The organism is Agarivorans sp. QJM3NY_33, from assembly GCF_050870865.2.
GTDB lineage: Bacteria > Pseudomonadota > Gammaproteobacteria > Enterobacterales > Celerinatantimonadaceae > Agarivorans.
In genome coordinates, this window is the sequence record NZ_CP194039.2 from 2,451,614 (window position 1) to 2,509,284 (window position 57,671).

General features: G+C 43.2%; 51 protein-coding genes, 5 tRNA genes and 1 pseudogene (2 of these 57 running past the window's edge). 36 read left to right on the forward strand and 21 right to left on the reverse strand.

Going from position 1 to position 57,671, the window contains the following annotated elements; translation table 11 throughout:
- The 8 genes from ACRRSY_RS11025 to ccoN form a co-directional block, all read right to left on the reverse strand.
- Positions 1-613 carry the 5' portion of a sulfite exporter TauE/SafE family protein gene (locus tag ACRRSY_RS11025; RefSeq protein ID WP_432463172.1) on the reverse strand. The gene continues 56 nt to the left of window position 1, outside the view, so only the first 613 of its 669 coding nucleotides appear in the window; the start codon lies at positions 611-613; its stop codon lies off the left edge, out of view.
- Positions 594-776, reverse strand: coding sequence for a cbb3-type cytochrome oxidase assembly protein CcoS (gene ccoS / locus ACRRSY_RS11030; RefSeq protein WP_432463173.1), 183 nt, complete (start codon positions 774-776; stop codon positions 594-596). Before ccoS ends, ACRRSY_RS11025 begins: the two co-directional genes overlap by 20 nt.
- The gene (locus ACRRSY_RS11035) at positions 776-3,160 is read right to left on the reverse strand and encodes a heavy metal translocating P-type ATPase (protein ID WP_432463174.1); all 2,385 of its coding nucleotides are present in this window, start codon (positions 3,158-3,160) and stop codon (positions 776-778) included. Before ACRRSY_RS11035 ends, ccoS begins: the two co-directional genes overlap by 1 nt.
- Positions 3,150-3,632: a FixH family protein gene (locus ACRRSY_RS11040; protein WP_432453092.1), complete on the reverse strand. Its 483-nt coding sequence runs from the start codon at positions 3,630-3,632 to the stop codon at positions 3,150-3,152. Before ACRRSY_RS11040 ends, ACRRSY_RS11035 begins: the two co-directional genes overlap by 11 nt.
- A gap of 82 nt (positions 3,633-3,714) precedes the next feature.
- Positions 3,715-4,683, reverse strand: a complete 969-nt coding sequence (gene ccoP / locus ACRRSY_RS11045; RefSeq protein ID WP_432453094.1) for a cytochrome-c oxidase, cbb3-type subunit III — start codon at positions 4,681-4,683, stop codon at positions 3,715-3,717.
- Positions 4,680-4,862 carry a cbb3-type cytochrome oxidase subunit 3 gene (locus tag ACRRSY_RS11050; RefSeq protein WP_432453095.1) on the reverse strand — a complete coding sequence of 61 codons (183 nt, stop codon included), beginning with the start codon at positions 4,860-4,862 and terminating at the stop codon, positions 4,680-4,682. Before ACRRSY_RS11050 ends, ccoP begins: the two co-directional genes overlap by 4 nt.
- 10 nt (positions 4,863-4,872) lie before the next feature.
- On the reverse strand, positions 4,873-5,475 hold the full coding sequence (ccoO, locus tag ACRRSY_RS11055) for a cytochrome-c oxidase, cbb3-type subunit II (protein ID WP_432453096.1): 603 nt from the start codon (positions 5,473-5,475) through the stop codon (positions 4,873-4,875).
- A 10-nt stretch (positions 5,476-5,485) separates the two neighbouring features.
- Positions 5,486-6,910, reverse strand: coding sequence for a cytochrome-c oxidase, cbb3-type subunit I (gene ccoN / locus ACRRSY_RS11060; protein WP_432453097.1), 1,425 nt, complete (start codon positions 6,908-6,910; stop codon positions 5,486-5,488).
- Between the two features lie 491 nt (positions 6,911-7,401).
- On the opposite strand from ccoN, the gene ACRRSY_RS11065 reads away from it, so the two are divergent.
- The gene (locus ACRRSY_RS11065) at positions 7,402-8,472 is read left to right on the forward strand and encodes an HD-GYP domain-containing protein (protein WP_432464716.1); all 1,071 of its coding nucleotides are present in this window, start codon (positions 7,402-7,404) and stop codon (positions 8,470-8,472) included.
- An 89-nt stretch (positions 8,473-8,561) separates the two neighbouring features.
- On the opposite strand, the gene ACRRSY_RS11070 is transcribed toward ACRRSY_RS11065, so the two are convergent.
- Complete coding sequence (locus ACRRSY_RS11070; RefSeq protein ID WP_432453099.1) at positions 8,562-8,918, reverse strand: YibL family ribosome-associated protein; 357 nt, start codon at positions 8,916-8,918, stop codon at positions 8,562-8,564.
- A gap of 206 nt (positions 8,919-9,124) precedes the next feature.
- On the opposite strand from ACRRSY_RS11070, the gene ACRRSY_RS11075 reads away from it, so the two are divergent.
- Positions 9,125-10,420, forward strand: coding sequence for a tyrosine-type recombinase/integrase (locus ACRRSY_RS11075; RefSeq protein ID WP_432463175.1), 1,296 nt, complete (start codon positions 9,125-9,127; stop codon positions 10,418-10,420).
- A 216-nt stretch (positions 10,421-10,636) separates the two neighbouring features.
- Here ACRRSY_RS11075 and ACRRSY_RS11080 read toward each other — a convergent pair whose 3' ends face one another.
- A complete protein-coding gene (locus ACRRSY_RS11080) occupies positions 10,637-12,481 on the reverse strand; it encodes a hypothetical protein (protein WP_432453101.1) in 1,845 nt (614 codons plus the stop codon).
- Positions 12,482-12,680: 199 nt separating this feature from the next.
- Here ACRRSY_RS11080 and ACRRSY_RS11085 point away from each other — a divergent pair.
- Positions 12,681-12,827, forward strand: a pseudogene (locus ACRRSY_RS11085) (transposase); the annotation flags it as partial.
- Positions 12,769-12,903 (forward strand): hypothetical protein, encoded by a 135-nt coding sequence (locus ACRRSY_RS11090; protein ID WP_432456201.1) that lies wholly within the window; start codon positions 12,769-12,771, stop codon positions 12,901-12,903. The pseudogene ACRRSY_RS11085 and the gene ACRRSY_RS11090, both read left to right, overlap by 59 nt.
- A gap of 274 nt (positions 12,904-13,177) precedes the next feature.
- Here the strand turns inward: ACRRSY_RS11090 and ACRRSY_RS11095 are convergent, their stop codons facing one another.
- Positions 13,178-13,336, reverse strand: a complete 159-nt coding sequence (locus tag ACRRSY_RS11095) for a hypothetical protein (RefSeq protein WP_432453102.1) — start codon at positions 13,334-13,336, stop codon at positions 13,178-13,180.
- Between the two features lie 414 nt (positions 13,337-13,750).
- Between ACRRSY_RS11095 and ACRRSY_RS11100 the strand changes: the two genes are divergently transcribed.
- Together ACRRSY_RS11100 and ACRRSY_RS11105 are read left to right on the forward strand one after the other, a co-directional pair.
- Positions 13,751-16,567, forward strand: coding sequence for a LamG-like jellyroll fold domain-containing protein (locus ACRRSY_RS11100; protein WP_432463176.1), 2,817 nt, complete (start codon positions 13,751-13,753; stop codon positions 16,565-16,567).
- An 11-nt stretch (positions 16,568-16,578) separates the two neighbouring features.
- Entirely contained in the window at positions 16,579-17,106 is a 528-nt protein-coding gene (locus ACRRSY_RS11105; protein ID WP_432459392.1) for a PEP-CTERM sorting domain-containing protein, read from the forward strand.
- A gap of 130 nt (positions 17,107-17,236) precedes the next feature.
- Here ACRRSY_RS11105 and ACRRSY_RS11110 read toward each other — a convergent pair whose 3' ends face one another.
- Positions 17,237-17,992, reverse strand: a complete 756-nt coding sequence (locus ACRRSY_RS11110; protein WP_432463177.1) for a helix-turn-helix domain-containing protein — start codon at positions 17,990-17,992, stop codon at positions 17,237-17,239.
- A 98-nt stretch (positions 17,993-18,090) separates the two neighbouring features.
- Between ACRRSY_RS11110 and ACRRSY_RS11115 the strand changes: the two genes are divergently transcribed.
- The 3 genes from ACRRSY_RS11115 to ACRRSY_RS11125 all read left to right on the forward strand — a co-directional run bounded on the left by ACRRSY_RS11115 (position 18,091) and on the right by ACRRSY_RS11125 (position 22,363).
- Positions 18,091-18,489, forward strand: coding sequence for a nuclear transport factor 2 family protein (locus tag ACRRSY_RS11115; protein WP_432463178.1), 399 nt, complete (start codon positions 18,091-18,093; stop codon positions 18,487-18,489).
- Between the two features lie 686 nt (positions 18,490-19,175).
- On the forward strand, positions 19,176-21,824 hold the full coding sequence (locus tag ACRRSY_RS11120) for an ExeM/NucH family extracellular endonuclease (RefSeq protein WP_432463179.1): 2,649 nt from the start codon (positions 19,176-19,178) through the stop codon (positions 21,822-21,824).
- Between the two features lie 11 nt (positions 21,825-21,835).
- Positions 21,836-22,363, forward strand: a complete 528-nt coding sequence (locus tag ACRRSY_RS11125; protein WP_432463180.1) for a PEP-CTERM sorting domain-containing protein — start codon at positions 21,836-21,838, stop codon at positions 22,361-22,363.
- 275 nt (positions 22,364-22,638) lie between these two features.
- Here ACRRSY_RS11125 and ACRRSY_RS11130 read toward each other — a convergent pair whose 3' ends face one another.
- Both ACRRSY_RS11130 and ACRRSY_RS11135 read right to left on the reverse strand, forming a co-directional pair.
- Positions 22,639-24,237, reverse strand: a complete 1,599-nt coding sequence (locus ACRRSY_RS11130; RefSeq protein ID WP_432463181.1) for an EAL domain-containing protein — start codon at positions 24,235-24,237, stop codon at positions 22,639-22,641.
- Positions 24,238-24,430: 193 nt separating this feature from the next.
- A complete protein-coding gene (locus tag ACRRSY_RS11135) occupies positions 24,431-24,727 on the reverse strand; it encodes a DUF134 domain-containing protein (RefSeq protein ID WP_432453113.1) in 297 nt (98 codons plus the stop codon).
- A 595-nt stretch (positions 24,728-25,322) separates the two neighbouring features.
- Here ACRRSY_RS11135 and ACRRSY_RS11140 point away from each other — a divergent pair.
- On the forward strand, positions 25,323-25,655 hold the full coding sequence (locus ACRRSY_RS11140) for a PBPRA1643 family SWIM/SEC-C metal-binding motif protein (protein ID WP_432463182.1): 333 nt from the start codon (positions 25,323-25,325) through the stop codon (positions 25,653-25,655).
- A 57-nt stretch (positions 25,656-25,712) separates the two neighbouring features.
- On the opposite strand, the gene ACRRSY_RS11145 is transcribed toward ACRRSY_RS11140, so the two are convergent.
- Together ACRRSY_RS11145 and ACRRSY_RS11150 are read right to left on the reverse strand one after the other, a co-directional pair.
- Positions 25,713-26,258, reverse strand: coding sequence for a YaeQ family protein (locus tag ACRRSY_RS11145; protein WP_432463183.1), 546 nt, complete (start codon positions 26,256-26,258; stop codon positions 25,713-25,715).
- A 138-nt stretch (positions 26,259-26,396) separates the two neighbouring features.
- Complete coding sequence (locus tag ACRRSY_RS11150) at positions 26,397-27,935, reverse strand: DUF3369 domain-containing protein (RefSeq protein WP_432453118.1); 1,539 nt, start codon at positions 27,933-27,935, stop codon at positions 26,397-26,399.
- Between the two features lie 175 nt (positions 27,936-28,110).
- Between ACRRSY_RS11150 and ACRRSY_RS11155 the strand changes: the two genes are divergently transcribed.
- On the forward strand, positions 28,111-29,331 hold the full coding sequence (locus ACRRSY_RS11155) for a GGDEF domain-containing protein (protein WP_439033354.1): 1,221 nt from the start codon (positions 28,111-28,113) through the stop codon (positions 29,329-29,331).
- A gap of 32 nt (positions 29,332-29,363) precedes the next feature.
- Here the strand turns inward: ACRRSY_RS11155 and ACRRSY_RS11160 are convergent, their stop codons facing one another.
- Complete coding sequence (locus tag ACRRSY_RS11160) at positions 29,364-30,554, reverse strand: amino acid aminotransferase (protein ID WP_432463185.1); 1,191 nt, start codon at positions 30,552-30,554, stop codon at positions 29,364-29,366.
- 204 nt (positions 30,555-30,758) lie between these two features.
- Here ACRRSY_RS11160 and ACRRSY_RS11165 point away from each other — a divergent pair, with 204 nt between their 5' ends.
- Both ACRRSY_RS11165 and tpiA read left to right on the forward strand, forming a co-directional pair.
- Entirely contained in the window at positions 30,759-31,535 is a 777-nt protein-coding gene (locus tag ACRRSY_RS11165) for an ElyC/SanA/YdcF family protein (RefSeq protein WP_432453123.1), read from the forward strand.
- Between the two features lie 114 nt (positions 31,536-31,649).
- On the forward strand, positions 31,650-32,402 hold the full coding sequence (gene tpiA, locus ACRRSY_RS11170; protein WP_432453124.1) for a triose-phosphate isomerase: 753 nt from the start codon (positions 31,650-31,652) through the stop codon (positions 32,400-32,402).
- Positions 32,403-32,451: 49 nt separating this feature from the next.
- On the opposite strand, the gene uvrB is transcribed toward tpiA, so the two are convergent.
- Positions 32,452-34,443: an excinuclease ABC subunit UvrB gene (uvrB, locus tag ACRRSY_RS11175; RefSeq protein WP_432453125.1), complete on the reverse strand. Its 1,992-nt coding sequence runs from the start codon at positions 34,441-34,443 to the stop codon at positions 32,452-32,454.
- A 1,179-nt stretch (positions 34,444-35,622) separates the two neighbouring features.
- On the opposite strand from uvrB, the gene ACRRSY_RS11180 reads away from it, so the two are divergent.
- The 6 genes from ACRRSY_RS11180 (at position 35,623) to ACRRSY_RS11205 (ending at position 38,103) form a co-directional block, all read left to right on the forward strand.
- Positions 35,623-35,699, forward strand: a tRNA-Asn gene (locus ACRRSY_RS11180).
- A gap of 29 nt (positions 35,700-35,728) precedes the next feature.
- Positions 35,729-35,804, forward strand: a tRNA-Asn gene (locus ACRRSY_RS11185).
- A gap of 33 nt (positions 35,805-35,837) precedes the next feature.
- Positions 35,838-35,913, forward strand: a tRNA-Asn gene (locus tag ACRRSY_RS11190).
- Between the two features lie 27 nt (positions 35,914-35,940).
- A tRNA-Asn gene (locus tag ACRRSY_RS11195) sits at positions 35,941-36,016 on the forward strand.
- 32 nt (positions 36,017-36,048) lie between these two features.
- Positions 36,049-36,124 (forward strand) — tRNA-Asn (locus tag ACRRSY_RS11200).
- 134 nt (positions 36,125-36,258) lie between these two features.
- Positions 36,259-38,103 (forward strand): EAL domain-containing protein, encoded by a 1,845-nt coding sequence (locus ACRRSY_RS11205; RefSeq protein ID WP_432463186.1) that lies wholly within the window; start codon positions 36,259-36,261, stop codon positions 38,101-38,103.
- Here the strand turns inward: ACRRSY_RS11205 and nrdG are convergent.
- Together nrdG and nrdD are read right to left on the reverse strand one after the other, a co-directional pair.
- On the reverse strand, positions 38,074-38,574 hold the full coding sequence (gene nrdG, locus ACRRSY_RS11210; protein ID WP_432453128.1) for an anaerobic ribonucleoside-triphosphate reductase-activating protein: 501 nt from the start codon (positions 38,572-38,574) through the stop codon (positions 38,074-38,076). The two genes, ACRRSY_RS11205 and nrdG, sit on opposite strands and share 30 nt — an antisense overlap.
- The gene (nrdD, locus tag ACRRSY_RS11215) at positions 38,575-40,695 is read right to left on the reverse strand and encodes an anaerobic ribonucleoside-triphosphate reductase (RefSeq protein ID WP_432463187.1); all 2,121 of its coding nucleotides are present in this window, start codon (positions 40,693-40,695) and stop codon (positions 38,575-38,577) included.
- 345 nt (positions 40,696-41,040) lie between these two features.
- Between nrdD and rsxA the strand changes: the two genes are divergently transcribed.
- The 14 genes from rsxA to ACRRSY_RS11285 all read left to right on the forward strand — a co-directional run bounded on the left by rsxA (position 41,041) and on the right by ACRRSY_RS11285 (position 54,397).
- The gene (gene rsxA / locus ACRRSY_RS11220) at positions 41,041-41,619 is read left to right on the forward strand and encodes an electron transport complex subunit RsxA (protein ID WP_432453130.1); all 579 of its coding nucleotides are present in this window, start codon (positions 41,041-41,043) and stop codon (positions 41,617-41,619) included.
- A 7-nt stretch (positions 41,620-41,626) separates the two neighbouring features.
- The gene (gene rsxB / locus ACRRSY_RS11225; protein ID WP_432463188.1) at positions 41,627-42,187 is read left to right on the forward strand and encodes an electron transport complex subunit RsxB; all 561 of its coding nucleotides are present in this window, start codon (positions 41,627-41,629) and stop codon (positions 42,185-42,187) included.
- Entirely contained in the window at positions 42,188-44,728 is a 2,541-nt protein-coding gene (gene rsxC / locus ACRRSY_RS11230; RefSeq protein ID WP_432463189.1) for an electron transport complex subunit RsxC, read from the forward strand. It begins immediately after the preceding gene.
- A complete protein-coding gene (rsxD, locus tag ACRRSY_RS11235; protein WP_432463190.1) occupies positions 44,718-45,788 on the forward strand; it encodes an electron transport complex subunit RsxD in 1,071 nt (356 codons plus the stop codon). Before rsxC ends, rsxD begins: the two co-directional genes overlap by 11 nt.
- The gene (rsxG, locus tag ACRRSY_RS11240; protein WP_432463191.1) at positions 45,778-46,410 is read left to right on the forward strand and encodes an electron transport complex subunit RsxG; all 633 of its coding nucleotides are present in this window, start codon (positions 45,778-45,780) and stop codon (positions 46,408-46,410) included. Before rsxD ends, rsxG begins: the two co-directional genes overlap by 11 nt.
- Before the next feature lie 15 nt (positions 46,411-46,425).
- Positions 46,426-47,112: an electron transport complex subunit E gene (locus ACRRSY_RS11245; protein WP_432463192.1), complete on the forward strand. Its 687-nt coding sequence runs from the start codon at positions 46,426-46,428 to the stop codon at positions 47,110-47,112.
- Positions 47,105-47,740 carry an endonuclease III gene (gene nth / locus ACRRSY_RS11250; protein ID WP_432453136.1) on the forward strand — a complete coding sequence of 212 codons (636 nt, stop codon included), beginning with the start codon at positions 47,105-47,107 and terminating at the stop codon, positions 47,738-47,740. Before ACRRSY_RS11245 ends, nth begins: the two co-directional genes overlap by 8 nt.
- Before the next feature lie 339 nt (positions 47,741-48,079).
- A complete protein-coding gene (locus ACRRSY_RS11255) occupies positions 48,080-48,694 on the forward strand; it encodes a thermostable hemolysin (protein WP_432463193.1) in 615 nt (204 codons plus the stop codon).
- Positions 48,695-50,164: an AMP-binding protein gene (locus ACRRSY_RS11260; RefSeq protein WP_432463194.1), complete on the forward strand. Its 1,470-nt coding sequence runs from the start codon at positions 48,695-48,697 to the stop codon at positions 50,162-50,164.
- A 21-nt stretch (positions 50,165-50,185) separates the two neighbouring features.
- Positions 50,186-50,869 (forward strand): TenA family transcriptional regulator, encoded by a 684-nt coding sequence (locus ACRRSY_RS11265; RefSeq protein WP_432453139.1) that lies wholly within the window; start codon positions 50,186-50,188, stop codon positions 50,867-50,869.
- A 9-nt stretch (positions 50,870-50,878) separates the two neighbouring features.
- Positions 50,879-51,685, forward strand: coding sequence for an SDR family oxidoreductase (locus ACRRSY_RS11270; RefSeq protein WP_432453140.1), 807 nt, complete (start codon positions 50,879-50,881; stop codon positions 51,683-51,685).
- Between the two features lie 14 nt (positions 51,686-51,699).
- Positions 51,700-52,335 (forward strand): tetratricopeptide repeat protein, encoded by a 636-nt coding sequence (locus tag ACRRSY_RS11275; RefSeq protein ID WP_432453141.1) that lies wholly within the window; start codon positions 51,700-51,702, stop codon positions 52,333-52,335.
- A 3-nt stretch (positions 52,336-52,338) separates the two neighbouring features.
- A complete protein-coding gene (locus tag ACRRSY_RS11280) occupies positions 52,339-52,995 on the forward strand; it encodes a response regulator (protein ID WP_432453142.1) in 657 nt (218 codons plus the stop codon).
- Positions 52,985-54,397 carry an ATP-binding protein gene (locus ACRRSY_RS11285; RefSeq protein ID WP_432453143.1) on the forward strand — a complete coding sequence of 471 codons (1,413 nt, stop codon included), beginning with the start codon at positions 52,985-52,987 and terminating at the stop codon, positions 54,395-54,397. The genes ACRRSY_RS11280 and ACRRSY_RS11285 overlap by 11 nt, the downstream gene beginning before the upstream one ends.
- Positions 54,398-54,538: 141 nt before the next feature.
- On the opposite strand, the gene ACRRSY_RS11290 is transcribed toward ACRRSY_RS11285, so the two are convergent.
- Complete coding sequence (locus tag ACRRSY_RS11290; protein ID WP_432453144.1) at positions 54,539-55,408, reverse strand: flagellar protein MotY; 870 nt, start codon at positions 55,406-55,408, stop codon at positions 54,539-54,541.
- Between the two features lie 120 nt (positions 55,409-55,528).
- Here ACRRSY_RS11290 and rnt point away from each other — a divergent pair, with 120 nt between their 5' ends.
- From rnt to ACRRSY_RS11305, 3 genes are all read left to right on the forward strand, one after another.
- Positions 55,529-56,191: a ribonuclease T gene (rnt, locus tag ACRRSY_RS11295; RefSeq protein WP_432453145.1), complete on the forward strand. Its 663-nt coding sequence runs from the start codon at positions 55,529-55,531 to the stop codon at positions 56,189-56,191.
- A 10-nt stretch (positions 56,192-56,201) separates the two neighbouring features.
- Complete coding sequence (locus tag ACRRSY_RS11300; protein WP_432453146.1) at positions 56,202-57,524, forward strand: Na+/H+ antiporter family protein; 1,323 nt, start codon at positions 56,202-56,204, stop codon at positions 57,522-57,524.
- 75 nt (positions 57,525-57,599) lie between these two features.
- On the forward strand, positions 57,600-57,671 hold the 5' end (the start) of the coding sequence (locus ACRRSY_RS11305) for an AAA family ATPase (RefSeq protein WP_432463195.1). It continues 1,872 nt past the right edge of the window; the window shows 72 of its 1,944 coding nt (coding positions 1-72); its start codon is at positions 57,600-57,602; its stop codon lies off the right edge, out of view.

Here is a 57,671-nt window from a genome sequence, read left to right on the forward strand (position 1 = left end):
AAATCTGTAGATAGCGGTTGGCTAATATTCGAGTGAGTTTTTGGCCCAACATCACGGCGAGCAACATCACACTGAAGGTTCCTAAACCAAAACAGAACATCACTATCGCCCCATTAAACCAATTTGCCTGGCTAGCACTTAAAGTCAAATTGGAATAAACCAAACCACAAGGTAGCCATCCCCATAACATGCCCAAAGGTAAGCTGGCCAAAGGATGTTTAATCGCCATTACCTTACTCGCTGTTGGTTGAATTTTACCCCACAATCCCCGGCCTAAGGCTTCAATCGGCGAAAGTACAGAAAACCAACGGGTGAGATGGATCCCCAGTAGGATCAACATAATGGCAGCGAGCCATTGCAATAAGAAAAGTAACTGGAATGAAGAATGAACCAGACTTATAGCCTGAAAAGAACCAGCAACAAAGGCGCCTGCTATTGAATAACTTATAATTCGCCCAAAGTTAAAACCTAGGCTAAGCAAAAATTTTGAGCTATTGTCGCTCACTCGGCTACCGAGTATACAAGCGATACCACCACACATCGCAACACAGTGGCTTGCTCCAAGTAAGCCGGTAATAAAAGCAGCCAAGTAATCAGAGTGCATCGTTGTCATGCTGTTTTTTGCTCTTGTCAGAGTTTTTTTCATCAAACAATATATTTACGCCCTGACGATCCAAATCTTCAAACTGCTCACTTTTAACCGCCCAAAAAAAAGCGCCGATCCCTGCAGCTATAAAAATTAAGGCGATAGGAATTAATACAAAAATGATAGACATTATTTATTTAGCCTTAAGGAGTTAGTTAAAACTGCCAGCGAAGATAAAGACATCCCAATAGCGGCCATGTATGGCGTCACCCAACCAGCGGCGGCTAAAGGCAAGATAAGAGCATTATATCCCAGCGCCCAAGCGAGGTTTTGAGTAATAATTGTTTTTGTTCGCTTGGCAAGGTCAATTGCCGTTAATAAAGTGCACAGCTTACTGCCCAGTAGAACTGCATCGGCACTAGATTTTGCAACATCCGTCCCCAAACCCATGGCAATCGATAGCGGTGACGCAGCTAACACGGGGCCATCATTCACGCCATCGCCCAACATCAGTAAGTGGGGATAATGCATACATTTTTGCTGCACCAATTTCAACTTATCTTGAGGCAGGGCACCGCTCATCACATCATCGATGGCAAGTTGCTCTGCTACAAACGCAACTTGTCCTGAGTCATCACCAGTTAACATGGTTAAGCTAATGCCTCGTTTACGAAGACCTTCTGAAAATAGTTTAGCATCTGCCTTTATTACGTCGGACAAATAAATGCGTGCCGCAAGCTGATTGTCACAGCATAAAACTAACTCTAACATTCCGGGTTGATGAATGGACCTTTGCTTGCAGAAAGACGCTTTGCCAAGCGTGAAATGGCGACCCTCAATGCTTCCTTCTAATCCCAAGCCTGTATGGTGTATAAGTTGAGTAGCATTCAAATCGTTGAAATGTGCAAAAGCTTGGGCAATTGGGTGAGAGCTTTGTCTTTCTAAAGCACCAGCGAAGTTCAACACCTGCTGTTTTGTAAAACTAGGCTCACAAATAACTTGAGAGATGGTTAAATTGCCTTCGGTCAGAGTCCCAGTTTTATCTGAGACGACGGTGGTCAGTTTGGCTAAAGTTTCTAATACGTGTCCTCGCTTGACCAATAGACCATTCTTTGACAACTGATGCGTCGCAGCAGTCAATGCGGCAGGGGTGGCTAACGATAAGGCGCAGGGGCAGGTTGCGACTAATACTGCAAGCGTGATCCAAAAGGCGTTTTGTGGCGAATAATAGTGCCAAAAAGTATAAGTTGCGGCCGCTATTAGTAATAAACCAAAAATAAAGTAACGTGCAACCTGATCTGCAATGGTCGCTATTTTAGGCTTTTCGCTTTGCGCCTGTTCTTGTAAGCGTAATATATTTGCGACAAAGGTATTCTGAGCCACTGCCCGAACCCTCAAGTGGACCGTTTGCTCGTGATTAATCGTGCCCGCATATACCCTATCATTTAAACGTCTGTTTACCGGTAAAGATTCTCCAGTAAGCGAAGACTCGTCGAAATCACTTTCGCCAAAGCAAATATCACCATCAGCAGCGACCGCTTCGCCCGGCATGATCACAATACGCTCACCAACTTTTAATTGGCTTGCTGCGACTCTTTCTTGACTGCCATCATCGCGTAAACGCTGTGCTAACTTAGGGATCAACTTCAATAGGTTGGAACTGGTTTCACTGGATTTTCGTCTCGCTCTAAGTTCCAGCAAACGACCTAATAATAAGAAGAATGTAAACATTGACACCGATTCAAAATAAACCTCGCCGGTTCCTTTCAAGGTGGCATAAAAAGAGGCGCTATACGCGCTTAGTAACGCAATAGAGACTGGAACATCCATATTCAGCGTCTTGGCTTTTAAACTGCGATAAGCACCAAAGTAAAATGGTTGAGCAGAAAAAAGCAATACCGGCGTTGCCATAATTAGGCTCACCCAACGAAAGTAATCCCGATACAGCAAATCCATTTCATCTAAAAAATCGCCATACAAGGCAATTGCAAACATCATCACCTGCATACTCGCAAGGCCCGCCACTCCGAGTTTAAGTAGATGACTGCGGTAAAGCTTACGGTCTATCTTTTCTTGTTCATCCGTTTGAAAGGGAGTGGCTTGATAACCAATATGCTGAACAGCATTTAACAACTGACTCAGTTTTACTTGTTGGTCGTCCCACAGCAACGTGGCGCGTTGCGTGGTAGAGTTCACATGAATTTTGTGAACCCCACCCATTTGTGATAACTGTTTCTCAATTAACCATGCACAAGCGGCACAACTAATACCTTCGATAGACAGCAATACTTCTTTATATTGTTCAGTATTTGCAACAAACTCTAATTGAACGTTCTCATCATCATATTCGAGCATCTTCATCAAGGCGCTTGGCACCAGATCTTGCGCGCTGGGCGCTGCTGCTGTGCGATGTTTATAATAATCTTCTAAGCCACTATCGATAATGGTTTTAGCAACCGCGGCGCAACCCTGACAACACATTGGTTGTGGCTTGCCCAAAATCATTACATCTAGCTTAAAACCTTTAGGAATTAATTCATTACAATGAAAACAGTGACTCCCTTTATTGGCCATCAATCTCTTCTACCTTATACAGCGGTAGTTGTAGTTCTTCTTGTAAACGCCAGCTATCGTCCATTGGACTAACACTAATAAACCAGCGACTATCATCGGTTAAGTCATCCCCAAAACGATATAAGCCATTTGCATCGGCGGTCACAATATAGTTGCGATCGTACTTAGCTAAAGTCTTATGGGCTAAAGCGATTTTTAAAGGTTGGTTTTTAATCGTATCGGGTAGATCTATGTTCAGAATAAGACCTGAAGCAACTTGGCTTAATTTCGCTGTAATATTTAGTTCTTGTGCTCGGTGAAGCAAAGAAAGGTCAGCGTTAATGGCTTTACCTTTTTTATAATAAGACTCAACCACCAGGTCGTTGTTGCTTGTCAGTGCTAGATACAGAGTATAAAAACTCGCGACAACTGCACACATGGGAAGAGTAATCAAGAACCAAGGCCAAAACTGTTTGTACCATGCTTGTTGCATAAGGATAGGATTCCAGAAATAAGAGGGTTTAAATATAACAAAAAAAGCGACGCGAAAGCGTCGCCTTTAATAAGTTTTTAGTTTATTCAGTTTTAGAAAGCTGATAAACATAAGCAGAAATAAGCTGGATCTTATCTTCGCCTAGAATATCCTTCCACGCAGGCATCACACCGTTACGGCCATAACGTAGGGTTTGTTCAACCGCCCGTTTAGAACCGCCATATAACCAAATGCTATCCGTTAAATTCGGTGCACCGACCGCCTGACCACCAGTTCCATCAGCACCGTGACAAGCGGCACAAATAACGAACCGACTTTTACCATTCGCCGCATCAACGTCATTCACCTTACGTCCCGATAAGCTTAATACGTATGCAGTGACATCTCTGATACCATCGTCACCCAAAACGGCTTCCCAGGTTGGCATTTGCCCTTGGCGACCATTCATGATGGTTGTTTTAATGGTTTCACCACTACCACCATATAGCCAGTCATTATCGGTCAAATTGGGGAAACCCTTCCCGCCACGAGCCGAAGCACCATGACATTGAGAACAGTTTTGTAAGAATAAACGTTGTCCAATCTTAATCGCATCAGGATCGGTTGATAACTCTTCCACGCTGCGATACTCACCAGAATCGTTATATGCAACTTTGCGAAAAACTTCGCCAAAACGTTGGTCTGCTTTACCCATTTCATTGTGGTATTGGTTGGCAACCGTTCCATCATAAGCCGCTTCACGTTGTTGACCTTCAGCGATAGTTTTGATGTCTTTTTCGGCACTTTTCCAACCAAATAGGCCTTCCCAATTTCCTAAACCAGGGTAAAGCGCTAAGTAACCCAATGAATAAATAATGGTTGCAAGAAATAGATAGGTCCACCATTTCGGAAGAGGGTTGTTTAATTCCTCAATTCCGTCAAAGCTGTGGCCCATTGATTCGCCTTCTTTAACCCCAGTATCATTTTTTGTGAAAGTCCTTAATAACCAATAGCATCCAGCGATACTACCTAGGGTTATTACCGTAATCCACACGCTCCAAAATGTTGTCATTTTTTCTGTGCTCCTTCAAAATCCTTTTCGAGCTTAGTTGCCGGTTCATCGGCAAACACTAAGTTAGCGGCCTCAGAAAAATCTTTATTCCGTTTTTTACTATAAGCCCAAGCAATAATGCCAAAGAAAATAGCCATCAAGAACGCAGTGTAAAGGCCACTGAATGTGCCAAAGTCCATAACTAACTCCTTATTTCAGTGCAGTACCTAACACTTGTAGATAAGCAATAAGTGCTTCGATTTCTGTTTTACCTTGAACCGCTGCTGCTGCGCCGTCGATATCGGCATCGGTATAGGGAACACCAAATTGGTTTCTAAATAGGCTTAATTTTTTACTGGTCAATGAGCTATCAACCATATTTTCAGCCAACCAAGGGAATCCCGGCATATTCGATTCTGGAACCACATCCCGCGGATTCATTAAGTGTACATGATGCCACTGGTCTGAATAACGTTGACCAACTCGTGCTAAATCAGGACCTGTCCGTTTAGAACCCCATAAAAAGGGATGTTCCCAAACACTTTCGCCAGCCACTGAGTAATGGCCATAACGTTCGGTCTCTGACCTAAATGGACGAATCATCTGACTATGACAGTTATTACAGCCTTCGCGAATATAGATATCGCGACCTTCCATTTGCAAAGCAGTGTAGGGCACTAAACCTTCAACTGGCTCGGTCGTTTCAGGTTGAAAGATTAACGGCGTAATTTGCACCAAACCACCAAAGCTGATGGCAATAACGATGAAAATAGCAAGTAGGCCTATATTTTTTTCGATTAACTCGTGCTTCATGTTATGCCTCCTATGCCTGCTCGATGGCTTCTAATGAGCCTTTCTCGGCGAAAATAGTCTTGTAGGCGTTATATGCCATAACCAACATGCCAGAAAGGAAGAATAGGCCACCAATAAAGCGGACAATATAGAATGGGTAAGACGCTTGCAGCGATTCAACGAAAGAATAAGTTAAGGTACCGTCTTCGTTGACTGCGCGCCACATTAGACCTTGCATAACACCAGAAATCCACATCGCAACGATGTACAAAACCACGCCAATGGTTGCTAACCAGAAATGCACGTTGATTAATTTAACGCTATGCATGCGACTTTGGCCAAACAACACAGGAATAAGGTGGTAAATACTGCCTATCGATACCATGGCCACCCAACCTAAAGCGCCGGAGTGAACATGACCAATGGTCCAGTCAGTGTAGTGAGATAAGGCGTTCACCGTTTTAATCGCCATCATCGGACCTTCAAAGGTGGACATACCATAGAAAGACAATGAAACAATAAGAAACCGTAAAATAGGGTCATAACGCAACTTATGCCAAGCACCCGACAAGGTCATAATACCGTTAATCATACCGCCCCAAGAGGGGGCAAATAGAATCAAAGACATAACCATACCAAGCGATTGCGCCCAATCAGGTAGCGCAGTGTAATGAAGATGGTGAGGGCCAGCCCAAATATAAATAGAGATTAACGCCCAAAAATGCACAATCGATAAACGATAACTATAAACCGGACGCCCAGCTTGTTTCGGTACGAAATAGTACATCATACCTAAGAAACCAGCGGTAAGTAAGAAGCCTACGGCATTGTGGCCATACCACCACTGCACCATGGCATCAACTGCACCCGCATAAACCGAATAGGACTTGGTCATCGTTAACGGTATGGCAGCATTATTAACGATGTGCAGCACCGCAACCGTGATAATAAAGGCACCAAAAAACCAGTTTGCCACATAAATGTGAGACGTTTTTCTCTTCACGATCGTGCCAAAAAACACGATGCCATATACCACCCATACCACAGCGATTGCGATATCGATAGGCCACTCAAGTTCGGCATACTCTTTAGAGGACGTTAAGCCCATCGGCAAGGTGATTGCGGCTGACAAAATAATAGCTTGCCACCCCCAAAATACGAAGGCGGCGAGGGAACCGCCAAATAACCGGGTTTGACAGGTACGCTGTACCACATAAAAAGAACAGGCCATTAATGCACTGGTACCAAATGCAAAAATTACCGCATTGGTATGAAGTGGGCGGAGTCGGCTATAGGTTAGCCATGGGGTATCGAAATTTAGTGCGGGCCAAACTAATTGCGCTGCAATTAATACCCCAACACTCATTCCAACTATACCCCAAACAATGGTCATTACAGTGAATTGGCGTACAACCGTATAGTTGTAGTCCAATTCTGTGCTAGCTGCTTGGTTCATAAATAGATGCTTCCGTTGCTATTATTATTTGTTAAAGCGAGTTAAATGCGGGTGCATTAACAAAATGGAACGACATGCTAGTTTAACGAATGATTGCGCAGAGTCCTCAAACACCAACGCTAAACTAACCGCAAGATCATACTTGATCGATACAGCAAATAACAGATTGAAAAACTAGTTATTTGCATACCTAAGCCAAATTATTAACAATTTCTTTCCAATCCATGTACTCCATTGATCTAGATCAATATTTATTTTTGGCTTTAAACTCACATCTTAATGACATTAACTGCCAACGAGCATAGTCAGCTCTTAAGCTTATCGCCTCTGCCTTTGTGAATGAATTTTACCCGAATTCATGAAATGCAAAAATTATATACGCTGATAGATTTAACATGAAAGTACCTCATCTTGTTACTGTATTGTTGATTTGATGACTATAGTTAAATTCAACACTTAAGTAGATCCGAATTTTCAGGAAGGGACATATGATGGAAAACCGAGCGACGATTCTGATTGTCGACGATACCCCTGAGAACATTGATGTATTAGCCGGTATTTTACGTGACGAATATAAACTACAAGTCGCTAGGAATGGCGACATGGCCCTCAAAATTGCGGCAAAAGCGAACAAACCAGATTTAATCTTATTAGACATTATGATGCCGGGGATTGATGGCTATGAAGTCTGCCATCGCCTCAAACAAGATCTTACCACGCGCCACATTCCCGTTATTTTTGTGACGGCCAAAATTACTCCTGCCGATGAGCTAAGAGGCCTTGAATTAGGTGCTGTAGACTACATCACCAAACCAGTTAGCCCACCAGTGGTTAAACTAAGAGTAAAAACTCAATTAGCACTGTTTAACCAAAACCGAGAGTTAGACAGAAAGGTAAAATTGCAGACGAGGGTTATTCATGATACCCGTTTACAAATAATTCAACGTTTAGGGCGAGCCGCAGAATATAAAGATAATGAAACCGGTATGCATGTAATACGGATGAGTTATTACGCTAAGATCCTAGCCCTAGCCGCTGGGATGAGCGAAGCGGACGCAGATATGCTCATGAACGCAGCGCCAATGCATGATATAGGTAAAATTGGGATACCAGATAAAATATTACAAAAACCGGGGAAATTAGACTCAGAAGAGTGGGCTATTATGAAAAGCCATGTCTATATTGGCGCCGAGATTCTTGGCAACAACGATAACCCAGAACTAATCGAACTTGCCAGAACCATTGTTCTAAGTCACCATGAAAAATGGGATGGTAGTGGCTATCCTCATGGGCTCACAACAGACTCCATCCCAATTGTTGGCAGGATCGTCGCAATTGCTGACGTATTTGACGCTTTAACATCTGCTCGCCCGTATAAGGAAGCCTGGCCTGTAGCCAAAGCCTTTGATTTACTTGAACAAGAATCCGGTAAGCACTTCGACCCTAAACTTGTCCCCTTATTTATTGCAGCAACCGATGAAATTCTAGAAGTGAAAGAAAAATTTAAGGAATCACCAGTGCATCAGCCTGAAAGCAAACAACAAGCTGACGTGCTTGCGTAAGGGTCGAAGGGAGGCAAGTTAAACTATGTGAGGCAATAACCAAAAGAGTAGGGGACAAAGCAGGATCACTCGGTCCCGAAGAATAAGGCTTAAAACTCTTTAGGCGCAAACCCCGTGACTTCTTTTACTCCCATTTCACGGCCAAGCGTTGTCATAGGGTGAACAACCACTAAACCCTTCACCGACTTCTTAAGCTTGCCCATATCTGCTTGTTCAGTCTTGGTGAGTACGCGACTGTAGGGTAGGCCTTTTATTTCCCCCCCTTTTTTACTCAACTGCTGAGTGTGCTGGCCTTTCACACTTTTCAAGCGTTTATTTAAAACTTCAATGGTGTGATTAAATTGCTGAATCATCACCTTATCTCCGCGCTCATGAGCGGCATTAAGTTTTCGCTTAGCTGAATCCAATTTATTGCTAATTTCTTGGATTTCTTTCTTTAAATTCATTACTGATCTCAATACAAATAAAATAGAACGTAAGACACATAGAGTTATTAGTGGTGCATTATAACAGTTCTAGTCGTTACCATTGTAAAAACATTTGTTTTTAAATCTACCGATGTTTAGACCCTGCATTGCCGATAATGCTATTTATCGGCAATTGCCATTTCATTGATTTTTAAGTAAAATCATTAATTTCTTCGAGACCGCTTATGCTAGAACTACCACCCGCCTTACCTTTATTTGATTCAGTTCATCATCTAGAAGATGGCAATGCTGAAGTGAACCTCTATTTAGCCAACATCACCATGAATGCGGTAAATGACGCGGCTTATGTTTATGAATTTGCTGTTGAGTGGTTGTTGGAGCAGCGTTTTAGCGAAAACAATTATAAAACCTACCGTAGTGAACTCACGACTTTTTTGCATTGGGCTTACAGCGTTGAACAAATCTCGGTAGGAGAAATCAAGCGCCGTAGCTTATCTAAATACATCGATTACTGTTGTAATCCGCCAAAGTATTTGGTGGCTTATCGTAATGTTGCGCAATTTGTACTCGACAAAGAACTAAAATTACGTCGTCCAAACCCAGCATGGCGACCGTTTCTAGGTAAAAAAAAGGACGGTGTCGAACAAAGCTATACTATTAGTGACAAAGCACTAAAAACAAAGCTGGCGATATTATCGTCATTTTATAGTTATCTGATTAACGAAGAATACAGCGAAATAAACCCAGCAATGATGCTGATGAAAAATGGCCGTTTTCGTTCCAGTAGCCAACACCTTGTTAGCCATGAAGATCAAGAAGATATTAAGTCCTTCAGCGACTTGCAGTGGTCTTATGTCATGAGTAGCGCAAAACAACTCGCCAAGATGAATCCACCAGAGAATGAACGTTTATTGTTTTTAGTTAGCCTTATTTACGGCTGTTATTTGCGAATATCGGAAGCTGCAGCGCGACCAGGATTTTCACCTGTCATGGGACAATTTCGCCGAGATAAAAAAACTGGAGTCTGGGGTTTTTTCATTCCTCGCAGCAAAGGTGGCAAAAAAAGAACCGTCGCAGTTTCTAAGCAACTACTTGCAGCGCTTAAACGTTATCGTTTATTTCTTGGTTTAACGCCATTACCAGTGCCGAGCGAAGATACACCTTTATTTGTTCGCCACCGAGCGCCAGGTAGAGGTCGCCAAAGCGGACTACTCAATGCGAACCTTGGGATAAGACAGTTGCGCGAACAAATATATATCGTGATCGAGCACGCCGCAGAGATAGCCGAAAAAGATGGCTTTACTCAAGATGCTTTAGAAATGCGCCAACTTACACCACACAGTATTCGTCATACGGGGATTTCTCACGATATTAATTTAGTAGGCCGACCATTGGCGCATGTGCAAGCCGACGCAGGCCACGATAGTATCGAAACAACTTCTCAATATCTTCATGTCTCCCGAGTAGAGCGTCACCAATCTGCAGAACATAAGCCTTTGGATCATTTAGCTGAAAACTGAGAATAACCACACTAGACTCATAAATCGTGTCAGATTATAAACTTACGCCCTTAGGGCGCATAATGTATATTATGTTAAATCGTAAATATAAAAACCACCATTAATCAATCTGACGCTTGTCATTATTTATCCTTATGGGTTTTTAAGCTCAGCATGCTAATACTCCCTAGAGCAAGTTTTTCCACTTTAAGTAACTGTACTTAAACCCTTTGGCATCTATATATTCTTAGCTATCAGTGAAGACTTCAGTAATCCACCTTTAGTAAACAATTTTGCAGAGAATTTGGGGGCTCTTCGCGCTTTGTATGCATCTAAGATCTGCTTGAGACCGGAAGCTTCGAGCAAGGAAATATTTACTTCAGTATCCATTTCGGCTGACTCAACAAAGTCATCCGAAAATGAAGGAGCGATGATAAGTACTTGAGCTACACGTTTACCAGTATTTTCACAGCGGTTTACGTAAGCTTTCACCTGGCGAGAAGTAGTTGAGTATTTGGCAAAATCACCGTTTTTGCATGTTTTTGCTTCGCCTACAATTACGTCATCGTCACTTAATGCAATAAGGATATCGGCTTTATCTTTGGCTGTATTAATCGAACGCCGTAAATCTTCGTCTACTTCCAGACCTAGTTGCTCAAAGATGGCCTTGGTAACTTCCTCAAATTTAACGCCAATTTCGGCTTCAGGTAGCTCAATTCCTTGCTTTTTGAGCTCTTGTAAATCTCTACGTGCTAGCACGTCATAGTTGTCTATCAACTTATCTGTCGCATCTGCAAAGCTTTCCAGAATGACGAGACGAGGGTTACCTCGCTTGCTTATGCCCATACTGTCTTTTACATCTTTTACTTCATCATTGGTCAGCATGTACAAAATGTCATGTGGCGTGATGCTTAAAGCTCTAAGCATGTCGACATCAATTTCGTCGTTATTTTCCAGCTCAAACTCTTGTCGCAGGCGTTTAGATAAAGGTGAAAAGTGAGCTTGTAACCCATTAAACAACTCTCGAAATCCTGTTGCGCTAAGCGAATTAAACTCAGCTTCTGTTGAACTATTTAAAGCAGATACGATGAGGTTGGTACGTTCTTCGATAGTCGAGCCGAGTTTATCGACCGTCAAATCGAGATCTACGATGAGTTGTTTGAGGCGCTCCTTACGTTCATTAAGCGCGGCATCAGTGCTAAACAAGTCGCTCTGTAAAAGCTGAGCACACGGTAAACACATATGCATTACGGTGCTTATTTTTTGTAAGCGCTCTACCCCACGGATTCGTTTTCCATGATTTTTAAGGATGTTTGACAGTTCTGCATCGCTGAATGTCCGCAAGATTCTCAGGACATGCTTATCCGCAAGATCTTTACCTAGCATGTTGTTAAGCATGGACACAATTTCATCTGGCACATAGACCATGTGGCGCTTTCGGCTGATAAACAGTAAGCCAATTTCGCGCAATGTGTTTAACGCATCTTGTACGCCAGTCTGGGGAATAGCATTTACTAAATGCTCTAGAGCAGATTTATCGTCGGATGTAATGTCAAGCTTGTGTGCGAGTAAATTTAGGACCCCTCGTTCGTCATCAGTAATTTTCGCTTCACGATTGTTTTTCTCATCGTTTGTGTAAGCTTCGCTGAGACATGAGAAATAAATATCCAATCTTTTCGATTCATCAAAGGCATCTTGCTCACTTGTTCTCTGCATGGTTTCCGCCAACTCTTTAGAACGTTGGTTAATAAGCTTCCACTCTTTTGTGTACAGCGACTCGATCCAGGAAATTCTAGCGATACAATTGCCATCTCGACTTAGTATGTTTACTAACAAAGATGCCTGAACTCCAAGCATTGCCAGCTGCGCTTTGACACTCTTTTCGTAATATGGGAGTACCAATTTGAACAGTTGCGTGATTTCACTACTAGAGGCGTTCTTTATCTGGCCATCTAGGTTTCGGACTCGACGAGCAAGCTCTTTATCGTGCTCTATAGCATCATTACAGATGCGATCAATGAAATTGATAAACTTAGATTTTTCGACTTGGTTGACAGCAGAGAGGATGTTCGCAAGCTTCATACAGAATGTCCTTATTCTTTCATGATTACGCAAACAACAATCTACCACTTTCTATGTGGTTATTGAATGGAAATAAAGGGTTAACACCTGTTATTGAATTTGCATCACAGTCCGGGGGTCGGCAAACAAGACACCCAAACTAACGAAACGTTTTTATAGTCTAAACTATCAATAGTCATTTATTTGGGGAGTTATCATCATGCCTAGGTCAAGACGCTCGCAAGTGAGCTTATCGGATACACCCTACTATCATTGTGTTTCCCGTTGTGTTCGACGGGCGTTTCTGTGTGGCGAAGACCAACAAACCGGTAAAAGCTATGAGCACCGCCGCCGAAGTGTATCGGACTCGCCTGTATGACTTAAGCTGGTTTATGCGCCATTTAAACGAACACATTGCGCGAGCCGCCAATCAGCATGATTAACGCCTGAGAACTAAATAATGGCAGTGGTGTTCACTTCACTAACACTGTTACTGTCCCTGTAGTTTTTATCATGGATGTCCATGCTCTTCTCATGCTCTTCTCATGCTCTTGGTGCAGACTCTCGCCTTCCCTACTCTACAACCTTTACCTGTACTACATGAATAGAATGCCTACTGGTACCTTACTTAAAGCATAACCGAAAAAACCAAGGTTTAGCGCGATTAGTCGCGGCTACAACGACCGACTTAGGCTGGCGTAGCGACTTGATTCTATATTAAATGAAGTAAACAACTGCACTTAACATCACCGAGGCGAATACGCCGATAAAGATATTCGGTCCCTGATTAAAACCTTTACGCTTCTTATAAGGCGCTTTTACCGGCCCTTCTTGAAAACTTCTCTTGGCAAGTTCCTTTACGTAATTATTTTGCATTCTTTATCCCTTCGTCGTTATTTGGGATAAAGATAAAACCTCAAGCTAAGTTGAGGTCAATACCCTTTTTAGTCTTGAGACTAAGGCTGTGAGGGTAACTCAAGGGCAATTGCTAAATGAACAGCAGCACTGGCGACCAATATGCGCAGTTCAGGCTGTCATTATCATTTGCTTTCACTTCCAGCAAACGTTATTCGAGACCTTCGTTAACTAAAAAATTACAGCGGTTATCAGCAACTGATTTACCTTAATAGGCTAAATTTTTGGAGGTCTATTCTAATTTAATATACCAGTCGAAATAAAAATAGGTCAAACCTTCTGAATTGGTCTAGTCTTTCAGATTACCAACTCAAACCCTGATGTTGGTAATTGATAACTCTACAAATAAAATAATAAGTATAAGGAATATACGAGATGAAAATACAACTGAACTTACCACATGTTAGCCGATGGCGACCCTGCAATATTATGCGGTCAGTCGGTATAGCGGTATCCCTGCTAAGTGCTTCATATGCAGCCAATGCAGCTGAGCAAATATTGTGGTATCCGTTTGACGATCCTGCCGGTTCAACTACTCTGTCTGATGCCTCTGGTCATGGCTATGATGCAGACATTATTGGCGGCGTCACGCTCACTGGCGGAGCCGCGCATTTTGATGGCATAGACGGTTACATCGACCTGCCAGACAATTTACTCACAAGCTTAAACGCGATTTCGATTACCGCTGAAATTTTTATCGAGAACAGTCAGCCTTCACCGTATTTTATTTATGGATTAGGCAATATTTCTGGCGCATATGGTGATGGTTATTTGTTCACCACCGGCAACCATTACCGTACCACGCTGTCTAGCTGTCACTGGAGTTGCGAACAAAGTACCGCAACTACGAGTGCTAATTTACCAAGGGGGTCTTGGCAACACATTGCTTATACCCAAGACAATAACCTCGGCATTTTATATTTGAATGGGGTTGAAGTCGCTCGAAACGATGCTATCACTCTCATGCCTGGCACCATTGGCGACGGTATCACCTTAGATAACTTCTTGGGACGCTCGCTGTATAGTGCCGATAATTACTTCTATGGTGATTTTGCGGATTTCCAAATCTGGAACGGTGCCTTAAGTCCGGAAGAAATAGCCGCAACGGTACCGCAACTGGTGCTGTGGTATCCCTTCGATGACGCACCAACCTCAAGTGTGATCACCGATGCTTCCGGTAACAACCACCATGGAACCGTTGAAGGAGGGGTTACTTTAGACGGCGACGTTGCAGAACTAGACGGTAAAGATGCTTATATCGATCTGCCCGATAACTTAATGGCGGGCCTCGATGAAATCACGGTGATGACTAAGGTCTTTATCGAAAACGACCAGCCATCTCCCTATTTCATTTATGGTTTAGGAAATACTTCGGGGAGTAATGGTAACGGATATCTGTTCACTACGGGTAACTATTACCGAACCACCCTGTCAACTTGTCATTGGTCTTGTGAGCAAAATACCGGGACTTCTGGTAGTAATTTGAGTCGGGGCGAATGGCATCATTTAGCTTATAGCTTAAAAGGCAGTATTGGGATTGTGTACTTAGACGGCGTAGAAGTTGCGCGCAACACCAATATCACAATCACACCTGCCGACATCGGTGATGGGACCACCCTTGCCAATTTCCTCGGTCGGTCACTTTACAGCGGCGATAACTTCTTACATGGTCGCTTTGACGACTTCCAAATTTGGAATGGGGCTCTAAGCGCCAGCGTGATAGCCACTACCGCAGAACAAGCGCTTGCTGAAATTCAGCTCGATGATGCCGAGTCTGTCGCGGCTGATAGCGAAGCGTTAGCAATCGTTAATGTTGATGATGTGCGTGGACATATATTTCTCGCAACCCAGGGTAAATATGAAACCAGCATTTCTTGGTCATCAGATAATACCGATGTGATTACCCCCGATGGTCTCGTCACACGGGCTCCGGTCTGTGTTGCCGAACCGCGTAACAAGCTCTGCGGTTTAGTTCAAACCGTGACATTAACAGCTACGATAACTAAAGGCGAAGAGTCGGCTACCAAAACCTTTATTGCGACCGTACCGCCACTCACCACATTAGACGATTTCGAAGCGTATATGTTCAGCTACTTTACTGGTGAAGGAACAGCCGATGGAGAGCAGGTTTATTTCGCCCTGTCTAATGGTAACAACCCGCTCGATTGGCAAACTTTAAATAGCGAACAGCCAGTACTATCCACCACATTAGGAGAAAAAGGAGCTCGCGATCCATTTATTATTCGCTCCCCCGAAGGCGATAAGTTCTTCATGATTGCAACCGATCTGAAAATCTACGGTAATTGGGATTGGGGACGCTCTCAAACTTGGGGGTCTCGTTCGCTACTCGTTTGGGAATCTAACGATTTGGTGAACTGGAGTGATGCACGCCTGGTGCAAGTCTCACCAGACACTGCTGGTAATACCTGGGCACCAGAAGCCTTTTGGGATCCCGAGCGAAATGCGTACGTGGTTTTTTGGGCCTCTAAAATATATAACGACGCCAGCCATTCCAATGGTACCTACAATAAAATGATGTATGCCCTCACCCGTGACTTTGTGAACTTTAGTGACGCTCAGGTATGGGTCGATGAAGGCTACTCCACTATCGATTCAACCTTGATCAAACATGATGATGTTTATTACCGGTTTACTAAAGACGAGCGCTCAGCGTCGGAGTCGGCCTGTGGTAAGTTCATTCTTTCGGAAACATCAACGACTCTTAATAACGATAATTGGGATTTCCAAAGTGAGTGTATTGGTAAAGGGGATATGAGCCAAGGTGAAGGTCCCTTAGTATTTAAATCCAATACCGAGCAGAAGTGGTACTTGTTTATCGATGAATTTGGTGGCCGTGGTTACATTCCCTTTGAAACAACCGACCTATCCAGTGGTAACTGGAGCTTAGCCAAGGATTACACTTTACCGTCGCGACCACGCCACGGAACCGTGTTACCAGTCACCGCAAAAGAGTATAGGGCGATCCTCAATAAATGGGGTAAGCAAATGATTGGCGATTTTGATGGAGATTTTGATATTGATTCATTAGATGTATCTTTGTTTTATCAAGCGATCCGCTCGGCTTCGATAAGCGACTTAGCTTACGACTTCAATCACGATGGCCAGATTAATCGCCGTGACCTACGTGGTTTAATGGATCTTTGTACTCGCGCTCGTTGTGCAACTCACTAAGGGAATTACCGATGAAATATATAATCACACTGCTTGCAACATTGTTCACATTACAAGCCAATGCAGCGTTTATCTCACTGGAAACAAATGCCAGTCAATATGCCGCTGGTGACTTAGTGGATGTACGTATGATGGTTGATAATTCGGCAGCAGATATCGCCGAACTAGATTTTGGTCTGCGCTTTGATGAGACCTTGGCCAGCTACCAAGACAGCGGATTTAATGTCTTAAACACTCAGTGGGCAATGGTAACCGATGCGTTCTTATCAGCCAGTAATACACTAAGTGTTTACAGCCTATGGTTTGATAGCCTAGACGTTCCGGTTGGCGTGTTTGAACTAGCCAGTGCGAGCTTTACCGCTCAGTCGGCTTTTTCAGCCCAATCATTTGAGTTAATCAACGTCTATATCGCAGATTCATTTGGTGACCAAATCGCCAACACGCCTCAAGTATCAGAACCAGCGTCACTGGCGATGTTGCTGATGGGGCTTGGCGTGATGGGATTTAGGCGAAAAGCTCACGCTTCACTTCCAGCTTAAGTTCACCAAGTTAAAAGCCCAAGCACCAGCTTGGGCTTTTTATTTTGGATATCGAGTGTCCATCAATACAACAGCTATCCAGAATCATTAAATTTACTAAATGCCTTCTCAATTACATCACTGCACTGCCTTATGATTGGTTAAGCCTGCCACTCAATTGGCCCTTCCTATAATAATTCGGTGTCTCACCAAGATGTTGTTTGAATGCATATATGAAACTACTGGTACTACTGTAGCCACAAGATAAGGCGATATCGCTAATCGATAACGGACTCTCAAGTAAACGAAGCGCATGCTGTAATTTTGCTAATGCTCTCCATTGCTTAAAAGTGATCCCAGTTTGTTGCATAAACAAGCGAGAAATTGAACGCCCACTTAAGGCAAATTTTTTTTCGAGCATTGCTTTTGAGAAAGGAGCATCGGGAGTAGACAATAAATAAGCGGCTAACTTTGTTAATCGTTTATCACGAGGCATTGGAAGCTCAAAGTTAGTTCGCTCCGCTGATGATATTTCATCAAACAGAACACCCAACAAACGGTGCATCGCCCCCTCCATGACTAAATGCTCTGTGGCAGTTAAGCGAAGCAATATTGCATGTATAAGCAACGGTGTTTTTACTAGTTTTTCCATCGTGTTATCAGCCGTAATGACGTCTGGATCCAATCTTAGTATTTTTCCCTGACAACCAACGATAACCTTTGCCCGATGTGAACACTCAGCGGGGATCCAACCTAAACAACCGGGTGCTAAAGTCCAACTGGATTCAACAGTATCCACGCTAAGTATACCTTTAGTCACCCAGAATAACTGGCCTCTGGCGTGGCGATGCCAATCAGTTTCGTGATCGTGTATATGCTGAATATTGGAGATCTTCATGCGATTCATGTTGGCCTATATTCTATATAAGTTGTCCTAATGTAGAAAGAATACCGCTAAATACGCAGGTAGCATAGGCACTCAATTCCCCTCTAATGAGATCCAGCATGAAATATTCAAATAATCGAGATTTAGTTCGCCATGTTTTTACAACGTTGTTTAGTTCAGAACTTATAGAACTGTCGGTGGTCGAGCGTTTTTTTTCAAAGACCTACCGCCAATATGCGGATGGACATCAACTCAATTATGAAGAATTTTATTTACATTTAAAAAAACTGAAAAATGAAACGAAAAGCCTGACTGTAGAGTTTAAGGCCATTGCAGAACAAGGATCTGACGTACTAACTCATCATTATGTCCATCTTGTCAAACAAGACAATTCAGAGTCATTACTGGAGGTGCTGGCACATTTCCAACTTGAGGATGGCAAAATTACGGGTTGTTGGGAATCTTGCCAAGTTATATCGGGATCTTCATCTGATCATTCATTCGCCTATATTCAATGAACCACGCAAAGCGAGTGTCTTCGCGGTCATTTTCAGCAGATTTGGAAAGACATCGTTCAGTCAGTAGCCGATAAGCCTTCAGAGGCGCATCAGCGACTCAACATGGCTTAGCCGTGGTGCCCGATGTAATAAGGCAGAAACATCCCCCCTCAATAACGGCAACTGAGACCTAATCATCTATAAGCCTTAAAAGCTCGCTATGTGGCGAGCTTTTAAATTAAAGACTCTTTCTCGCTCCCACAGATTTTTAAGCGTATTTAACAAACGATGAGATACTGCGCTTTCAATCAGATATTGGCCTGCCAGCATCTAGATGCATCCACGATACAAACTTAGTATTGACAATAACTTCACCCGATTGACACACAACTGTCAAAAAATCATTCTATTTTAATCCTCGTCGCTAAGCCCTGAATTTGTTGCAGATCTTATGCGTTCCATAATTTAGAAGCCCTAGTTATTCGTTCAAAATGGAGTTTGAAATGAATTATCACGCAAATCTAATTGCTGTGCCCTTCTGCGCGATATTTCTCAGTTTCGTTGGTCACATCCCTAATCAATGCAACAAAACATCCTTAACGCTAGGCCTCACCACTATTTATCCAAGGAAAATGCACTTGTTTTTAGCTGACGCGGTTTCCTTGAATTTTTGTGCATGTTTTTAACTAATAGAAAATGGATTGACTATGAAAATGAATATTCTTGCGGCTACGGTGGCCACATTGCTGGCACCGCAGGCGCAATCGACAATCTTCTTGTCGGAGTACATTGAAGGTAGCTCGTATAACAAGGCGATTGAAATTGCCAATGATTCAGAGAATGCAATAACCCTCAACGGTTATAGTTTAAAAAAAGCAACCAATGGTCGAGATACTTGGGGGCAATCAATGGCTCTCGATAATGTGACTATCGCGCCTCATTCTGTATTTGTACTGTCTCACCCCAGTGCAAACAGCGATATTCAGCTAGTGACAGATCAGTCAGACGCTAATGTTATTAACTTTAATGGCGATGATCCTATCGCGCTATTTTTAAACGATACCATCGTCGACATTATTGGTGTTATGGGTGACATTAATTTTGGGAAAGACCAAACACTAGTGCGTATCGACTACACACCTAGTACAGCGTTTAATCTGGCGCAATGGGAAGTTCGCCGCAAAAACGATAGTTCTGATTTAGGGCAGCTGGCTGATGGAAATAGCCCAGCTGTAGAAGCAAGCGAAGTGACTATTATGGATATCCAAGGCGACTCTTGGTTTTCGCCATTAATTGATTCCGGTTATCTATCAACTGAAAATTATCAAACTGAAGGTGTGATCACTGCGATCCAAAACAAAGCGCTTGGTAACGACATTAACCAAGGTTTTTTTATCCAAGACCAACAAGGTGATAACAACCCACTAACCTCAGACGGTCTGTTTGTTGACTACGCAGATTTAGCCGGCCTGAATGTTGGCGATAAAGTGGTGGTGGTTGGTAAGGTGAATGAAAACTATGGTTGGACAACTTTATTAGGATCTCAAGTAGAACGCGTTTCTTCTGGAGAATCAATTGAAGCAACGTCGCTACAAACCCTGAGTTCAGATGAGAGTTTCCGTGAGACCTTAGAACGCTACGAAGGCATGCTCGTATCGTTAGAGAAAGCATCTGATCTGCGAGTCACTCGAACTTACGGCTTTGATTACAGTGCTTACCGCAACAATATGGTAGTCGCTCATCAACGAGTCAACTTCCATCCTAATCAGTTGAATACGCCAGTTACTTACGATGATGTGATTGATAGCCCTGCAGAGCAGCAATTGGCTAATAATAAAGACCAACGAATCGTTATCGAAAGTTTTGAAAAAGCAAGCAATGGCGTTGTGCCTTGGTATCCGGAGTTTGGTATTACTGACATTGATCAAAACGGATCGACCGAGGACTACATTCGAATTGGCGACTTAGTGGACGGCCTGCACGGTGTGCTGGGATATTCATATGCTGAATATCGCTTATATGTGACCAACCAAGCTCACACTGACAGCTTTATTCATGAAGAGAATGACCGTACTAATACGCCTGAACTCACCAAAGGGGACCTACAGGTCGCAACCTTTAATGTGCTGAATTACTTTAATTCACCATTTGGTGGAGCTGCTAACCCTAAAGGACAAAACCGGGGCGCAACGACACTGGTAGATTTTGAAATGCAGGCTAATAAGATAGTGGCTGCACTTAAAGCGATGAACGCAGATATTGTCGGTTTAATGGAGATAGAGAATAATGGTTTTGGGGCTAACTCAGCCATTGTTGATCTGGTTAGCCAGTTAAATGCTGAATTACCGCTAGCGGATCAATACCAGATTGCTTGGGACGGTGAGCTTGAACAAGTCGGCAGCGATGCAATCACCAATCAAGTGATTTATAAACCCGCGAAGGTGACTCTGAAGCAAATGCGGGTACTGCAAATGCCAGAACAACATGCGCCTGCTGTAGGCGATGAAGATGGTAATAACTATCAGCGCGATGCGATCACTCCAACTTTTAGCATTAATGGTAGCGACCAAACACTGACGGTTGCAGTCAATCACTTCAAGTCAAAGGGCTCAACCTGCTGGGAAGACGTGGCAATACAACAAGGACAAGATCCAAACCGTCAAGGCTCATGTGAGAATCTAAGAGTATCGGCTGCTTATCAACTGGGTGAAAGCTTAATGGCGGTGTCAGGACACAAGCTCATTATTGGCGATTTAAACTCATACGCGGCTGAAGATCCAATTAGTGTATTAACCGATATGACTCATTTACCAACCGACTACGAAGTGAAGGCTGCTCGTAGCACTTATGTGGGAGAGACCCCGCTACACGGTGATGAAGGGGCTGTTATCACCAAATCCTATGGATACACCAATGTGGTAAAAACATTCCATCCAAACGCCTATGGCTACTCTTACAATGATGAAGTCGGCACCTTAGATTACATATTGGCGTCTCCTAGTTTGATATCACATCTAGTGGATGCTGCTGAATGGAACATTAACGCCGTTGAATCGAGCTTATTTGAATATTCATCCGAGTACAGCGGCGATTTGCCAAAGTACGCTGACGCCTACCGAGCATCAGACCATGACCCCGTGATTGTTGCTTTGAGCTTTAAACCTCAGCAATTGCTTGGCGACTTTGATGGAGATCTTGATATTGATTCATTAGATGTATCTTCGTTTTATCAAGCGATCCGCTCGGCTTCGATAAGCGACTTAGCTTACGACTTCAATCATGATGGCCAGATTAATCGCCGTGACCTACGTGGTTTAATGGATCTTTGTACTCGCGCTCGTTGTGCAACTCACTAAGGGAATTACCGATGAAATATATAATCACACTACTTGCAACATTGTTCACATTACAAGCCAATGCAGCGTTTATCTCACTGGAAACAAATGCCAGTCAATATGCCGCTGGTGACTTAGTGGATGTACGTATGATGGTTGATAATTCGGCAGCAAATATTGCCGAACTAGATTTTGGTCTGCGCTTTGATGAGACCTTGGCCAGCTACCAAGACAGCGGATTTAATGTCTTAAACACTCAGTGGGCAATGGTAACCGATGCGTTCTTATCAGCCAGTAATACACTAAGTGTATACAGCCTATGGTTTGATAACCTAGACGTTCCGGTTGGAGTGTTTGAACTAGCCAGTGCGAGCTTTACCGCTCAGTCGGCTTTTTCAGCCCAATCATTTGAGTTAATCAACGTCTATATCGCAGATTCATTTGGTGACCAAATCGCCAACACGCCTCAAGTATCAGAACCAGCGTCACTGGCGATGTTGTTGATGGGGCTTGGCGTTATGGGATTTAGACGAAAAGCTCACGCTTCACTTCCAGCTTAAGTTCACCAAGTTAAAAGCCCAGGCACCAGCTTGGGCTTTTTATTCTAAATATATTGCTTTCGATAAAACTGAAAAACCGCTACTTTCTGCATCAAGCAAGCTGGTTCTTCCTTATTAGAATCTCGACACCGCTTATTGTAAGCCTACCACTCGAGCTTAAGCCGATGCTGTTTGCGATACAACTCGGTGTAGAAAAAATACTAAGAAGCTGTTAGCTACGGCTCTCAATTACCCTCGAATAAAAAGCAACATGCAGACTTCAAACAATCGAGGTATTAACCATCTCGCTCAATATAATCAAATAGAGCCGATGGCTCTAGCGGCTTAGCAAACAGCCAGCCTTGGCCGATCGCTTGAGGTGAACGTTGCAATATATAGTTCAATTGCACTTGTGTTTCGATCCCTTCAAAAACAACGTGCACGTTGAACTTCTCTAACAAGCCAAATATACCTTCCAGTGTTAATTTATTTAGAGTGTCGCAGTCAATCGCCTGAGTAAACTCTTTGTCTATTTTGATTTCATTCGGTTCAAAGGTATTTATCCAAGTAAGGTTGGACATTCCCGTACCGAAGTCATCTAAAGATATTTTATAACCCGCTCTCGAAAATCGCTTGGCATAGGCAGACATCTGCTTGAAGTCAGCGGAAGAACGTTCCGTGATTTCTAAAATAATATTTTCTGTTGGCTGTTGCGTTTTAATCCGCTGACTTTCAATAAAATCGAAAAAATCTTCTTCTAACAAGGTTGAAATTGCAATGTTAATACTCACGGTATAACCAGCATTCACAAACTCAGGGTTGTTTAGATCATCGAAAACCTTCACGATAAACTTACGCGTTAGTTTACTAATCAGTAGTGATTGTTCTGCTGCAGCAATAAAGATTTCTGGCGAAATCTGCCCTAATTGCGGATCGTGCCATCGCGCTAACGCCTCAACCCCAGCCATTTTACCGTTGCTTAAATGAACCTTTGGCTGATAAACCGGATAGATTTGATTATTGTTTATCGCATGACTCAGGGCTCTGGTAAATGCTTGCTGCCCGTAGTAGTAATCTTTATATTTCCATAAAAATAACTTACCAATTGAGAATCCAATCAGACCAAGAAAGACTATCAAAAATAGATCCAATTGATAAATGCCGGGCTTGATTTGAAACACCACTAAGCAAATATTATAGTCATCGTTACATTCTCGATGCTCCAAGAAGTTATTCGGTAACGGTAACCAATTAAAGTTTTGCTTTCCTAATAGACTAGAAACATCTATCTCGGAAACTTCTCCAAACTTTTGAACCACTTGCTTAGTTTGTTTGTTGTATAAGATCCCCCCCATGCCATGTAAAGATAGAGACGATAAGTCAACATTATGAAAAAACATGTCGTTAACGCTGACAATCACACTTCCCTTGGAAAATACTCTTATATTACTCGCTTCTTTTGCAGACAGACCATTATCCTGTTGAATCAGCTTTTCTTTGTGTTTAATAGTGTAGGTGCCAAGCTCTACTGGGGGGGTTAAGGAACCAAGCTTAACGGTACAAGCCACATGGCCATTATCAACTCGACCAACATCGACTATATACTCATACGCAAACATCACTTCTGTCAAAAAACGGATATCGCTACTAGAGCAAAAGTCATCTTTAACACTATTTGCGATGCGGATACTGTGATCGACCTCGTTTCCAATATCCATTGCTGTTGCAAAAGCAGAATCACCATAACTTTCTAATAATTTTAACTCACGGTGAACTAACACGTAATGAACCGCAAACACAACACATACACAAACGCAGAAAGGAATAATCCAATTTATATACTTAGTTTTTGCCCGTAAATGACAATAAAAACTGTTAATTATAACTTCTGACATGCCGATACCTATAGTTGTTCTAAACGAGCGAACAAGATTTTACTTAGCCCTATAACGATTGCAATCGGTTTCACCCTGGTGCTCTTCGATAAAACGACATGTAGATAACCATGCCCGATAGGATTGGAGCCTTTAAGTGAAGCAACAATTTGTTATCTCAGCGTTTTTGTTTTAAACATGCTCCGCTTTAGCTTCACTCAATATTCTCATCATTTTCACTATGCATCATTAACGCTTTACCATTACTTAAGCAATCGACTACCTTAAAGCGAGCTGACTTAAGAATATTGGCAAGAGTTTGCCGTGAAACCCCCATTTCTATTGCCGCTTTTTGCTGTTGCATTTTCATTTGGTCAACCAAACGTAAAGCTTCAAATTCGTCTTTATCCAACTGAACCTTCTCCAGTTCACTCATTGGGATCCGATTTGGCTTAAAACAGCTATCTGCTGCCGTACCGCATATATTGCGAGGTATTTTGGGTCTAGGCATTGTTAAATCTACATAAATGGCATTGGCTACATATATACACTATTCACCAATCTATCCCAACCATAATCAAGGGAAAGTTTGCTTGATAGACTGCCCCATAAGTGAAAGACATGTCAATTTTTGTACTAAATAGAAAGACATAAATATCGCGTACAAATAGTTCGGTTTCACAACTGTTAATGTTTACAGTTAATAAAATTGAAATGCTCTGCTTTAATCAAATAGAACTTATCAATTATTTGATTAGCTCTCGCGTTTTTAAACTACTTTCATCGTCACTGTTTGCTTGATGACGATATATTTTCAGTGATGGCTGAAAACAAATCCTCCCTTATGGACACCACTCTATTATGTAGTGGTTTTTTTTTATCCATTGAACGTCCTGATGCAAATGACTTCTCTATAGAAAGCTTATGCTTGCCGCCTTAGACTTCACTCTTGGCTAGAGTAAAAAATGCCAATGATAAATTTACATTGCCTTATGAGTTAAGTCGGGTCCACAAGCTATAAACTTTACCCAACGAGAAGGTTTCTTTAGCCTCGTAATTGCTGTATAAGCATGCTCCGTATTATTTTTAGCAAGAGGACTCGAGTGATGTCAAAGTTTTTTTATAAGGGAAAAATCGAGAAAAGACCTAAATATGAGAGTTTTGGTTTTAGTACAAAACGAAACATCAAACCAGGTTCGGCTGAAAAGCCTCTTCAGCTGAGAGTACAAACTGAGGCGCGAAAGCTTGAGCTTGAAACCCAGTTATCAGAGCTACAACTGATTGCCAATATCGTCTTAGCACCTGAGACCGAGGAAGATATCCAAGCGCTAAAAGTTTTATTAGATACACCGCAAACAGCTATTTTTGATAAAACCCCAAAACGCAATGACCCTTGCGATTGTGGCAGCGGTAAAAAATATAAAAAATGTTGTGGTTAAGCGATTCATATAGTTAATAATGCTGGTGGAATTAAGCTTGAATATTTTAACTCTCACTTAATCTGAAATCGGCAACTGAAGCGGCTTCCAGTTAATATCTAATTCATGACTACCAATCGTGACATAGGCGGATTGTTCGGTAATCGTCACAGATAGTTCCATGGTTCGCTCCACATAAGATGCCAGTTTACAAACCTCTTGCCAATCAAGTTGCCAAACTTGCAAATCCAACCGAGTCAGTTTTCCTTGGATTTGTTGCCACCAAGTATTTGATTTAGAGTTAAAACTATACACTTTTACCGTTTCCGCGAGACGCGTCGCCTTCTTAATGCGTTCAGCACTGGGTTCCCCCACATCAATCCATAGTTGAACCTGACCATCGAGAGACTTCGACCAAAGGTCGGGCTGTTCGATTTCACTTAAGCCCTTGGTAAACTCCAAACCTTGTTCTGCACTGTGGCAATAAGCCATTACCCGAGCCATCATCCTTTCAAGCGTTTCAGAAGGGTGTTGGGCAATGGTTAAATTGAGTGTGTCATAGTAATTACGGTTTAAATCAGAGAGAGAGATCCGCAATTTATAGATGGTGGGTTTTAGTGCCACTGTAGCGCCTATTCGATATAGCTGAGCTCTGAGCGCTTAGGCACAGAGCTAGTTAAATGAAGAGAATGCGCTTTTTATTAAGTAAATTCAATGAAATAACACGAAAATATTAGCCTTTGGCCTATTAGCTATCGATCGTTAATCCGGATGGCTGTTGCGAATTTCTAAGAACTCGTCAAAATTCTCGATTAACAGATCAACTAAGGTTGGATCAAAGTGTTTTCCTTTTTGTTCGATGATAAATTGTTTGATTTCTGCGTTCGACCAGGGCTCTTTATAAGAGCGCTTCGACCCCAAAGCATCAAATACATCGGTAATAGCCATGATTCGGCCCACTAAAGGAATGTCTTCCCCCGCTAATTGACGAGGATATCCGCTACCATCCCATTTTTCATGATGGCAAATAGATATTTCGGCTCCGAGACGGGCAATAATCTTATTGGAATCGGCAAGCAAATCGTGACCAACTTGAGCGTGAGTTTGCATCACCTCCCACTCCTGAGCATCTAGCTTACCAGGTTTATGCAGAATCGACTCCGGTATAGCAATCTTACCCAAATCATGTAATGGGGCCGCGTATTTAAACAATTCAACAAATTCAGGGTCAAAATTTAATTTTTTGGCCATTAGTTCGCAAATCAACGACACCCGTTTAACGTGTGACCCTGTTTCTTTACTACGTTGTTCAATGGCGTCACCAATAATAAAAATAAGTTCTTTTTGGGTATCTTGGATCTCTTCTTTAATCGTGAGGTTTTCGAAAGTTAATGCGATATTAGTCGCAAATACTTCTAACAAGCCCTTTTCTATATCATCAAGCGGTTTCTCATGTTGTACATAAAGCAGACTAACACTACGATTATCGGTTGAGTAAAATCCAACATAACAGTCTTCATTTACGATGGTTCTACGCTCTTGTAACGCGTGTTTGAGCAATGCTTTTACGTTATCAGGGATCTTACTCTGATCAAAATCAGATTCATTGTGCTCATTCGTCACAAAATCACCGGTCGCAGCCAATACATTAAACGACTGATGATGTAATACGTCTTCAGTTAAGGTGGTGATATACATTGCCGACGTTTCTAACTGAAACAATTCAACCAACTGCTCTAACACCGCTGATCCGAAGTGGTAAAGTGTTTTACTCTTTAAAACTAAGGATGTGGACTCGATAACCTTCAACAAACCAGAGCGATGACGTTCGATGAATAGAATATCTCGGTAAGAACGGATCGCTGAATAAGTAATGGTTTTTAACTTGGTGGCGGTTAATTCTGTTTTGCTCTTATAATCATTGATATCGTAATCTTTAATCACCGACTCTTCTGGAGCCTGCCCTGGCTGGCCGGTCCTTAAAATCAAGCGCGTAGCATGGTTTTCTTTGGTTTCGCGGATCCAGCGAACTAATTCCAAGCCAGCATGATCGGTTTCCATCACCACATCGACTAAAGCAATCGCGATATCATCATGCTCATTAAATATTTGGCGCGCCTCCTCCGCACTATAAGCAGAAAGAAACTCTAACTGATAACCATCAATTTCAACCCCAGACAGCACTAAGCGCGTTACCGAGTGAATTTCAGCTTCATCATCAATAACCAATAACTTCCAAGATGCTTTGGTAACTTTTTTTACCGGTTCTTCAGTATCATCAATGAACAGAAAGTCACTCATGCGCCGCTCCGTATTTTTTCGTTACAGTAAAATTAGAACAGTAACTGCATAATATCAAAGACTAATATGCAGTTACTGTAGAAAACTTCGAGGCCAGACTGCTTATTGGCCTATATCGATTTTAAATTAGTTAAATATTCTATAAAATCATTCCAAACTCAATTACTTGAAATTTATGGAAAGTCGCTTAACAAGCCATAATGTATTCCCGTCCCTCGCCATTTTGATGATAGCGACAGGGACACTAATTTGGTATTCAAGCTTGTCTACCAATATTCGCGAACTCATTTATTGGTTACCCTATGGCTTTGCTACCATTATCACAATGCTGGCGCTGCAGTTTAATCGACGGCAGTTATTCGTGGTAGCACTTGTAAACACTTTTAGTTATTGGTTAATAGTCAACTACTTACAGCAACCGCTCGCAGAGCCAACTGCTTCGACCTGCTTTACTGTGCTCGGTTTATTCATTCCTTTCAACTTGTTTCTTAATCAATTAGTCAAAGATAACGGCTGGATAACTCGGCGAGCTCTCGTTTGGTATATTTGCTTAGCATTACAAATGCTAAGCATACCAGTCATCATCGACTTTTTTGCCCTCGATATGCAAGGTATGATTAAACAATGGTTTAGCCCCCGCCCGCTCGAAGGCCTCGTGATTAGCCTAAATGCGCTCGGGTTCATCATGTTTTGTTTGGTTATCTCATTTATTCGTTTCATCAATAAACCAACCAGTATTTCGATTGGACTGTTTTTTAGTTTCTTAGCCAGTACCTTTCCGTTGATTTTTCTCGACAGAGAAGCTATTTCTTCAATTTTTTTTACAGCATCGATGTTAATCATGTTGTTCAGCGGATTTAATGCTTCACATGAACTGGCTTATCGCGATGAGCTCACCGGATTATTAGGTCGACGCATGTTATTTGAGCGCTTAGCTGGACTGTCTAAAAACTATTGCCTAGCCATGGTGGATATTGACCATTTCAAAAAATTTAATGATACCTATGGCCATGATGTGGGTGATGATGTCTTGGCGATGGTGGCAGCAAAGCTGGACCAAATTGAAGGTGGAGGTCAAGTGTTTCGTTATGGGGGAGAAGAGTTCACGGTATTATTTAAGGGCAAGCAACTCGAGCATGCCAAAATATTTTTAGATGACATACGCGAGCTCATTGCTCAAACCCCTTTCGCTATTCGTGATAATAACAGTCGTAATACCAGCGATAAATCACGCCGAGGGGAACAACCCGAGCCTAAAAATACGGTACAAATTACGGTAAGTATTGGAGTGGCAGAGAAATCTAATCTACACGCCAGTGCAGAGGAAGTGATAAAAGATGCAGATAATGCCTTGTATGAAGCGAAAAAGAAGGGGCGCAATGTCGTGATAGGATAAGGCTTAGCAAGCTAAGCCTTATTGTTTACTTGCTACACAACCGCTGCTATCGCTTCACATAATGCTTGCATATTGTCTTTGGTCATCCCGGCGACGCTGATCCGACCCGAGCCAACAATATATACCGCATGTTGCTCTTTTAAGATTTGCACTTGTTGTTTACTTAAACCAGAGAACGAGAACATACCATTCTGGCGCTGAATAAAGCTGTAATCACCCTCAGCGCCTTTTTCAGCTAACGTGGCAACAAACAAGTCACGCATTTCTTTAATCCGCTCACGCATCTCTGTGACTTCGCTATGCCATTGCGCTTTTAGCTCTGGGTTTTGCAAAATTGTAGTCACCACAGCAGCGCCGTGAGATGGTGGATTCGAGTAGTTCGCTCGAATACCTGCTTTTACTTGGCTAAATGCCGCGGCGCCCTGCTCTTTGTTTTGAGCAACCAAAGTGAATGCACCCACCCGCTCATTATATAAGCCAAAGTTTTTAGAAAAAGAACTGGCAACCATTAACTCTTTAATTTGTTCGGCAAAAAGTCGCAAACCAGCGGCATCTTCTTCCACACCTATAGAAAACCCTTGGTAAGCGAAATCAAACAATGGCAATATCTTTTTGCTTGCTGCTAAATTGGCTAATTGCTGCCATTGTTCAATTGTTGGGTCGATGCCAGTAGGATTATGACAACAGCCGTGGAAAAGCACTAAGTCGCCCGCACTAACGTGCTCTAAAGAACTTAACATCGCTGCAAAGTCGAGATCTTGGGTCTCTGGGTTGTAGTAATCGTAAGCTTTTACTTCAAGGCCTAAGGCTTTAAAAATATTGCCGTGGTTGGCCCAAGTTGGGTTACTCACCCAAACAGTACGTACACCTAAATGATTATAAGCGAATTCAGCGGCATTATGCAGAGCCCCGGTACCACCTGGCGACTGAGCCGTAAAAGCGCGTTGGCTGCTTACGATTTCACTATTTTCACCAAACAACAGTTTCTGTACTTCCAAGCCATAAGCAGGATTACCTTCAATACTAAGATAAGACTTACTACTTTCCGTTTCCAGTAACTTCTGCTCTGCAATTTTAACGGTCTTTAAAACTGGAGTTGCACCAGCTTCGTTTTTATAAATACCGACTCCTAGATTAATCTTGTTAAGACGGGGATCGGCTTTAAAAGCTTCAGTTAAACCTAAAATGGGATCTGCCGCGGCCGCGGAAACACGCTCAAACATACTTTCCTCACTGCTAATTACTTGCCTGTATTGAGCGAAGATTACCTTAAGTTTAGAAAGCTGTCTTTATGTAGAGGAAAAAATAACAAGTAAATTTTGATTTAACGCATTAATTTGGATTAAGTCGAGATTTTTGATAATTTTAAACACCTATGAATAAGGATAGATTAAGATGCTTGCATCGCAAACTAGAGAACCAGCTATATGGATTTAAGTTTAGGTTTTATTGTAAAAAAATGGTTAGGTTCGTTACTGATGCCTCTCAACATTTCGCTATTTTTTTTGGTGTTATCACTTTACTTTTGCCTCACTAAACGGCCTTATCGCGCCGCGATCACCCTTTTACCTGCTTTAGTCATATTATTGCTTACCAGTAATCCTTGGTGGGTTAATCAGCAGTTAATCGCAAACGAGCGACAAGTTCTGCCTCCGAGTCAGCTGGTCAATAGTTTTGACTTTGTTGTGGTCTTGGGGGGCGGACATATCAGTGACCCCTTGTTGTCCCCTACTGAGCAACTCAGTCGTTCATCTTTTGCCCGCATCACTAAGGGCATCGAATTGAGTCTTGTGAATCCACAGAGCCGCTTAATCGTATCTGGTTATGGTGGAAGCGATCCCAATAGTAATGCTGAATTAATGCAAAAGGTTGCTACAGCAGCTAATATTCCGCCAGCCAATATTATCACCATTCCAAAAGCGATGGATACAGAGCAAGAAGCCGCAGTCATCGCTAGTTATATTGGTCAACGACCTACAGCGCTGATTACCAGTGCAACCCATATGCAACGCGCACTGCAGTACTTCCGTCAATACTCGAACAACATTAGTCCTGTTCCCACGGATTACTTAGGGAAAGAAGCCCAAGGAAAACAACGCCTTTACGAATTTTTACCGGATGCTCGCTTCATCTATCGTTATGATGCGGTTTGGCACGAGAAATTGGGGATTTGGTGGCAAAAAATTCGTGACCATTTTTCATAATCGTTTGTTTTAGATCAGCTACTTTCAGTTTTAACCAGATAATTTCGTGTAAACACTACGATTTTGTAATTTATTCTCTATAATCGAGCCAATTTACTTAAAGGAGAAAGCGTGATGAGAACACCTCTTGTAATGGGTAACTGGAAGCTAAACGGTACGAAAGATTCAGTTACTGCGTTAGTGAATGGTTTAATTGAGCCAGCAAAAGCTGCAACCAATGTACAAACAGCGATTTGCCCCCCAGTGATTTTCTTAGGTCAAGTAGAAGCCTTAGTCGGTGACGCTCCTATCGCTTACGGCGCGCAAGATGCTAGTGTGAACGTTTCTGGTGCATTTACAGGTGAAAATTCACCCGTCATGTTAAAAGAATTCGGCTGTACTTACAGCTTGGTTGGCCACAGCGAACGTCGCCAATACCATAACGAAACTGACGCAGTCGTAGCCGCAAAATTCAAAGCAATTCAGGAAAACCAATTAGTACCTGTTCTTTGTATTGGTGAAACGCTTGAAGAGAATGAAAGCGGAAAAACTGAAGCTGTTGTTGAAGCTCAATTAAAAGCTGTAATTGAGCTTTGTGGTATTGATGCCCTAGCTAATGCAGTGATTGCTTACGAGCCGGTATGGGCCATTGGTACTGGTAAGTCAGCAACGTCTGAGCAAGCACAAGCGGTTCATGCTCATATCCGTGGCTGGTTAGCAGCACAAAGCGCAAGTGTTGCAGAAAAAGTTCAAATTCTTTACGGCGGTAGCGTAAAAGCTGCGACTGCAAAAGAATTGTTCTCTCAAGCTGACATTGACGGCGCGCTTGTTGGCGGAGCTTCATTAATGGCTGAAGAGTTTGGCGCAATTATTCTTGCTGCGAACTAATCACGATTCATTGTTATTAAGCCGCGACGTTTAGCATCGCGGCTTTTTTTTAACTCATTTTTATAAGTTGTTGATGTAACTCTGCGATACTATCACGCAAGCTTGCGGCTTGTTCAAACTCAAGTTCCTTCGCATGACCAATCATTTGCTTTTCTAAATCAGCAATTTTCTTTAACATCATCTCTGGAGTCAGAGTTCGATATTGTGCTTGTGGTTCTGTAGCTTGCAGCGCTTTTGATTTTCCAAAGTTACTAATATCGACAACTTTTTTGTTGAGTTTTTGGGGAATAATCCCCCGCTCTTGATTGTAAGCATGTTGAATTTCACGACGTCGGTTGGTCTCAGAGATAGCTTTATCCATCGAACCAGTAATTTTGTCCCCGTACAAAATAGCTTTGCCTTGCGGATGTCGGGCAGCACGGCCAATGGTTTGGATCAAAGACCGTTCTGAACGCAAGAAGCCTTCCTTATCCGCATCCAGAATAGCGACTAACGAAACTTCCGGCATGTCTAAACCTTCTCGTAGCAAGTTAATCCCAACCAGTACGTCAAAGATCCCCATACGTAAGTCTCGAATGATTTCAACCCGCTCTACAGTATCAATATCGGAGTGTAAATAACGCACTTTAACTTGATGCTCTGCCAGATACTCGCTTAAATCCTCGGCCATTCGCTTCGTCAGCGTAGTTACAAGCACTCGTTCATCAATCGCTGTTCTAATTCGGATCTCTGATAGTAAATCATCTACTTGGGTGGCAACGGGTCGCACTTCAATGACCGGATCCAGCAACCCTGTGGGCCTAACGACCTGCTCAACAAATTCTTGATTAGTTTTCTCAAGTTCATAGGTACTCGGCGTCGCCGAAACAAAAATAGTTTGCGGCGCAATCGACTCGAATTCTTCAAATTTTAATGGTCGATTGTCCAGCGCTGAAGGCAAGCGAAAACCGTAATTCACTAAATTTTCTTTTCGTGAACGGTCACCTTTATACATCGCGCCAATTTGCGGTACGGTGACGTGCGACTCATCTATCACCATCAGCCCATCAGCAGGAAGATAATCTAATAAGGTTGGTGGTGGCTCGCCGGGGGCGCGACTGGAGAGATATCGGGAGTAGTTTTCAATCCCAGAGCAATATCCCAATTCATTCATCATTTCGATGTCAAACAAAGTCCGTTGGGAAATTCGTTGCTCTTCAATAAGCTTATTAACGTCAAGCAACTGCCTTTTACGCTCATTTAACTCTTCTTTAATGGAAGAAATTGCGTTAACGATAGTTTCGCGAGGAGTAACATAGTGCGTTTTAGGAAAAATAGTTGCCCTGACCATCGAAGCTTCTTCTACTCCGGTGAGCGGGTCAAAGCTGCTGAGTCGTTCTACTTCACCGTCAAATAATTCTATACGTAAAGCATTTTTATCGGATTCAGCAGGAAAAACATCGATTACATCTCCCCTAACCCGAAAGGTTGAGCGTTGAAATGCCGCATCATTACGAGAATATTGTAATTCCGCGAGACGTCGTAAAATGGCCCGTTGGTCAATCATATCCCCAACACTCAAGTGCAACATCATCTGTAAATACGACTGTGGATCTCCCAAACCATAAATTGCAGAAACTGAAGCAACTAACACCACGTCCCTACGCTCTAATAGCGCCTTAGTGGCCGAGAGTCGCATCTGTTCAATATGCGAGTTAACCGAAGCATCTTTCTCAATAAAGGTATCAGTGGTCGGTACGTAGGCTTCTGGTTGGTAATAATCGTAGTAAGATACAAAAAACTCGACGGCGTTATGAGGGAAAAATTCCTTCATTTCACCATATAGCTGCGCAGCTAAAGTTTTGTTTGGCGCCAAAATAATTGTTGGACGGTTTTGTTCGGCAATCACGTTGGCTATGGTAAAAGTTTTACCGGAGCCAGTGACACCTAGCAAGGTTTGGTGAGCTAAGCCATCTGCTAAGCCTTCATTTAGACTTTCAATCGCTTTAGGTTGATCGCCTGCAGGCGTATATTCAGAAACCAAATCGAAAGTTTTTTTCATAAATCGATAACCAACTAAAAACCAGATGAGCGTCATTCTACTCGAATGTCGCTCAGTTTAAATAAGCGCGCGATAGCTATCAGCCAATTTATTGCGGTTCAGTAGAGAATATCGGTTTTGTATAATTAACAGCAGAAATTGCTGAATTGTGTACAGTAAACTTCTTGTAACAAAAAGTAATGCACACCGATTTTTTTGTTAAATGCAATATTTATTTTCTCGGTCGAATTTTGAGCTTTTATCCTAGAAATAACAATAAGTGTTTGTTATATATAGAGTTAAGCTTATTTTTGAATTTCGTTTAATTTCTCTTGACCCCGCGTCTTTATTGGCCTGCAGCCAGATATAATATTTTAATGCACATAGTTATCCACAAAATCAGTGGATAAGTCATAGAAACATCCACAACCAAAGGCTTTGCGGGATTGTGTATAAATCTCAGCAATAAAGTGTAGCGCACTGCAAGAGTTTAACCATGATGACACACCGAGTTTAAAAAATTTTGGCAAGCAATTTTGAAAATATCGCAAACCCGATGTCACAGAGCTTCGCAAAACTATCTTCCTAAGCTCACCGCAAACTTTTGCTATGAATTAAACGGCAGCCTGGTGCTAAATGCGTGACAAGCGCAGTGCAGAGCAAGCCTTCAAATTGGTTTTAGGGTATTTGGTTAAAACGACTTTTTAGCGCCATGTGTAGGTATAAGACCTTTGTTATTCGACACCTAAATAAAGTGAGCGTTGTTGGCTATTTCAATTTACGGCAGATTCGTGAACAACATCGTTTAGGCTCACCCCACTATTTTCCCATTATTGACGCATGTTTTAAGGTAACGATTCAATACAAGCATAAGGTAATGCTAACCACTGCCTATTATTTAAGACAGGCATAAACGACCAGCTCTGCAGTAAGTAAACATAGCAACGCGACACTTTAGGCAAGGCATCACAAACTACTTTACGATAGGCAGCCAGCATGACTTTGTTGGTTACGTACAACGAATTACATCAGACGCCAATTCAGCAGTTTTTCATCACCGCTGAGCAAGATTTGATCGAAGATGGGTGATATGTGGATGTAGTTTGAGCAAACAAACACTATTTATCATTTTTGAGGTAGAATTAGTTGACAGCTATCAGGGCAATTATTACTATGCGCCCCGCACTTAAGCAAAGCGATTCCCCAGTAGCTCAGTTGGTTAGAGCGGTGGACTGTTAATCCATGTGTCGTTGGTTCAACTCCAACCTGGGGAGCCAATCTGTTTCGCTTTAGTACATATCAAGATTCCCCAATAGCTCAGTTGGTAGAGCGGTGGACTGTTAATCCATGTGTCGTTGGTTCAAGCCCAACTTGGGGAGCCAATCTTGATGACAATAAGTTAGACCTTATATGATTCCCCAATAGCTCAGTTGGTAGAGCGGTGGACTGTTAATCCATGTGTCGTTGGTTCAAGCCCAACTTGGGGAGCCAATCATATAAGCAGATAGTGTTGATAATTCCCCAATAGCTCAGTTGGTAGAGCGGTGGACTGTTAATCCATGTGTCGTTGGTTCAAGCCCAACTTGGGGAGCCACATCAAAACTATCGTAGGTAAATGCTGATAATTCCCCAGTAGCTCAGTTGGTAGAGCGGTGGACTGTTAATCCATGTGTCGTTGGTTCAAGCCCAACCTGGGGAGCCATTATCTAGCTCACTCTTCTGTTAAATATTGTTTATTCTAGCTAGTTGATCTCAATTCACTAACCATCTGATAGATAAGTCTATTGTTTACATGTATTATCATTAAATATTGCTGATTTAATGAACAGGTAGATTATGAAAGGCCTTAGAACATTCTTTGTTGTAAACGCTCTTTTATTTATCGCTTTATGGGGTGGATTAGTCAGTGTTCATGTGCAACTGTTTAAGCAAGATTTAGCACACGAAAATCAACAAATTAATACCCTACTACAGCTGCAATTAAATGATGACGCACAGCTCAAGCAAACTTACTTACAACAGCTGCTTGAGCAGCATAAACTCAGTTTTATTTCAACGCAGTTAGCCATTGATAACAACCTTGCCTTAGTTGGCCCTCCCCAACATTGGTTGGTAGAGCTGGTTGAACCCAATAAAACAAAACTACAAACGATCACCGTCGACAATTACCAGGTTAACTATAAACCGTCTTTCGAATTTGTCAGCGACAACTACCTTAAGCTCTATTTAACCATTGCTGGTATTTGTTTATTTGGTTATGTATTAACCAGCCTTCTATTCTTGCGTTCAATCTCGCGCGTAAAAAGTAAACTTAAAACGCTACTAAATACCGAACGTTATGTCGATGAACAACCCGTATTAGGCTCCGTGGGAGAATTGATTAAAGAACAAAAATTACAACTCACTCAGCAAATCCGCGAACAAAAACATGCGATTGGCCAATTAGAAAAACAAGTTGCATTAGATCCTTTAACTGGCCAGTTAAATCGCCATTCATTTCGCCAGAAAATGCAAAGTCTATTAAAATCTGAACTCAAAGATACTGTACTATTTTTAGTCAGAGCTTCTCAGTTACAAGAAATTAATAAAGTGCGAGGTCATCAAGCCGGAGATGAATATATACAAGAAGTGGCTAATATCATCGATTACAACCGTAAAGAATACCACAACAGCTTATTATACCGTTTGCTTGGCGCTGAATTTGCGTTGATCATTCCAAGACTACCTGCGACTCGAATCAGTCAAGTCGCGCAAAACTTAAGCGCGTCATTTAGTGATTTGAGTCATCGTAAACAAATGCAAAGTGCCGCCTACATCGGTATCACCGAATTTAAAAATGGAGATACTATCGAGCGAATCATCACCCGAGCAGATGCCGCCTTAGAAATCGCCCAAAGTCTTTCTCCAAATGCTTGGGAGCTGGTACTCGAAGATAGCCATACTCTCGAGAGTAGCGAACTACAATGGCATACGACCCTCAGTTCATTATTAACACACCAGCGCTTTCGTATCGCTTCTCAGGCCATTCAATCACTGCATCGTACAATGCCCGCTTATCATGAAGTTTTCATTCGTTTCTTATCTGAAGACCAGCAACAATTGCCTACCGAAACATGTTTAGTTATGGCTGAACGTCTTGGGTTAATTGCAAAACTCGAACAATCGACCCTTGCTTATGTATTGCAAACCATCGCCGAACAGAATGCAGAATATCGCTGGGGGATCAACCTGAGTAAGTTAGTTTTAATCGACCCGAGTTTTTGCACCTGGTTAAGTCAAGAATTGTCAAAATACCCCAACCTGCAATCACGAGTCGTATTTGAACTAGAAGAAGAAGTTCTGAATTTGCACTTAAGCAATGCAAAAAAATTGTTCGAAATATTAAGGAAAAACAGTTGCCATACCGCTATTGCAGACTTTGGTACGGGGATCGGCTCTTTTAAGCTATTTAAAGAATTGAAGCCAAACTATGTAAAAATTAGCAGCGATTTAGTGCAACAACTTGCAAATGACAAATCCAACCAGCAACTGGTCGGTATGCTGGTGGAAGTGTCGCACCGCTTAGGCTGCCAAGTTATCGCTCAAGGCGTTGAGACATTAGAACAAAAACAACTTTTGGAATCGATGTATGTTGATAGCTTGCAAGGCTATTTAATTGCCCGACCCAAGCTCATACATTGAGTCACGCAAGGGGTGTTGATATATAACCTGATTACTACTGCCCCGCCAAACTAACTTAGCATCGGCTAAGCTTTGTTCGAACTTACCATCGATAAGTGTATCAATCATTCGTACGATATCTTGTTGCGCAGGATTAAGCTCGGCTAAGCGATAACCAGTCCATAACCAAATATCTTTGCCAATACATTCAGTTTTAACTCGTAATACTAAACGTTTAATCGCTGCGAGGTTGTTAGGATGCAGTGGATCGCCACCAGTCAAACTTAAACCTTTGCGTTTAATTCGAGGGTCATTTAGATCATCAATAATTTTCTGTTCTAAGGCATCGGTAAATTCATGCCCCGCATCACAACGCCAAGACTTCTGATTATAACAGCCCTTACACTGATGCTCACAACCAGCAACAAACAAGGTACAACGCGTACCCTGTCCATTCACCACGTCGATCGTATGGTAGCTAAGATAATGCATTTACAGATGTTTGACCCGACGCTTCACTTCTTCTTGTTTGCCATAGTTAAACGGACGTGCATCAGGACTACCTAAGTAACCGCAAACCCGACGAATAACCGATACCTTACTGGCTTCACTATTGCCACATGAAGGACATTCAAAGCCTTTGCTGGTACAGTTAAATTCGCCCGTAAAATGACATTCATAACACTCATCAATCGGCGTATTTGTCCCATAATAAGGCACCCGATCATAGCTATAGTCCCAAACGTCTTCTAGGGCTTCTGTATTATGTTGCATATTTGGATATTCACCATAGCAAATAAACCCGCCGCTAGAGATCGCAGGGTAAGGCTGTTCAAAGTCGATCTTATCAAACGGATTGACCTGTTTCTCTACATCCAAATGGAAACTATTGGTGTAATAACCTTTATCCGTAACTCCTGCTATCACCCCAAACTTCTTCGCATCTAAACGACAGAAACGGTCACATAAATTCTCACTAGGCGTACTATACAAGCTGAAAGCATAACCACTTTCTTTCTCCCAACGCAGAGTTGCTTGTTTCAGCACCGTTACGATCCCAAGGGCCTTTTGTCGTAACTGTTTACTATCGTAAACATGTTGGTCATCAGCATATAAAGCATTTACTGTTTCATGTAGGCCAATATAACCCAATGAAATAGAAGCTCGACCATTTTCAAATATTTTGGAGACATCGTCTTCGGCGTTTAAGCGAACACCACAAGCTCCTTCCATATATAAAATAGGAGCAACTTTGGCTTTCACCCCTTTTAGACGCTCTATTCGGGTATCAAGACCTTGCTTGGCGATACTTAAACGTTGGTCTAACAACTCATAGAATCGTTGTTCATCCCCTTTTGCTTCGATGGCTATCCGCGGTAAATTTAAACTGACAACACCGAGGTTATTTCGACCATCATGGACTTCTTTACCGCCCTCTTGATAAGGTCCCAAGAAACTGCGACACCCCATTGGGGTTTTAAAAGAACCGGTCACTTCAACGACTTTGTCGTAGTTCAAAATATCAGGGTACATTCGTTTAGATGCACACTCTAAGGCAAGTTGTTTAATATCGTAACTCGGATCTTCAGGCTTATGATTTAAACCATCTTTAATCGCAAAGACCAATTTAGGGAATACCGCGGTTTTGGCATTTTTGCCTAAACCTGCAATACGATTTTGTAAAATTGAGCGCTGAATCAACCGTGCCGCCCAACAGGAGCCTAAACCAAAACCGAAGGTGACAAACGGTGTTTGCCCGTTGGCTGTATGTAAAGTATTCACTTCATACTCTAAAGACTGAAAAGCATCATGACATTCTTTCTCAGTTTGTGCTTTCGCATAAGCCTCTTGATCCGCTATTTCCCATTGTTTAGCAGTAGCTAAATGCTTTTCATGACTTTTGAGAACATAAGGCGCCAGAATCTCATCAATTCGATTGATAGTTGTGCCACCATAAATATGACTCGCAACCTGAGCAATAATCTGCGCTGTCACCGCAGTTGCAGTAGAAATGGACTTTGGCGTCTCAATTTCAGCATTGCCCATTTTAAAACCACCAGTGAGCATGCCTTCAAGGTCAATTAGCATACAATTAAACATCGGAAAAAATGGAGCGTAGTCTAAGTCATGGAAGTGGATCTCACCGCTATCGTGAGCCTTAACAACATCTCGAGGTAACAAATGGGTTTTCGCATAATGCTTTGCAACAATCCCGGCTAAAAGATCACGTTGAGTCGGGATCACTTTGCTATCTTTATTGGCGTTCTCATTAAGCAAGGCGGCATTACTTTGCTCGACCAGTCCTCTGATTTCGTTATTTAAAACGCTACGTTTGTCGCGGGCAACATCTCGATCATGACGATACTCAATATAGGCGCGAGCCAAAGTCTTATTGTCATTTTCCATCAGGCAATTTTCAACTGAGGCTTGAATGTCGTTGATATCAACTTCTGCCAGATTGATAAATTGTTCGGTCACCTGCTGCGCTATTTGTAATGCGACAAGATTATCTTTTACGCCTAAAGCCTCTGCGGCTTTCAATACGGCGTCAACAATCCGTTTAGCGTCGTAAGGTACACGGCTTCCGTCTCGCTTGATCACGACTGTTTTCACGATTTACGCTCCAATTTTACTCACTCATTCATTAGAAAATTGCGGAACCCGCGCTACCAAAGGCTTAGCTGTCGATATTGTATAAAAAAGCATCTGGATGATCGGATAACCATATATTGTGGTTGAGAATTGTAGTTCCCACTAGATATGGTAGTCGAGAAGTTTAAACGTTAAAGCAAAATCAAATGATCAAGATCAAGCTAAGCTAAAAAAGCTGATCTGTTTGCCTAAAAATGCTCCACAAATCACGGCAAAATTTATGGCCTTTTTCCACAGTGATCTCACGGTTGTTATAAAGACCACAAACGGGGATAATACGCTTTTGTTTGGCTGCATCTTATATAAATGACTGAATATCTGTTGTTATTGATTAGTACCGTACTGGTTAACAACTTTGTACTGGTTAAGTTCTTGGGCCTGTGTCCCTTCATGGGGGTTTCTAGCAAAGTAGAAACCGCTATAGGAATGGCATTAGCCACTACATTTGTATTGACTCTGGCTTCTATGTGCTCGTATCTGGTCGAACAGTATATTTTGGCGCCACTAGATATCACCTATTTGCGTACCATGAGTTTTATCCTTGTGATCGCAGTTGTGGTTCAATTTACGGAAATGTTTGTCCAAAAAGCTAGCCCCGCATTGCACCGCGTATTGGGGATCTATTTACCCTTAATTACCACCAACTGTGCGGTGTTGGGCGTGGCGCTATTAAATATAAATGAGCAGCATGATCTATTTGAGTCCATCATTTATGGTTTTGGGGCTGCGGTCGGTTTCTCATTAGTACTGATACTATTTTCTGCCATGCGCGAACGTTTAGTCGTTGCCGATATTCCCCTCCCTTTTAAAGGGGCTGCGATCGCGATGATCACCGCTGGACTCATGTCTTTAGCCTTCGTCGGTTTTGCCGGCCTAATTAAGTAACCACAGCATGTTAGTAGCCTTAATTACCATTACTCTATTGGCCTTAGTATTTGGCGCCATTCTTGGTTATGCCGCAATTAAATATAAGGTGGAAGGCAATCCAATTGCGGATCAAGTCGAAAGCTTATTGCCGCAAACGCAGTGTGGCCAGTGTGGTCACCCTGGATGTCGTCCCTACGCCGAAGCCATCGCCAATGGTGAGCCCATCAATAAGTGCCCTCCCGGCGGGGACGAAACTATCGCTAAAATCGCAGATTTACTCGGTGTGGAAGCAATCCCTTTAGATGCAGCTGCAGTGAAAGAAGACGACCGTAAAAAAGTCGCCTTTATTATTGAAGATGCTTGTATCGGTTGCACCAAGTGCATTCAAGCTTGTCCAGTAGACGCGATTATGGGTTCCAATAAACACATGCACACGGTGATCGCAAAAGAATGTACCGGTTGCGAGTTGTGCGTTGCCCCCTGCCCAACTGATTGTATCGAAATGCGTCCAATTGAGACAACCACCAAAAATTGGGATTGGAAATTAAACCAAATTGACGTCTCAATCATTGAGGAACTGAAATAGATGGTGGCTTGGCTAGAAAAAATAAAACAAGGCTTTACCTGGAACTACCAAGGTGGGGTTCATCCTGAAACCAATAAACAGCTGATTAATTGCGAAAAACCAGAGTGGCTGGCGAACCCTGAGTATCTCACCATTCCTGTACAGCAACACATTGGCAGCGCTGCCAAATTATTAGTTGTCGTCGGCCAAAAAGTACTCCGTGGACAAGCATTAAATGAGTCGCAGTTTTATCAAGCGCCTCCGGTGCATGCCTCATGCTCCGGTACCATTGTTGCGATAGAACCTCGTGTCACAGCGCACGCCTCAGCGATTCCAGAGTTAGCGATCGTGATTAAGGTCGATGAACAACAACGAGATGCGGTTTGGCCTGCCCCCCTTAGCCAAAATCAACAAACCCCAGAACTTATTTGCCAGCGAGTCCATCAATCTGGGATTGCCGGTATGGGCGGAGCTGGATTCCCCACGGCTCTAAAAATAAGCCCACATAAGCCCTTAGATATACTCATTATTAACGGCGCCGAATGTGAGCCTTATATTACGGCTGATGACTGTTTAATGCGCAATTACCCAGCCGAAGTCATTAAAGGGGTACAAATATTACAAACAGCGCTGCAGCCGAAGTTAACAATTATTGCCATTGAAAATGATAAACCGGAAGCAATTGCAGCCTTAAGCAAGCACACCAATGATTCGATCATCATCCGTAGCATTCCCACCAAGTACCCTTCTGGCGGGGAAAAACAACTGATCGAAATTTTAACCGGACAACAAGTCACTGCCAGTCAATTACCTATCGATTTAGGAATGTTGGTGCAGAATGTTGGAACTGCCTATGCGGTTCATCGTGCAGTTGATATCGGTGAACCATTGATCTCTCGAATCGTAACTATCGCCGGAGATTTGGTTGAGCAGCCAGCTAACTACTGGCTACCCCTCGGGACCAGCGTCGCACATATATTGAGTGAAAAACTGCAAGTCGCCAACAATACTCCGACAATTATGGGCGGTTCGATGATGGGGTTCATGCTGCCCAATAATCAGGCTCCTATCGTAAAAACCAGTAACTGTTTAATTGTCAACCACCCACAAGCAGCCGCGACGGAATCCCCTTGTATTCGCTGCGGTGAATGTGCTCAAGCTTGTCCTATGGGCTTATTACCGCAACAACTTTACTGGTTTAGCCAAGCGGATGAGCTCAACAAAGCCCGCAGCTACAACATGATGGATTGTATCGAATGTGGTGCCTGTGCCTTTGTTTGTCCCAGTCAAATATCGCTAGTGCAGCACTACCGCACTGCCAAAGCTAAAATTAGAGCCGAAGATCTAGCGAAACAAGAAGCTGATATTGCCAAACAACGTTTTGAAGCCCGCCTCGCGCGTTTAGAAAAAGATAAATTAGAGCGAAAAGCCAAACATCAACAAGCTGCGCTCCGTAGACAAGAGCAAACCAATGCCAACTCTTCGGCCAACAAGCCTGATCCTGTTGCTGCGGCCTTGGCGCGGGTAAAACAATCGAAAGCTCAAGCTCCGGCAGCGATACAAACGACCAGCGGAGAATGGATCCCCGATAATCAACAAGCAATCGCCGAACGTGAAGCTCGTAAACAACAGCGCCGTTTGGCTAAAGAACAAGGACTCAAGGCCTCTAGTGATTCAAACGAGACTCAAGCTGAAAGCCACAGTGACAAAGCCAAATCAAGCAACCCTGCGGTGGCCGCAGCAATTGCTCGCGCCAAGGCTAAAAAGCTAGCCGCAACCGACACGGCACAAACAGAAACGCCAGTCGCAAACGACACCAAGGTAGCTGCCACCACTAAGTCGACTAACCCTGCGGTGGCCGCTGCAATTGCCCGCGCCAAGGCTAAAAAGCTAGCCGCAACCGACACGGTGCAAACAGAGACCCCTGTCGCAAACGACACCAAGGTAGCAGTCAAAGCCAAATCAACTAATCCTGCGGTGGCTGCAGCAATTGCCCGCGCCAAGGCTAAAAAGCTAGGGGCAACCGACGCTGCACAAACAGAAACGCCAGTCGCAAGCGATGCCAAGGTAGCAGTCAAAGCCAAATCGACTAATCCCGCGGTGGCCGCAGCAATTGCCCGCGCCAAGGCTAAAAAGCTAGCGGCAACCGACGCTGCGCAAACTGAAACGCCAGTCGCAGACGATGCCAAGGTAGCAGTCAAAGCCAAATCAACTAATCCCGCGGTGGCTGCAGCAATTGCCCGCGCCAAGGCTAAAAAGCTAGCAGCAACTGACACGGCACAAACAGAGACCCCTGTCGCTGACGACACCAAGGTAGCAGCAGCCACCACTAAGTCGACTAATCCTGCGGTGGCCGCTGCAGTTGCTCGCGCCAAGGCTAAAAAGCTAGCCGAAACCGACGCAGCACAAACAGAGACCCCAGTCGCTGATGATGCCAGCGTAGATCTGAAAGCCAAGTCGGCAACAACAAATCCTGCAGTCCTAGCTGCGATTGCCAAGGCTAAAGCGAAGAAACGTGCAGAGCAAACCAAACCACAAGAGACCAAGCCAAATGACCAGTAATACCCTGCAAAGCTCGCCGTTTGTACACAAGCCTGTAAAAACCAAGACTTTGATGTTTTCGGTTATTTTATGTCTTGTTCCCGGTTTCTTGGTACAAACTTACCAATTTGGGATCGGCACATTAGTGCAAGTGCTGTTAGCTAGTAGCATCGCGATCGCAAGTGAAACATTAATACTGTTACTACGTCGACGTCCCCTATGGCCAACGTTAAGTGACAACAGCGCATTAGTCACCGGAATATTACTCGGTTTAGCCCTACCCGCTTATGCGCCATGGTGGATGACTCTAATAGGCTCTTGCTTTGCCATTATCGTGGTCAAACACTTATATGGCGGCTTAGGTCATAACATTTTTAATCCAGCCATGGCGGCTTATGTATTGTTGCTGGTCTCTTTTCCAGTCAGCATGACCAGTTGGATGCCACCCCAGGCCTTATTACACGAATCATTTAGCAGTGTTGACGGTTTGGGCTTAATTTTTAATGGTTTCACAGTCGACGGCTTTAGCTTAAAACAAATTGCCAGCATCGATGGACATACCATTGCCACTCCACTCGATGAAATGAAAACCCAGCTCAAGCTTGGCTTCACCTCATCAGAGATCGCAAGTAAAGCAATCTATGGCGCCTTAGCTGGTGTTGGTTGGCAGTGGATAAACCTCGCTTACTTACTCGGAGGTTTAGCGCTACTTTACTTGAAAGTTATTCGCTGGCATATTCCACTAGCTTTTTTATCAATCTTATTGTTACTAAGTTTAATCTCTAACGCAATTAACCCAGATCATACGACGCCAATCTTGCTACAGCTCTTTTCTGGCGCAACAATGCTTGGCGCCTTCTTCATTTTGACGGATCCGGTCAGTGCTTCCACAACCAACCGAGGCCGGATTATTTATGGTGCTTTAGTCGCCTTATTCGTTTTTCTGATCCGAAATTACGGCGGCTATCCTGATGCCGTAGCCTTTGCCGTTTTACTGAGTAACATGGCGGTGCCAATGATTGACCATTTTACCAAACCAAAAGTTTACGGATACGGCGAAGGAAACAAACATGAGCACTAAGAGCCAATCCATCCGCAGCAATGCCATTATGTTGGCCACCTTTGCCTTCTGCTGTACCTTGCTAGTCGTCGTGGTGAACTACTTTACTGCACCACAAATCGAGCACCAGATTGAACAGCAACGTCGAAAATCGATGAATGAAGTTCTTCCCACTCAATTAACGAGTATTGCCTATCAGCAGCAATGTTATATCGACACTAATTTAGGGTACTTAGGGAGTGATAAGGCGCAAACCATTCGTGTGATCTCTAACAAAGGCCAAGTTCAAGCCTATGTATACCCAATTACTGCGCCTGATGGTTATGGCGGTGCAATTTCCTTGTTAGTTGGGGTTGAGGCAAACGGCAAGATAAGTGGGGTACGAGTTGTCCAACATAATGAAACTCCAGGCTTAGGTGACAAGATAGAAACCCGTAAATCGGATTGGATTTATCAATTTAATCAACAGTTCTTGTTAGATGAAAATGATAGTCGTTGGGCGGTTAAAAAAGATGGAGGTCAATTCGACGCTTTTACCGGAGCAACCATCACGCCTAGAGCTGTAGTGAAGGCGGTTAAGAAAGCTTTGATTTATCATGCCAAAAATCATCAAACCATCGGCATTTCTGCTGTTGATTGTTAACCCGAAGGAAAAGCGATGAGTGATTACAAACAAATAGCTTGGCAAGGGCTATGGAAAAACAATCCCGGTTTAGTTCAATTACTGGGCCTATGTCCCCTGCTCGCGGTGACGTCTACTATCAGTAACGCTTTAGGTTTAGGTTTTGCCACCATGTTGGTACTTATCGCCTCAAACACGACCGTGTCATTGATCCGGAAATGGGTCGCCAAAGAAATTCGCATTCCCGTATTTGTGATGGTTATTGCCTCTTTTGTAACATGCGTTCAGTTATTAATGAATGCCTACAGCTATGGCTTGTACCAAAATCTGGGGATCTTTATTCCTTTAATTGTGACTAACTGCATTATTATCGGCCGTGCCGAAGCATTTGCGGCTCGCAACCCTGTCCCCGCCGCAGCCTTCGATGGTTTAATGATGGGTTTAGGTTTTGCGTTAGTATTAACTCTGGTCGGGGCCATTCGTGAACTATTAGGCAATGGCAGTTTGTTTGAAGGTATCGAGCTGTTAATGGGTGACTGGGCATCGGTTTTACATGTACAAGTCATCAATTTCAACGAACATTTTCTAGTTGCGATCCTTCCGCCGGGCGCTTTCTTAGTCATGGGGTTTATTATCGCCTTGAAGAATATCATCGATCATCGAGTAAAAACCAAACAACAAGCCATTGACTTAGTCATGGAAGATCTTCAACACAATGAATAACAGTAAACGACGAGAAATCTTAACGCGACTACGTAACGATAACCCGCATCCCACAACGGAGCTTAATTTTTCAAGCCCTTTTGAGCTGCTAACCGCGGTATTACTATCGGCACAAGCAACCGATGTGTCAGTAAATAAGGCAACGGCTAAGCTATTCCCAGTGGCCAATACGCCAAAAGCTATTTTAGAACTCGGCTTAGACACGCTGAAAAGCTACATTAAGACCATTGGTTTATATAACTCTAAAGCTGAAAACCTACTGAAGACCTGTAAGATCTTAATCGATCAGCATCAGGGAAAGGTGCCTGAAAATCGAGAATTCTTAGAAGCGCTGCCCGGTGTGGGGCGGAAAACGGCGAATGTTGTGCTCAATACGGCTTTTGGCTGGCCAACCATAGCTGTCGACACTCACATTTATCGCGTTTCAAACCGTACAAAATTTGCCATGGGCAAAAATGTTGAGCAGGTCGAACAAAAATTACTTAAAGTTGTCCCCAAAGAATTTAAAGTTGATGTGCATCATTGGCTCATTCTGCATGGCCGCTATACCTGTGTTGCGCGAAAGCCGCGTTGCGGCTCCTGCATGATTGAAGATTTATGTGAGTTTGCCGACAAGACCGAGCTTTAGCATCCCTTAAGGAGTTGCTCGCTGATATCAGTGGGCAGCACGGTGACCACTCCCCCGTTTGCGATAAGCTCAATTGGACAGCCAATATGCGTATCGCCTAATCCGGCCCTTTAGCCTGTACTTACCCGGACCACACTTGCCTAAATATCAAGTCACCTAACTCATATTTTAAAAGCGGCACTAGCTCTGAATCCCGAGTTCGAAAAATCTCACGCAACTTTATCTAACAATCTGTAACTTACAATACCTACATTAATCCACCATTTCTTAAGCGTTTCTTAAGCGTTTCTTAAGTTTCCCCCCTTATCTTTAAATAAATGATGAAGATGAGGTTAGCGAATGAATCAAGACTATCAACGTGACTCGGTAAGTTTGGAATTTATCACGGCTGCCCACCCACTCTGGCAGCAAGTTATTCAGTATATAACCACTCGATACCAACAAGCTTTTGATGCCAAACTAGACTCGTTCATGCCCACTTATATGGCTCTGACCGAAAACGGTCAAATCAAATCTTTATGCGGTTATCGCCTCGCCAATCGTGAGCCTTTATTTTTGGAACAATACTTAGATCAAACAGCAGAGCTGTTGCTCTCAAAAGCGTTCAATCAAAGCATCAAGCGAAACCAATTAATTGAGTTCGGCCAGCTCGCATCTTTTACCAAAGGCGCTTCTCCCTTACATTTTTTATTGATGGCTGAAGCCTTAGTTGAGCGTGGGTTTGCTTGGTGCATATTCACCGCAACAGATCCCTTATACGCCTTAATGAAGCGCCTTGGTCTTGTCCCTACGCTGATTGCTGAAGCGGATCCACAACGAGTCCCAAGAGCAAAACAACGTTGGGGGAGTTATTACCAACATCAACCACGGATCTTCGCAGGTAATCTGCAAGTGGGATTAAACCACCTAACTAGTCGCGTGGGTATAACAAATATGCAACAGATAGGTCTCTAAATGAACAGCATTTTACAAGCAATTAGCCACCACGCCAATGATCACCCTGATCAACTTGCTTTTGTCGGTCACGATGTTAAAGGTCAAGCAAGTAGCTTAACTTATCGCCAACTAAAACAACAAGTTGATGCCGCAGCCTTAAGTATCGTCTCGCTAAATGTGAATGCCATCGCCTTGAAAGCAGAAAACTGCTTAGACTGGGTGATCGCCGACTTAGCAGCGATGCAGGCTCGCGTGGTAATCATCCCCATTCCGACCTTCTTTGCAGCACAACAAGTCGAACATAGTCTTGAGCAATCAGCTGCTGACTTATTAATTGGCGATTGGCCTGAATACGCTCAACTAGACTTACAAATTGCAGGTTTAGCCGCCTATCGACGACCAGTGACACAAGCGGTGCTTCCCTTAAAACAGACTTGCAAAATTACCTTTACCTCCGGCTCGACCGGGAACCCAAAGGGGGTTTGCCTTAGTGAGCAAAACTTACAACGGACCAGCGAAGTTTTAGCCGACAAAATTCGAGATCAAAGCGAGCAGCATTTAGTGTTACTCCCTTTATCAACCTTACTGGAAAATATTACTGGGGTTTATGTTCCGTTATTACTCGGTGTTACGGCGAAGATCTATCATGGCCAGAGCCTCGGTTTACATGGTTCCAGTCGATTTGAAGCTAACGTTTTTGCCAGCGCCCTAATACGCGAGAAACCCAATAGCTTGGTGCTGACACCCGCATTATTAATGGCGCTTATCCAACTGGTTCAACAGCAAGCTCAGTTGGCAGAATCGTTACGCTTTGTTGCTGTTGGCGGGGCTCGCGTTGCGCCAGAGCTTATCCAGCTTGCTCATCAACTTTCGATCCCAGCCTATGAGGGCTATGGTCTTTCTGAATGCGGCTCAGTGGTATGTATTAACACCGAGAAATCGTATAAACCTGGGAGCTGCGGCCAAGTATTAGAGCATGTAGAAGTCAAGCTAGCCGATGACGGTGAGTTGCTGGTAAAAGGTAATATTGCACTTGGTTACTTAGGTATGGCTTTCACCGCCCCTTGGCTCGCAACCGGAGATTTAGCCACCATAGATGATCAGGGATTTGTCACATTACTGGGCCGTAAGAAAAACCAGCTTATTACTAGTTTTGGTCGCAATATTTCTCCAGAGTGGATTGAATCTGAAGCGCAGAGTCATTTTGCTGGTCGCCCATTCATCATAACCGGAGATGCCCAAGCTTTTCTAACTGCGGTCACTGAGAGCCAAGCAAACATCAACCAACGTATACAAGTACTCAATCAAAAGCTCCCCGATTACGCGCAAATCAAGCGAGTGATAGCGATTCCATCAATTTATTCTCATCAAGAATGGTTCACCGCTAACGGTCGACCCAAACGAATGGTGCTTGAACAATGGGTACAGGAAGTCTTGGATACGCCAAGTGACGCACTCGACCATATTCAAATAACCGAAATCAACTAAGCAAATTTGCAGGAGAGTCCAATGAGTCTTTTTTTTGAAACCTTACAACAACAAACCCGAGCTGCTCAACAACAAATGTTACAAGCGCCAGTGTTCGCTGCTTGTAGTCGCGGGGAAATTAATCGCGAAATGTACCTCGCCTTTCTCACTCAAGCCTTTCACCATGTGAAACATACCGTGCCCTTACTCATGGCCTGCGGTGGCCGACTATCAGCGGACTACGAGTGGGTACGAGAAGCAATCGCAGAATATATTACCGAAGAACAAGGTCATCATGAATGGATCTTGAATGATATCGAAGCTTGTCATGGCAACGCCCAACTAGTTCGAGACAATCAAGCCCAAGGTAAAGTGAGCCCAGCTATCGAGCTGATGGTTGCCTACCTGTATCACCAGATTGATCGTCATAATCCTTTGGCTTTATTTGGCATGGTCTGGGTATTGGAAGGCACTAGCGTGGGAGTTGGAGCTCAGATAGCAACGCTAGTGAAGAGCACGCTTGACCTTCCCGATGAAGCTCTTAGTTACTTGCTTTCGCATAGTGAGTTAGACCAACAACACATTTTATTTTTTGAAGGGTTAATGAATCAAATCACAGATCAGGATGATCAAAAGGTCATTATTGATTCGGCCAATATGGTGTTTTCACTCTACGGGCAGATGTTAAGAGAGCTCAATATTAGTGCTGCCGAGCAGGCAGCATAAGGATAAGAAATGCTTATTCAAGACAAAACAGTGTTACTAACAGGCGCATCTGGCGGGATTGGAAAAGCCATCGCAAAGCAACTTAGCGAGCAAGGTGCACGGTTATTGTTAGTGGCAAGAAATCAGCAAAAACTAGAAGCGCTGCGCCAATCCCTTAGCGCCCCGGAACGACACCAGAGTTTAAGTATTGACTTACTGTCCTCTCACGACATCAAACGGCTCAAATCTGTGGCGCTTGACTACCAACAACAGGGGCAAACGATTAGTGTTGTGATCAACAATGCTGGTAGCAATCAATTTCGCTTTCTCAGGCAACGAAGCACTGAGTCACTACAACAAGAAATGCAGCTAAATTTAATGGCCCCAATCATACTAAGTCAGGCAGCTTTGGATTGGATTAGCCGGCCAGGGATCATTCTTAACATTGGTTCCACTTTTGGCTCGATCGGCTATCCAGGCTACGCAAGCTATTGCGCCGCAAAAGCGGGCGTACATCGTTTTAGTGAAGCCATGGATAGAGAGCTGGATGGTACCGGAATCAGAATGCTTTACCTTGCGCCGCGCGCCACCGACACCGAACTCAATAGCGATGCAGTTTGTCAACTCAACCAACAATTAGGCAACCATAGCGACTTACCGCAAATTGTTGCACAGCATGTGCTGAATATACTCCAGCATGAACACCGTGCGAAATGGATCGGTTGGCCAGAAAAGCTATTTGCTCGAGTGAATCAAATATTCCCGTCGCTGGTCGCAAACTCGATTCGTAAACAACAGGCGACAATCCACCAATTCATTAATCACAACAGCCAATAAACAAGGAACATACAATGAAAACGACTCATACCTTAAGCGGCTTACTTGTGAGTAGCCTTTTCGCTAGCAGCGCTTCATTCGCTGCAAACGACAACTTACCACAGATCCAAAGTGACTGGGCGCATTGCCAATACCAAGTTGAACCAAACAAAGCACAAGTACAATGTTTTGAACAACTCATCGAGCTCAACTACCAAGCCGTAAATAACGATCCCAAGGATTTGGAGTTACAAGTTTGGTTAGCAATTAACAAAGCCTCACTAGCTGGCGCCAAAGGCGGTTTATCCGCATTACGTTTAGCCAAAGAAGCGAAGCAACTCTTAGAGCAAGTAATTGATAAAAACCCAAAAACTTTAGATGGCTCTGCCTATACCAGCTTAGGTTCGCTATACTACAAAGTGCCAGGATGGCCAATCGGTTTTGGCGACGATGACAAGGCAGAAGCGATGCTTAAACAAGCACTAGCCCTTAATCCCGATGGGATTGACCCAAACTATTTTTATGGTGACTTTTTGGCTGAAGATGGTCGTAAGCAACAGGCCATTGAATATTTAACCCGCGCCCAGCAAGCCGCAGCTCGGCCAGATCGACCGCTGGCAGACAAAGGTCGGCAACAACAAATCGCCTTACGTTTGGAGAGCTTAAAATAACCTATGCGTTTGTTACTAGTAGAAGATGATGTATTACTCGGCCAATCAATGACTGCATCACTGACGCGCCACGGTTATACCGTAGATTGGCTTGAGCGTGGCATGGGGGTCGCAGCAACACTCAAAGCCGAACAATTTATTGCCGTTATTTTAGATCTGACACTCCCCGACATTGACGGTTTAGAAGTACTGCGTGAAATTCGCAGAACTGGTTTTGACTTACCGGTGATGATCTTAACGGCCCGCGATGATATTAACGACCGCGTTAAAGGGCTGGATGCTGGTGCCGACGAGTACCTCGGCAAACCCTTCGCCCTCGAAGAGTTATTAGCCCGTTTGCGGGTGTTGATCCGCCGTCAATCCGGTAGCGCAAATGAAACAATCCAATTAGGAGAACTATCACTTTCTCTCATTGAACAAACCATTAACTTTCAGCAAAATCCTCTAAAACTCACCCGCAACGAATACAAAATATTAGCAAGTTTAATCACTAATGCAGGCCGAGTTCTGAGTAAAGAGAAACTACAACAGTCACTGCATGGCTGGGATGAAGGAACCAGTGACAACGCCATTGAAGTACATATTCATAATCTGCGTAAAAAAGTACCAAACAAAGTGATCAAGAACATTCGAGGTGTGGGTTATATCATTGAAAAATAAAACATTCTCAATAAAGCGCCGATTAACAATATCGATCATTGTAGTTGCAAGTTTATTACTGGTGGTCTCACTGTATTTTAGTCTTTTATCTGCTCGCGATGAAATTGAAGAAGTCTATGACGCCCGGCTCGGCCAATCGGCAAAATTGCTGCTCATGGTAAGTCCTGTTGCGACCGACCGCTTAACGTTTACTCAGCAACAGCAACAATTTGATTTATGGATGAATCGTATTCAAAAATTGACCGAAGATGATGACAGCCCTGCGACTGCTTACGGCCATCCTTATGAGCAAAACATCTTATTCCAATTCTATCAAGATGAGCACCTACTATGGAGTTCAAACAAGCGACTTGGACCACTGCCACTGCTAAAACACGCTTCTGGCTATGGTGACATTTCGATGAAAAATGAGCAGTGGCGATATTTTAAACTAGCAATGGCGAATACTTCTGAGCACCAGCAATATATAGTGGTGGCAGAAAAACAAAGTATCCGCCAAGAAGTGATCGATAAAATTGCCTTTACCGCAACCTTACCGCAATTGATCCTGGTCCCCTGCCTGATCATGCTATTGGTACTTCTAATCGACAAAAACTTCAAACCGATTGCCGAATTGGGTACCGCCATTGCTCAACGTAGTGCACACAAATTAGATCGGATCTATGTGACCAATCAAACTCGAGAGCTTTCCCCCTTAGTGGATGCTTTAAACCAGCTTCTAGTGCAGCTGGAACAAGCTTGGCAACGGGAAAAACGCTTTACTCGTATGGCAGCTCATGAACTAAAAACCCCATTAACCATCTTACGACTCAATGCTGAAAACGCTATTCTTAGTGAAAATCCACAGCAACTAAGGCAAGATTTAGATAACATTCTTAAAGGCATTGATCGTACCGATCGTTTGTTACATCAACTACTCACACTTGCCAAAGTGGAAAGTATCACAGATTTAATCAGCCAAAATTTTGATCTTGCCAAAGTTCTACAGCAAGCTTTAGCAGATTTAGCCCCCATTGCACTGCGCCAACATCAAGAACTCAGTTTTGAAGGCGATAGCTGTTACATTGATGGTGATGAAATACTATTAAGTATTTTATTTAGGAATCTAATTGATAATGCAATCCGATACTCAGGAAGCCACAGTGAAATTGACGTCAAACTGAAGGCGCAAGCCAATGACATCGAAGTCACGATCAGTGATAGTGGTACGGACATCAGCCAAGACACCAGAGAGAAACTATTTGATAACTTCTATCGGGCAAATACCGAAAAAGGCGATGGTGCGGGTTTAGGGATGTCGATTAGCCGAGATATTGCAGAGCTACATCACGCGACGGTACGCTTATTACCGCGCACTCAACAGCGTAATACCTTTCAGGTTCGTTTTAATCAAAGAAGCTAAGTATTTACGCCTAAGTTGACGCTGTTAATGCTCGTCCTCAACAAGCTGCTCGCAGCCTTTAGCTGCGGGCGACATTCGCTAGGCGATTAGCTGTTGGCTCTTGAGTCATAAAGCGCCACTATTACAGCACATCATAGAAATTTAGAGTAGATCTTTACCTAAGGAAATAACCACTCGGCGATTTCGTTCGCGACCTAAGGTATTATCATTACTTGCGACATGGCGCCGCTCACCATGACCCGCCACCTCGATCACGCTGTCGTCTAAACCACTCGATTTAAAAAAATCTTTGATTCGCTTGGCGCGTTTATCCGACAATTCTTGGTTTATCCATTTACCACCATAACTATCGGTGTAAGCATCAACCAATACAACATCAATGTCTGGGTCATTCTTAACATAGTCACCAATCAATCTTAAACGTTGTTTAGAACGCGCAGTCAACTCGTTACTATTGGATTGATAAGTCAACACAGTGAAGGCGATATCATCGAATGAGTAAGGTAACAATCGCCCCACACACTTCAAAAAATCGTTATATTGTTGCTTAAAGTTAACCGATGAGATCCCCACCGATGTCGTCGCATTATTAGCATACCAATCGTCAAAATAAAAAGTGGGGATATTACCGTCTTCTAATTCGCTCAGCATTTGCCAAGCTGGCTGGGCGTGCACGTAACCGTCAAATTGCTGGTAAAAAGACAATTCACTAATTCTTTTAGAACTTGCCCCAGGTTTCCACATCGGCGGCACACTGCGTAATGAAACCTGATGTGTCTGCGGCGAAATTTTGTACATGTCTAAGTAGAAGTCTAAATTAACATTCTTCGAGGCGCGACTAACAAAACTAGCGATCCCAAACGATGGAATAAAATGGTCCATACGACATTCAATGGGAGATTGGCTGGACATGACCCAGGTTGAATCGTCCATTGATGCTGAATAGCTGCGTACACTAGCGTGAGTGACCGTCGTCCCAAGCGCCAAAGTTAACAATAAATAAGGTTTCATAGTCGCAAATCCTCTGTTCTCCTTAAAATATCGGCCAAAGGCCAATTATCTTTAAAGCAAATTCGCGATTCTTTGCTGCTTTTGTAATAATGCGCGCCTCAGTAAATACTATGCCAGATTATGACCATTACAGAACACAGCTCTCAGCTTATGTCGAACCGCTTTCGAGGGTATTACCCGGTTGTTATCGACATTGAAACGGCAGGCTTTAATGCCAACACCGATGCATTATTGGAAATAGCGGCTTGCTTACTCAGCTTCGATGCAAATGGCGAGTTATATGTACTCGACAGCGTGCAATTTAACGTTGATCCCTTTGTGGGAGCAAACTTAGAAAAAGCTGCTTTAGAGTTTACCGGTATCGATCCCACAAACCCGCTCCGTGCTGCGGTGAGTGAAGAGTTCGCACTAAAAGAAATGTTTAAGCCAATTCGTAAGGCCTTGAAAGCCCACGGCTGTAGCCGTGCTGTCATGGTGGCTCACAACGCCGCTTTTGATATGAGTTTCTTTAACGCTGCGGTTGAGCGATGTCGGATCAAACGTAACCCTTTTCACCCTTTCGTGAGTTTTGATACCACAAGTTTGAGCGCTTTAGCGCTCGGTCAAACCGTGTTAGCGAAGGCCTGTCGGGAAGCTGATATTGAATTTAGTAATCAAGAAGCTCATTCGGCACTTTACGATGCGCAAAAAACCGCAGAACTATTTTGCAAAATAGTAAATAAATGGCAGACCTTAGGTGGTTGGCCGCTTCCTATTCCACAAGATACCCCTGAAGAACCATAGGATCTCATTCATGTTTAACCCCGTTGTTGTTTCCGTTTGTTTAATGCTAATACTTAGTCTCATGCGGGTAAATGTAGTATTAGCGCTCACCATTAGCGCGTTAGTCGGAGGCCTCGTTTCAGGACTGCCCCTGGCGGAAACAATTTCTAGCTTCGAACAAGGTTTAGGCAATGGTGCTCAAATTGCTCTCAGTTACGCCCTACTTGGTGCTTTTGCTGTGGCAATATCTCGCAGTGGACTGACTGATTTTATTGCCGAAAAGATTATCAGCCGCGTAGACAAACATCGAGAAAGCCGCTTAAGCTTAGTGAAATGGTTGATGTTAAGCGCCATCATTCTCATGGCCATCGCATCGCAAAATCTGGTGCCAGTGCACATTGCCTTTATCCCCATTTTAATTCCACCGCTGATTGGTGCTTTAAATCAGCTAAAAATCGATCGCCGTTTAATCGCTTGCTGTTTAACTTTTGGCTTGGTTACAACCTATATGTGGTTGCCAGTTGGGTTTGGTGGCATCTTCCTAAATCAACTTTTATTTACCAATCTACAAAACAATGGTTTAAGTATCGATAAAGCACAACTTCCCTTGGCTATGACCATCCCGGCTCTTGGGATGGTTGTCGGCTTGCTGAGTGCGATCTTTATTTCTTATCGTAAACCACGCGAATATCGTAGTGATATGCTTAAGGCTTCGGCGAGTTCCGCGCCTGCAATGCCGACTCAAAAGCTGTTGATTAACATTATTGCTATATTCGCAGCTCTGGCGATTCAGCTTTATAGTAACTCGATCATTATCGGCGCTTTAGCTGGCTTTCTATTATTAACGACAGCATCAGGGATCCGCCCTCAAAACAGCCAAGATTTATTCATTGAAGGCGTAAAACTTATGGCTTTGATTGGCTTTATTATGATTGCCGCAGCTGGCTTTGCCGCCGTAATGAAAGAAACCGGTGGCGTACCCGACTTGGTATCGAGCGCCGCAGATATGTTAGGTAGCAATAAAATGTTAGCCGCAGCAGTATTACTGATTGTGGGTCTGTTAATCACCATGGGGATCGGCTCATCGTTTTCAACGATCCCGATTATTGCCGCTATATATGTCCCCTTAGCTATTTCTTTAGGATTTTCGGAACTGGCAACCGTTGCTTTAGTGGGAACAGCAGCGGCACTGGGTGATGCAGGTTCACCGGCATCCGATTCAACTTTAGGTCCAACGGCGGGATTAAATAGTGACGGCCAGCATGATCATATTTGGGATACGGTTGTACCAACATTTATCCACTTCAACCTACCATTATTGGTATTTGGCTGGATAGCAGTTATTGTTTTATAAAAAGTGATAACAATCTGATTTACTGGTGATTTAACGACTCGCGTCTGACGACTAATATTTTATGGGAACACCAACTTGACCAACTTTGAAATACCGCTCGATAAACTACAGCCTACATTTAATTTGGCTAATGTGACTCCCAATAGT

What these genes read in the sequence shown, in the direction of transcription:
- ccoS (WP_432463173.1), bottom strand. Translation starts at nt 776, where the DNA reads ATGTCTATCATTTTTGTATTAATTCCTATCGCCTTAATTTTTATAGCT.
- ACRRSY_RS11035 (WP_432463174.1), bottom strand. Translation starts at nt 3,160, where the DNA reads ATGGCCAATAAAGGGAGTCACTGTTTTCATTGTAATGAATTAATTCCT.
- ACRRSY_RS11040 (WP_432453092.1), bottom strand. Translation starts at nt 3,632, where the DNA reads ATGCAACAAGCATGGTACAAACAGTTTTGGCCTTGGTTCTTGATTACT.
- ccoP (WP_432453094.1), bottom strand. Translation starts at nt 4,683, where the DNA reads ATGACAACATTTTGGAGCGTGTGGATTACGGTAATAACCCTAGGTAGT.
- ACRRSY_RS11050 (WP_432453095.1), bottom strand. Translation starts at nt 4,862, where the DNA reads ATGGACTTTGGCACATTCAGTGGCCTTTACACTGCGTTCTTGATGGCT.
- ccoO (WP_432453096.1), bottom strand. Translation starts at nt 5,475, where the DNA reads ATGAAGCACGAGTTAATCGAAAAAAATATAGGCCTACTTGCTATTTTC.
- ccoN (WP_432453097.1), bottom strand. Translation starts at nt 6,910, where the DNA reads ATGAACCAAGCAGCTAGCACAGAATTGGACTACAACTATACGGTTGTA.
- ACRRSY_RS11065 (WP_432464716.1), top strand. Translation starts at nt 7,402, where the DNA reads ATGGAAAACCGAGCGACGATTCTGATTGTCGACGATACCCCTGAGAAC.
- ACRRSY_RS11070 (WP_432453099.1), bottom strand. Translation starts at nt 8,918, where the DNA reads ATGAATTTAAAGAAAGAAATCCAAGAAATTAGCAATAAATTGGATTCA.
- ACRRSY_RS11075 (WP_432463175.1), top strand. Translation starts at nt 9,125, where the DNA reads ATGCTAGAACTACCACCCGCCTTACCTTTATTTGATTCAGTTCATCAT.
- ACRRSY_RS11080 (WP_432453101.1), bottom strand. Translation starts at nt 12,481, where the DNA reads ATGAAGCTTGCGAACATCCTCTCTGCTGTCAACCAAGTCGAAAAATCT.
- ACRRSY_RS11095 (WP_432453102.1), bottom strand. Translation starts at nt 13,336, where the DNA reads ATGCAAAATAATTACGTAAAGGAACTTGCCAAGAGAAGTTTTCAAGAA.
- ACRRSY_RS11100 (WP_432463176.1), top strand. Translation starts at nt 13,751, where the DNA reads ATGAAAATACAACTGAACTTACCACATGTTAGCCGATGGCGACCCTGC.
- ACRRSY_RS11105 (WP_432459392.1), top strand. Translation starts at nt 16,579, where the DNA reads ATGAAATATATAATCACACTGCTTGCAACATTGTTCACATTACAAGCC.
- ACRRSY_RS11110 (WP_432463177.1), bottom strand. Translation starts at nt 17,992, where the DNA reads ATGAATCGCATGAAGATCTCCAATATTCAGCATATACACGATCACGAA.
- ACRRSY_RS11115 (WP_432463178.1), top strand. Translation starts at nt 18,091, where the DNA reads ATGAAATATTCAAATAATCGAGATTTAGTTCGCCATGTTTTTACAACG.
- ACRRSY_RS11120 (WP_432463179.1), top strand. Translation starts at nt 19,176, where the DNA reads ATGAAAATGAATATTCTTGCGGCTACGGTGGCCACATTGCTGGCACCG.
- ACRRSY_RS11125 (WP_432463180.1), top strand. Translation starts at nt 21,836, where the DNA reads ATGAAATATATAATCACACTACTTGCAACATTGTTCACATTACAAGCC.
- ACRRSY_RS11130 (WP_432463181.1), bottom strand. Translation starts at nt 24,237, where the DNA reads ATGTCAGAAGTTATAATTAACAGTTTTTATTGTCATTTACGGGCAAAA.
- ACRRSY_RS11135 (WP_432453113.1), bottom strand. Translation starts at nt 24,727, where the DNA reads ATGCCTAGACCCAAAATACCTCGCAATATATGCGGTACGGCAGCAGAT.
- ACRRSY_RS11140 (WP_432463182.1), top strand. Translation starts at nt 25,323, where the DNA reads ATGTCAAAGTTTTTTTATAAGGGAAAAATCGAGAAAAGACCTAAATAT.
- ACRRSY_RS11150 (WP_432453118.1), bottom strand. Translation starts at nt 27,935, where the DNA reads ATGAGTGACTTTCTGTTCATTGATGATACTGAAGAACCGGTAAAAAAA.
- ACRRSY_RS11155 (WP_439033354.1), top strand. Translation starts at nt 28,111, where the DNA reads ATGGAAAGTCGCTTAACAAGCCATAATGTATTCCCGTCCCTCGCCATT.
- ACRRSY_RS11160 (WP_432463185.1), bottom strand. Translation starts at nt 30,554, where the DNA reads ATGTTTGAGCGTGTTTCCGCGGCCGCGGCAGATCCCATTTTAGGTTTA.
- ACRRSY_RS11165 (WP_432453123.1), top strand. Translation starts at nt 30,759, where the DNA reads ATGGATTTAAGTTTAGGTTTTATTGTAAAAAAATGGTTAGGTTCGTTA.
- tpiA (WP_432453124.1), top strand. Translation starts at nt 31,650, where the DNA reads ATGAGAACACCTCTTGTAATGGGTAACTGGAAGCTAAACGGTACGAAA.
- uvrB (WP_432453125.1), bottom strand. Translation starts at nt 34,443, where the DNA reads ATGAAAAAAACTTTCGATTTGGTTTCTGAATATACGCCTGCAGGCGAT.
- ACRRSY_RS11205 (WP_432463186.1), top strand. Translation starts at nt 36,259, where the DNA reads ATGAAAGGCCTTAGAACATTCTTTGTTGTAAACGCTCTTTTATTTATC.
- nrdG (WP_432453128.1), bottom strand. Translation starts at nt 38,574, where the DNA reads ATGCATTATCTTAGCTACCATACGATCGACGTGGTGAATGGACAGGGT.
- rsxA (WP_432453130.1), top strand. Translation starts at nt 41,041, where the DNA reads ATGACTGAATATCTGTTGTTATTGATTAGTACCGTACTGGTTAACAAC.
- rsxB (WP_432463188.1), top strand. Translation starts at nt 41,627, where the DNA reads ATGTTAGTAGCCTTAATTACCATTACTCTATTGGCCTTAGTATTTGGC.
- rsxC (WP_432463189.1), top strand. Translation starts at nt 42,188, where the DNA reads ATGGTGGCTTGGCTAGAAAAAATAAAACAAGGCTTTACCTGGAACTAC.
- rsxD (WP_432463190.1), top strand. Translation starts at nt 44,718, where the DNA reads ATGACCAGTAATACCCTGCAAAGCTCGCCGTTTGTACACAAGCCTGTA.
- rsxG (WP_432463191.1), top strand. Translation starts at nt 45,778, where the DNA reads ATGAGCACTAAGAGCCAATCCATCCGCAGCAATGCCATTATGTTGGCC.
- ACRRSY_RS11245 (WP_432463192.1), top strand. Translation starts at nt 46,426, where the DNA reads ATGAGTGATTACAAACAAATAGCTTGGCAAGGGCTATGGAAAAACAAT.
- nth (WP_432453136.1), top strand. Translation starts at nt 47,105, where the DNA reads ATGAATAACAGTAAACGACGAGAAATCTTAACGCGACTACGTAACGAT.
- ACRRSY_RS11255 (WP_432463193.1), top strand. Translation starts at nt 48,080, where the DNA reads ATGAATCAAGACTATCAACGTGACTCGGTAAGTTTGGAATTTATCACG.
- ACRRSY_RS11260 (WP_432463194.1), top strand. Translation starts at nt 48,695, where the DNA reads ATGAACAGCATTTTACAAGCAATTAGCCACCACGCCAATGATCACCCT.
- ACRRSY_RS11265 (WP_432453139.1), top strand. Translation starts at nt 50,186, where the DNA reads ATGAGTCTTTTTTTTGAAACCTTACAACAACAAACCCGAGCTGCTCAA.
- ACRRSY_RS11270 (WP_432453140.1), top strand. Translation starts at nt 50,879, where the DNA reads ATGCTTATTCAAGACAAAACAGTGTTACTAACAGGCGCATCTGGCGGG.
- ACRRSY_RS11275 (WP_432453141.1), top strand. Translation starts at nt 51,700, where the DNA reads ATGAAAACGACTCATACCTTAAGCGGCTTACTTGTGAGTAGCCTTTTC.
- ACRRSY_RS11280 (WP_432453142.1), top strand. Translation starts at nt 52,339, where the DNA reads ATGCGTTTGTTACTAGTAGAAGATGATGTATTACTCGGCCAATCAATG.
- ACRRSY_RS11290 (WP_432453144.1), bottom strand. Translation starts at nt 55,408, where the DNA reads ATGAAACCTTATTTATTGTTAACTTTGGCGCTTGGGACGACGGTCACT.
- rnt (WP_432453145.1), top strand. Translation starts at nt 55,529, where the DNA reads ATGACCATTACAGAACACAGCTCTCAGCTTATGTCGAACCGCTTTCGA.
- ACRRSY_RS11300 (WP_432453146.1), top strand. Translation starts at nt 56,202, where the DNA reads ATGTTTAACCCCGTTGTTGTTTCCGTTTGTTTAATGCTAATACTTAGT.